General features: G+C 70.2%; 53 protein-coding genes and 1 pseudogene (1 of these 54 cut by a window edge). 20 read left to right on the top strand and 34 right to left on the bottom strand.

The window, feature by feature from the left end; translation table 11 throughout:
- Together CSC68_RS05200 and CSC68_RS05195 are read right to left on the bottom strand one after the other, a co-directional pair.
- Positions 1 to 959 carry the 5' portion of a tyrosine-type recombinase/integrase gene (locus CSC68_RS05200; RefSeq protein WP_162202474.1) on the bottom strand. The gene continues 304 nt to the left of window position 1, outside the view, so 959 of the gene's 1,263 nt are visible here — the first part of the coding sequence; it begins with the start codon at positions 957 to 959; its stop codon lies off the left edge, out of view.
- Between the two features lie 77 nt (positions 960 to 1,036).
- Positions 1,037 to 1,291, bottom strand: a pseudogene (locus CSC68_RS05195) (PA0069 family radical SAM protein); the annotation flags it as partial.
- A gap of 84 nt (positions 1,292 to 1,375) precedes the next feature.
- Here CSC68_RS05195 and cls point away from each other — a divergent pair.
- The 3 genes from cls (at position 1,376) to CSC68_RS05180 (ending at position 3,960) form a co-directional block, all read left to right on the top strand.
- A complete protein-coding gene (gene cls / locus CSC68_RS05190) occupies positions 1,376 to 2,821 on the top strand; it encodes a cardiolipin synthase (RefSeq protein WP_162202472.1) in 1,446 nt (481 codons plus the stop codon).
- A 111-nt stretch (positions 2,822 to 2,932) separates the two neighbouring features.
- Positions 2,933 to 3,208: a hypothetical protein gene (locus CSC68_RS05185; protein WP_162202471.1), complete on the top strand. Its 276-nt coding sequence runs from the start codon at positions 2,933 to 2,935 to the stop codon at positions 3,206 to 3,208.
- Positions 3,205 to 3,960, top strand: coding sequence for a pyridoxine 5'-phosphate synthase (locus tag CSC68_RS05180; protein ID WP_162202470.1), 756 nt, complete (start codon positions 3,205 to 3,207; stop codon positions 3,958 to 3,960). The genes CSC68_RS05185 and CSC68_RS05180 overlap by 4 nt, the downstream gene beginning before the upstream one ends.
- A gap of 567 nt (positions 3,961 to 4,527) precedes the next feature.
- Here CSC68_RS05180 and CSC68_RS05175 read toward each other — a convergent pair.
- The 11 genes from CSC68_RS05175 to dnaA form a co-directional block, all read right to left on the bottom strand.
- Positions 4,528 to 4,938 (bottom strand): ExbD/TolR family protein, encoded by a 411-nt coding sequence (locus tag CSC68_RS05175; protein WP_162202469.1) that lies wholly within the window; start codon positions 4,936 to 4,938, stop codon positions 4,528 to 4,530.
- Positions 4,939 to 4,941: 3 nt separating this feature from the next.
- Positions 4,942 to 5,367, bottom strand: a complete 426-nt coding sequence (locus CSC68_RS05170; RefSeq protein ID WP_162202468.1) for an ExbD/TolR family protein — start codon at positions 5,365 to 5,367, stop codon at positions 4,942 to 4,944.
- A gap of 42 nt (positions 5,368 to 5,409) precedes the next feature.
- Positions 5,410 to 6,159, bottom strand: a complete 750-nt coding sequence (gene exbB / locus CSC68_RS05165; protein WP_162202467.1) for a TonB-system energizer ExbB — start codon at positions 6,157 to 6,159, stop codon at positions 5,410 to 5,412.
- A gap of 95 nt (positions 6,160 to 6,254) precedes the next feature.
- Positions 6,255 to 6,830 carry an energy transducer TonB gene (locus CSC68_RS05160; protein WP_162202466.1) on the bottom strand — a complete coding sequence of 192 codons (576 nt, stop codon included), beginning with the start codon at positions 6,828 to 6,830 and terminating at the stop codon, positions 6,255 to 6,257.
- 130 nt (positions 6,831 to 6,960) lie between these two features.
- Positions 6,961 to 8,130, bottom strand: a complete 1,170-nt coding sequence (locus tag CSC68_RS05155) for a heme biosynthesis protein HemY (protein WP_162202465.1) — start codon at positions 8,128 to 8,130, stop codon at positions 6,961 to 6,963.
- A gap of 106 nt (positions 8,131 to 8,236) precedes the next feature.
- The gene (locus tag CSC68_RS05150) at positions 8,237 to 9,043 is read right to left on the bottom strand and encodes a M48 family metallopeptidase (RefSeq protein ID WP_162202525.1); all 807 of its coding nucleotides are present in this window, start codon (positions 9,041 to 9,043) and stop codon (positions 8,237 to 8,239) included.
- Between the two features lie 71 nt (positions 9,044 to 9,114).
- Entirely contained in the window at positions 9,115 to 9,936 is an 822-nt protein-coding gene (locus tag CSC68_RS05145) for a CPBP family intramembrane glutamic endopeptidase (protein WP_162202464.1), read from the bottom strand.
- On the bottom strand, positions 9,929 to 12,367 hold the full coding sequence (gene gyrB / locus CSC68_RS05140; protein ID WP_162202463.1) for a DNA topoisomerase (ATP-hydrolyzing) subunit B: 2,439 nt from the start codon (positions 12,365 to 12,367) through the stop codon (positions 9,929 to 9,931). Before gyrB ends, CSC68_RS05145 begins: the two co-directional genes overlap by 8 nt.
- Positions 12,368 to 12,448: 81 nt before the next feature.
- A complete protein-coding gene (gene recF / locus CSC68_RS05135) occupies positions 12,449 to 13,579 on the bottom strand; it encodes a DNA replication/repair protein RecF (protein WP_162202462.1) in 1,131 nt (376 codons plus the stop codon).
- Between the two features lie 79 nt (positions 13,580 to 13,658).
- Entirely contained in the window at positions 13,659 to 14,759 is a 1,101-nt protein-coding gene (dnaN, locus tag CSC68_RS05130; protein WP_162202461.1) for a DNA polymerase III subunit beta, read from the bottom strand.
- Positions 14,760 to 15,034: 275 nt separating this feature from the next.
- Positions 15,035 to 16,375, bottom strand: coding sequence for a chromosomal replication initiator protein DnaA (dnaA, locus tag CSC68_RS05125; protein WP_162202460.1), 1,341 nt, complete (start codon positions 16,373 to 16,375; stop codon positions 15,035 to 15,037).
- A 242-nt stretch (positions 16,376 to 16,617) separates the two neighbouring features.
- Here dnaA and rpmH point away from each other — a divergent pair, with 242 nt between their 5' ends.
- From rpmH to CSC68_RS05100, 5 genes are all read left to right on the top strand, one after another.
- Entirely contained in the window at positions 16,618 to 16,758 is a 141-nt protein-coding gene (gene rpmH / locus CSC68_RS05120; protein WP_019397383.1) for a 50S ribosomal protein L34, read from the top strand.
- A gap of 53 nt (positions 16,759 to 16,811) precedes the next feature.
- A complete protein-coding gene (rnpA, locus tag CSC68_RS05115; protein ID WP_162202459.1) occupies positions 16,812 to 17,225 on the top strand; it encodes a ribonuclease P protein component in 414 nt (137 codons plus the stop codon).
- 38 nt (positions 17,226 to 17,263) lie between these two features.
- Positions 17,264 to 18,961, top strand: coding sequence for a membrane protein insertase YidC (gene yidC, locus CSC68_RS05110; RefSeq protein ID WP_162202458.1), 1,698 nt, complete (start codon positions 17,264 to 17,266; stop codon positions 18,959 to 18,961).
- Between the two features lie 109 nt (positions 18,962 to 19,070).
- A complete protein-coding gene (mnmE, locus tag CSC68_RS05105; protein ID WP_162202457.1) occupies positions 19,071 to 20,408 on the top strand; it encodes a tRNA uridine-5-carboxymethylaminomethyl(34) synthesis GTPase MnmE in 1,338 nt (445 codons plus the stop codon).
- A gap of 135 nt (positions 20,409 to 20,543) precedes the next feature.
- Positions 20,544 to 21,539: an energy transducer TonB gene (locus CSC68_RS05100; protein WP_425501207.1), complete on the top strand. Its 996-nt coding sequence runs from the start codon at positions 20,544 to 20,546 to the stop codon at positions 21,537 to 21,539.
- Between the two features lie 76 nt (positions 21,540 to 21,615).
- On the opposite strand, the gene CSC68_RS05095 is transcribed toward CSC68_RS05100, so the two are convergent.
- From CSC68_RS05095 to CSC68_RS05070, 6 genes are all read right to left on the bottom strand, one after another.
- Positions 21,616 to 22,797 (bottom strand): ABC transporter permease, encoded by a 1,182-nt coding sequence (locus CSC68_RS05095; RefSeq protein ID WP_162202455.1) that lies wholly within the window; start codon positions 22,795 to 22,797, stop codon positions 21,616 to 21,618.
- Positions 22,794 to 23,540: an ABC transporter ATP-binding protein gene (locus CSC68_RS05090; protein ID WP_162202454.1), complete on the bottom strand. Its 747-nt coding sequence runs from the start codon at positions 23,538 to 23,540 to the stop codon at positions 22,794 to 22,796. The genes CSC68_RS05095 and CSC68_RS05090 overlap by 4 nt, the downstream gene beginning before the upstream one ends.
- Positions 23,541 to 23,574: 34 nt before the next feature.
- Positions 23,575 to 25,095 (bottom strand): alpha/beta hydrolase, encoded by a 1,521-nt coding sequence (locus tag CSC68_RS05085; RefSeq protein WP_162202453.1) that lies wholly within the window; start codon positions 25,093 to 25,095, stop codon positions 23,575 to 23,577.
- A gap of 42 nt (positions 25,096 to 25,137) precedes the next feature.
- Positions 25,138 to 25,335: a helix-turn-helix transcriptional regulator gene (locus CSC68_RS05080; RefSeq protein WP_162202452.1), complete on the bottom strand. Its 198-nt coding sequence runs from the start codon at positions 25,333 to 25,335 to the stop codon at positions 25,138 to 25,140.
- Between the two features lie 13 nt (positions 25,336 to 25,348).
- Positions 25,349 to 25,933 (bottom strand): hypothetical protein, encoded by a 585-nt coding sequence (locus CSC68_RS05075; protein WP_162202451.1) that lies wholly within the window; start codon positions 25,931 to 25,933, stop codon positions 25,349 to 25,351.
- A gap of 360 nt (positions 25,934 to 26,293) precedes the next feature.
- Positions 26,294 to 27,055, bottom strand: a complete 762-nt coding sequence (locus tag CSC68_RS05070; protein ID WP_162202450.1) for a ferredoxin--NADP reductase — start codon at positions 27,053 to 27,055, stop codon at positions 26,294 to 26,296.
- A 98-nt stretch (positions 27,056 to 27,153) separates the two neighbouring features.
- On the opposite strand from CSC68_RS05070, the gene CSC68_RS05065 reads away from it, so the two are divergent.
- The 4 genes from CSC68_RS05065 (at position 27,154) to CSC68_RS05050 (ending at position 30,334) form a co-directional block, all read left to right on the top strand.
- Positions 27,154 to 28,104, top strand: coding sequence for an ABC transporter ATP-binding protein (locus CSC68_RS05065; RefSeq protein WP_162202449.1), 951 nt, complete (start codon positions 27,154 to 27,156; stop codon positions 28,102 to 28,104).
- Positions 28,101 to 28,898: an ABC transporter permease gene (locus tag CSC68_RS05060; RefSeq protein WP_162202448.1), complete on the top strand. Its 798-nt coding sequence runs from the start codon at positions 28,101 to 28,103 to the stop codon at positions 28,896 to 28,898. The genes CSC68_RS05065 and CSC68_RS05060 overlap by 4 nt, the downstream gene beginning before the upstream one ends.
- A 4-nt stretch (positions 28,899 to 28,902) precedes the next feature.
- Positions 28,903 to 29,826 carry a 2-dehydropantoate 2-reductase gene (gene panE, locus CSC68_RS05055; RefSeq protein WP_162202447.1) on the top strand — a complete coding sequence of 308 codons (924 nt, stop codon included), beginning with the start codon at positions 28,903 to 28,905 and terminating at the stop codon, positions 29,824 to 29,826.
- A 67-nt stretch (positions 29,827 to 29,893) separates the two neighbouring features.
- Positions 29,894 to 30,334, top strand: coding sequence for a hypothetical protein (locus CSC68_RS05050; protein WP_162202446.1), 441 nt, complete (start codon positions 29,894 to 29,896; stop codon positions 30,332 to 30,334).
- A 58-nt stretch (positions 30,335 to 30,392) separates the two neighbouring features.
- Here CSC68_RS05050 and CSC68_RS05045 read toward each other — a convergent pair whose 3' ends face one another.
- Positions 30,393 to 31,208: a TatD family hydrolase gene (locus CSC68_RS05045; protein ID WP_162202445.1), complete on the bottom strand. Its 816-nt coding sequence runs from the start codon at positions 31,206 to 31,208 to the stop codon at positions 30,393 to 30,395.
- Positions 31,209 to 31,382: 174 nt separating this feature from the next.
- Here CSC68_RS05045 and hrpB point away from each other — a divergent pair, with 174 nt between their 5' ends.
- Together hrpB and CSC68_RS05035 are read left to right on the top strand one after the other, a co-directional pair.
- Complete coding sequence (gene hrpB, locus CSC68_RS05040) at positions 31,383 to 33,878, top strand: ATP-dependent helicase HrpB (RefSeq protein WP_162202444.1); 2,496 nt, start codon at positions 31,383 to 31,385, stop codon at positions 33,876 to 33,878.
- A 355-nt stretch (positions 33,879 to 34,233) separates the two neighbouring features.
- Positions 34,234 to 34,620 (top strand): hypothetical protein, encoded by a 387-nt coding sequence (locus tag CSC68_RS05035; protein WP_162202443.1) that lies wholly within the window; start codon positions 34,234 to 34,236, stop codon positions 34,618 to 34,620.
- A 274-nt stretch (positions 34,621 to 34,894) separates the two neighbouring features.
- Here the strand turns inward: CSC68_RS05035 and CSC68_RS05030 are convergent, their stop codons facing one another.
- The 3 genes from CSC68_RS05030 to CSC68_RS05020 form a co-directional block, all read right to left on the bottom strand.
- Positions 34,895 to 35,452 carry a pseudouridine synthase gene (locus CSC68_RS05030; protein WP_162202442.1) on the bottom strand — a complete coding sequence of 186 codons (558 nt, stop codon included), beginning with the start codon at positions 35,450 to 35,452 and terminating at the stop codon, positions 34,895 to 34,897.
- A 17-nt stretch (positions 35,453 to 35,469) separates the two neighbouring features.
- Positions 35,470 to 35,856: a putative quinol monooxygenase gene (locus tag CSC68_RS05025; protein ID WP_211365687.1), complete on the bottom strand. Its 387-nt coding sequence runs from the start codon at positions 35,854 to 35,856 to the stop codon at positions 35,470 to 35,472.
- Between the two features lie 64 nt (positions 35,857 to 35,920).
- Entirely contained in the window at positions 35,921 to 36,772 is an 852-nt protein-coding gene (locus CSC68_RS05020; RefSeq protein WP_162202441.1) for a class I SAM-dependent methyltransferase, read from the bottom strand.
- Between the two features lie 107 nt (positions 36,773 to 36,879).
- Between CSC68_RS05020 and CSC68_RS05015 the strand changes: the two genes are divergently transcribed.
- Positions 36,880 to 37,899, top strand: a complete 1,020-nt coding sequence (locus CSC68_RS05015; protein WP_162202440.1) for an NADP-dependent oxidoreductase — start codon at positions 36,880 to 36,882, stop codon at positions 37,897 to 37,899.
- Between the two features lie 138 nt (positions 37,900 to 38,037).
- On the opposite strand, the gene aceK is transcribed toward CSC68_RS05015, so the two are convergent.
- Both aceK and CSC68_RS05005 read right to left on the bottom strand, forming a co-directional pair.
- On the bottom strand, positions 38,038 to 39,747 hold the full coding sequence (aceK, locus tag CSC68_RS05010) for a bifunctional isocitrate dehydrogenase kinase/phosphatase (RefSeq protein WP_162202439.1): 1,710 nt from the start codon (positions 39,745 to 39,747) through the stop codon (positions 38,038 to 38,040).
- Positions 39,748 to 39,769: 22 nt separating this feature from the next.
- Complete coding sequence (locus CSC68_RS05005) at positions 39,770 to 40,651, bottom strand: LysR substrate-binding domain-containing protein (protein ID WP_162202438.1); 882 nt, start codon at positions 40,649 to 40,651, stop codon at positions 39,770 to 39,772.
- A gap of 97 nt (positions 40,652 to 40,748) precedes the next feature.
- On the opposite strand from CSC68_RS05005, the gene CSC68_RS05000 reads away from it, so the two are divergent.
- Positions 40,749 to 40,982 (top strand): hypothetical protein, encoded by a 234-nt coding sequence (locus CSC68_RS05000; RefSeq protein ID WP_162202437.1) that lies wholly within the window; start codon positions 40,749 to 40,751, stop codon positions 40,980 to 40,982.
- On the opposite strand, the gene CSC68_RS04995 is transcribed toward CSC68_RS05000, so the two are convergent.
- Positions 40,951 to 43,182 carry an NADP-dependent isocitrate dehydrogenase gene (locus CSC68_RS04995; protein ID WP_162202436.1) on the bottom strand — a complete coding sequence of 744 codons (2,232 nt, stop codon included), beginning with the start codon at positions 43,180 to 43,182 and terminating at the stop codon, positions 40,951 to 40,953. The two genes, CSC68_RS05000 and CSC68_RS04995, sit on opposite strands and share 32 nt — an antisense overlap.
- Positions 43,183 to 43,378: 196 nt before the next feature.
- On the opposite strand from CSC68_RS04995, the gene CSC68_RS04990 reads away from it, so the two are divergent.
- From CSC68_RS04990 to CSC68_RS04980, 3 genes are all read left to right on the top strand, one after another.
- Positions 43,379 to 44,560, top strand: coding sequence for a class I SAM-dependent rRNA methyltransferase (locus CSC68_RS04990; protein ID WP_162202435.1), 1,182 nt, complete (start codon positions 43,379 to 43,381; stop codon positions 44,558 to 44,560).
- 167 nt (positions 44,561 to 44,727) lie between these two features.
- Complete coding sequence (locus CSC68_RS04985; protein WP_162202434.1) at positions 44,728 to 45,795, top strand: DUF5694 domain-containing protein; 1,068 nt, start codon at positions 44,728 to 44,730, stop codon at positions 45,793 to 45,795.
- A gap of 76 nt (positions 45,796 to 45,871) precedes the next feature.
- Positions 45,872 to 46,615, top strand: coding sequence for an SDR family NAD(P)-dependent oxidoreductase (locus CSC68_RS04980; protein ID WP_162202433.1), 744 nt, complete (start codon positions 45,872 to 45,874; stop codon positions 46,613 to 46,615).
- A gap of 20 nt (positions 46,616 to 46,635) precedes the next feature.
- Here CSC68_RS04980 and putP read toward each other — a convergent pair whose 3' ends face one another.
- A complete protein-coding gene (gene putP / locus CSC68_RS04975) occupies positions 46,636 to 48,123 on the bottom strand; it encodes a sodium/proline symporter PutP (RefSeq protein ID WP_162202432.1) in 1,488 nt (495 codons plus the stop codon).
- Positions 48,124 to 48,219: 96 nt separating this feature from the next.
- On the bottom strand, positions 48,220 to 48,591 hold the full coding sequence (locus CSC68_RS04970) for a DUF488 domain-containing protein (RefSeq protein WP_162202431.1): 372 nt from the start codon (positions 48,589 to 48,591) through the stop codon (positions 48,220 to 48,222).
- Positions 48,592 to 48,685: 94 nt separating this feature from the next.
- On the opposite strand from CSC68_RS04970, the gene CSC68_RS04965 reads away from it, so the two are divergent.
- The gene (locus CSC68_RS04965; protein ID WP_162202430.1) at positions 48,686 to 50,257 is read left to right on the top strand and encodes a DNA recombination protein RmuC; all 1,572 of its coding nucleotides are present in this window, start codon (positions 48,686 to 48,688) and stop codon (positions 50,255 to 50,257) included.
- 88 nt (positions 50,258 to 50,345) lie between these two features.
- On the opposite strand, the gene CSC68_RS04960 is transcribed toward CSC68_RS04965, so the two are convergent.
- From CSC68_RS04960 to CSC68_RS04935, 6 genes are all read right to left on the bottom strand, one after another.
- On the bottom strand, positions 50,346 to 51,410 hold the full coding sequence (locus tag CSC68_RS04960; RefSeq protein WP_162202429.1) for an MlaA family lipoprotein: 1,065 nt from the start codon (positions 51,408 to 51,410) through the stop codon (positions 50,346 to 50,348).
- The gene (locus CSC68_RS04955; RefSeq protein WP_162202428.1) at positions 51,407 to 51,715 is read right to left on the bottom strand and encodes an STAS domain-containing protein; all 309 of its coding nucleotides are present in this window, start codon (positions 51,713 to 51,715) and stop codon (positions 51,407 to 51,409) included. Before CSC68_RS04955 ends, CSC68_RS04960 begins: the two co-directional genes overlap by 4 nt.
- A complete protein-coding gene (locus CSC68_RS04950; protein WP_162202427.1) occupies positions 51,702 to 52,346 on the bottom strand; it encodes an MlaC/ttg2D family ABC transporter substrate-binding protein in 645 nt (214 codons plus the stop codon). The genes CSC68_RS04955 and CSC68_RS04950 overlap by 14 nt, the downstream gene beginning before the upstream one ends.
- The gene (mlaD, locus tag CSC68_RS04945; protein ID WP_162202426.1) at positions 52,343 to 52,861 is read right to left on the bottom strand and encodes an outer membrane lipid asymmetry maintenance protein MlaD; all 519 of its coding nucleotides are present in this window, start codon (positions 52,859 to 52,861) and stop codon (positions 52,343 to 52,345) included. The genes CSC68_RS04950 and mlaD overlap by 4 nt, the downstream gene beginning before the upstream one ends.
- 75 nt (positions 52,862 to 52,936) lie before the next feature.
- Entirely contained in the window at positions 52,937 to 53,686 is a 750-nt protein-coding gene (locus CSC68_RS04940; RefSeq protein ID WP_162202425.1) for an MlaE family lipid ABC transporter permease subunit, read from the bottom strand.
- A complete protein-coding gene (locus CSC68_RS04935) occupies positions 53,686 to 54,483 on the bottom strand; it encodes an ABC transporter ATP-binding protein (RefSeq protein ID WP_425501206.1) in 798 nt (265 codons plus the stop codon). The genes CSC68_RS04940 and CSC68_RS04935 overlap by 1 nt, the downstream gene beginning before the upstream one ends.
- Positions 54,484 to 54,538 lie beyond the last annotated feature (55 nt).

The following is a 54,538-nucleotide window of genomic DNA, read 5'->3' as shown; positions in this document are numbered from 1 at the left end:
ATTGGTCGACCTTTCACGCCGCGGCAGCCCTTTTCGATCACGAACAGATAGCCATGATCAGCAAGCCGACGGTTCTGCTTGATGGCCGTTGAGACGATGTGAGCTCGCACGTTCTGTGCGTAGAAGCGAAGGGCGGTGAGCAGCCAGACAGGGAATGGAACCTGCCTGAGCTTTCTTCCCTTTCCTCGCACTGAGATCGCAATGGAGGTGAAAGGGTCGCGCCCCTCCAAATGGACGTTGACTACTTGCTCGACTCGGAGTGAGCACGCCTCGGCACGTCGGAGACCGGTGTTCAGACAGACCTCGGCCATGAGTCTGCTGACAGATGGTTGCGGCGAGATGACTAGATCCTCATCGACCGAGTTGACCAGCGCTGGCCCCAGCTCGTCGAGTAGGGGCCGAAGCAGGGGGGGTTCGATAGCACGGACCAGCTTGTCGATAGGATCTGCCCGAGGCCCAGGGAGATTCGGAGCGAAGCGCTGTGCGATGCCGCTAGGCGTGGGGCTGCTCTCGATTTTGAACCGATGCCGGAGAAGACCCCTTTCTTGGCAGAACTGCAGAAACCTCGTGACCGATGATCGTCTCCTCAAGACCGTTGACCGCTCGTAGGGTCGCCCGGTCACAGGTGACTTGAGGGTAGTCATGCTGCGCAGGTACTGCTCCAACGCCTCCTCGCCCACGTCGTGGACCCAAAGGCTATGGGCATCCAGGAAGTGGTGGAAGTCCGAAAGATCGTCGACCACCGCCTTGATGGTGTTCTCGGCGCAGATCAGTTCTCTGACTTGAGCCCCGGCCAGATAGGCACTGGTCAAGAAGTCAAAGGCCGGCTGTGCGGGCCGACCACTGGCGCGGGATACCAGAAAGCAGAAGCCGGACGGCAAGTGAACCGGCGACACGATCGCCGCCATGGCACTTAGGCGTCCCCGAGCACTTCTGCGCACCTCGACGTCGTAGTTCATCTCAGTCCGATAATTGTTCACCGCCGGCTTGTATGTCATTGATTCACCTAGCAGGTGTGAGGACGTTGTCAGGGCAGTGACATACCGTGCTCGCAGCCGCGGTAGGGATTGACCGACTGGGAGAAGCCGACGTCGGGCGAGTTGTTGCGGGTGATGATGCTGCGCGCGGTCTCCTCGTGGACCTGGGTGCGCGGGCGCAGCGGGTCCGGGCCGGACTCGGTGTCGGCCTCCGGGGGCGCCCAGCCGTCGTCCACCGCCTCGGTGGTGGTGGTCTCGAACCGGCCCGGCAGGTAGCCGCGCGCGCCGCGTCCCTTGATCGCAGGTCCGTGCATGGTCCAAGCCTGCCATGGCGCCGTCTCAGCCCCTGCGACGGCATCCTCATCCCGCGCCGCACCAGGCCCGCCTAGAATCCGCGCATGTCAGACCTCCTCGATAGCGCCTGGCAGGCGCTCAGCTCGATCCCCCACATCGGCCTCTACCTGGTCGTGGCCTGGCTGCTGTACATCCCCTGGCTGGTGGCCTGGGTCGTGCTGCAGAAGCGCGAGCCGGTCGCCACCCTCAGCTGGGTGCTGTCCCTGGCCCTGCTGCCCTACATCGGCTTCCTCATCTATTTCCTGCTCGGGCCGCAGCGCATCACCCGGCAGCGTTTGCGACGCGGGCGCACCCGCTCGGGCATGGGCCACTATTCGGCGATCTGCCCGGCCGACGACAGCGCGGTGGAGCTTGCACGCGTGGCCCAGTCCACCACGGGATTGCCGCCGTCCACCGCCACCCGGGTGGACTGGCTGGTCGATGGCCATGCGACCTACTCCGCGCTGCTGGAAGCCATCTCCAGGGCGCGCCACCACATCCACCTCGAGTACTACATCTGCCGTCCCGACCAGACCGGCGGACGCCTGCTCGAGGCGCTGGTCGAGCGCGCGCGCGCCGGCGTCGAGGTGCGCCTGCTGCTGGATGCCGTCGGCTCCGGTCCGCTGCGCGACCGCCATCTCAGGCCATTGGTCGAGGCCGGTGGCCAGTTCTGCTGGTTCCACCCGACGAAGTTCCGGCCATTCACCCGGCCGTGGCTGAACATGCGCAACCACCGCAAGATCGTGGTGATCGACGGTGCGCTGGGCTTCATCGGCGGGATCAACATCACCGACGACCACGACGAGACCATCGCCGGACGCCCCTTCCGCGACCTGCACATGCGAGTGGAGGGCGAAGTGGTGCGCAGCATGCAGCTGGCCTTCGTCGAGGACTGGATCTACGCCGACTGCTGCGAGCCGACGCGGTTCGGCGACGCCGCCTACTGGCCCGAGTCCGCGCGCGGGCGGATCTTCGCGCAGCTGCTGGTATCCGGCCCGGATTCGTCCTGGGAGGCGATCCACCGCCTGCAGGTGGCCGCGATCCACGAGGCGCGCCGGCGCGTCTGGCTGGCGACCCCGTATTTCGTGCCCGGCGAGGCAGCACGCATGGCCCTGACCTCGGCCGCACTGGGCGGGCTGGACGTGCGCCTGCTGGTGCCGCGGCGCACCGACTCGCTGCTGGTCACCCTGGCGGCGCGTTCATACTTCGACGAACTGCTCAAGGCCGGCGTCCGGGTGTACGAGTACGGCCCGCGCATGCTCCATACCAAGGCCCTGGTGGCGGACGACGACCTGTGCATGGTCGGCAGCGCCAATTTCGACCATCGCAGCTTCCGGCTCAACTTCGAGGCCTCGATGATGCTGCGCGACCGCGAGGTGTGCGCCGGACTCGCCACCCTGCTGGAAGGCGAGATGGAACAGTCCGCGAGGGTGCGCCTGGACCGTCCGATGGGCCTGTGGCGGCACCGCCTGCCGGAAGCCTTCGCGCGCCTGCTGTCGCCGGTGCTGTAGGCGACGGGCGGGCCCGCTGGCGGATGCGCGGCATGGCCGGCCGGCGCGGGAGGCGGCATCATGGCCTACGCCGGGGCGCACGGGAGGCGCCGTCACCTGCGGAGAATCGCTATGCACTGGCTGTACCTGCTGCTGGCCATCGGTGCCCTGATGCTCGCCATCACCACCCGTAGCGGTGGCATGCTCATGCTCTGGCTGCTGGCGACCGTCGGCTTCCTGCTGGCCTGGGTGGTGGGCTGGTATCGCAACCGGATCGGCGAGGTCAGCCGCGAGGAAGTGGCCATGGTCGACCCGGTCGAGCTGCACCGCCTGCGCCAGCTGGCCGAGCAGCGCCGGCGCGAAGCGGCGGCCCAGGCTGCCGCGGGCGAAGAGCCGCAGGCGCGATGACCCGGCTGAGCGTCAACGTCAACAAGGTCGCGGTGCTGCGCAACTCGCGCGGCGGCCGCGAACCGGACGTGCTGGCGGCCGCCCGCGCCTGCCTGGCGGCCGGCGCGCACGGCATCACCGTGCATCCGCGCCCGGACCGGCGCCATATCGTGGCCGAGGACCTGCCGCCCCTGGCCGAAGCAGTGGCCGCGCACGGCGTGGAACTGAACATCGAGGGCAACCCCTTCGCGCCGCCGCGCGCCGGGTATCCGGGCCTGCTGGCGCTGTGCGAGCAGGTGCGCCCGGCCCAGGTCACCCTGGTACCGGACAGCGACGGCCAGCTGACCTCCGACCACGGCTTCGACCTGGCCGGCGACCTGGCTGCCCTGGTTGACCAGGTGGCCGGCTTCACGGCCCTGGGCGCCCGCGTCAGCCTGTTCGTGGATGCCGGCAATCCCAGGGTCGAGCGCGTCGCCGAATGCGGGGCCCAGCGCATCGAGATCTACACCGGTCCCTATGCCGACGCCCATGCCTCAGGCGATGCCGGTGCCGCCATCGCCGCCTGCGCGGATACCGCCAGGCGTGCGCAGGCGGCCGGACTGGGGGTCAATGCCGGCCACGACCTGTCCCAGGCCAACCTCGGCCCGTTCCTCGCCGGCGTTCCGGGTGTCGAGGAGGTCTCGATCGGCCATGCCTTGATCGGCGAAGCCCTTTACGCAGGCCTGGACGCGACGGTCAGGGCCTATCTGGAGATCCTCGCCCGCCACGGCTGAGGGCGACCGGCCTGGCACCGCCTTCCATCCGGTGGTGGTTGGCAGCCTGTTCCGGTTCCGCCTGGCACGGATCCAGCCGCCCGCATCGGACGCGCAGGGCAACCGGGTCCGGTGCGGGCGGCATGGAGTCCGGCAGCCGATGTTCCACGTGGCCGAACCCTCGCAGCAGCGTACGGTGCCGCTTCCACATCGACCGGTCTGAGGCGCGGAGCCCGGGAGGCCGGCTCCCGTCGCGGCAGCCACCGTACCGCGGCTGCGCACCTTCATCGATGCGATCCGGGAAGCGACGGGGGAAGGAACGGACAGGTAGCGCAACCCACCAGCAGCGGTCGCGGACCGGGCCGGGTCCAATGGCGTCCGGCGGACGATCACCCTTGCGCGGCCGCTGCACGTACCAGCCCGGCCAGACGGCTACGCGCGCTCCGATCGACACGCTGCCCCGGGCCGGATCCGGCCAGGTCCGGTGCACGGCCATCCCGAAACGAAAAACGCCGCCCCGGAGGGCGGCGTTCTTCCAGTATCCAGGCGACCCGGCCGCTGCAGGAGGCAGGGCCGCCAGGCACCGTTTTACTGCACGAAGTTGATCTTCTTCATGTCCGCGTTCTTCGCCGCGGCCAGCACACGCGTCAGTACTTCGTACTGCGAGTCGCCGCTGGCATCGATGCGCAGCTCCGGCTGGTTGGTCGGATCACGCTGCACCTCGGTCTCCATCATCTGCTGGAGGTTGGCCAGGGCAACCGGGCCATTGTTCCAGTAGACCTGGTTGGAGGCGTCGATGCGCAGGTCGATCGGCGGCGGCGGTTCACGCGTGACCGGCGGCGGGTTGATCACCCGCTGCGGCAGGGCCACTTCGATCGGATAGGTCATGATCGGAGCGGTCACGATGAAGATGATCAGCAGGACCAGCATCACGTCGATCAGAGGCGTGACGTTGATCTCCGCCATTGGGCCCTTGTTGCCACCCGTACTGAAAGCCATGGGTTACTGCCCCTTCTCTTTGGTGGCGACAAAACCGATGTCGAGCATGCCCTGACCCTGGGCCACCTTGATGACATCCTGGATGATGCCGGTACGGGTGGTGCGGTCCGCGCGCAGGTTCAGCGGCGGCTGCGGGGTCTGCTGGGCAACGCTGGACAGCCTCGACTCCATCACCTCGCGGGTGATCGGCTCGTCGTTCCAAAAGAGCGAACCGTCCTCCGTCACCGCGATGGTGATCGGCATCAGGCGTTCGTTCTCTTCGTCGTGCGAGCGGACCAGGTTGGCCTCGGGCAGCTCGACCTTCACCTTATGCGCCATGAGCGGCGCGGTGATGATGAAGATGATGAGCAGCACCAGCATCACGTCCACGAGGGGCGTGACGTTGATGTCGTTCATCGGACCGCTGCTGTTGTCGGAACTGAAGGCCATGGGGCTCTCCGTCTAGTGCAGGAACGACGCTTCGGTACCGGCTCAGCGCACGCGCGAGCCGGTGGCGAAGAAGTCGTGCAGGTCGTGAGCGAACGCGTCGAACTTGGCGATCGTGGCGCTGTTGATCTTGCTGAAGAAGTTGAAGGCGAACACGGCCGGGATCGCGACGAACAGGCCGATCGCGGTCATGATCAGCGCCTCGCCCACCGGGCCGGCGACGGCGTCGATCGAGGCCGAACCGGTCGCACCGATCTTGATCAGGGCGCCGTAGATGCCCCACACGGTACCCAGCAGACCGACGAACGGAGCGGTCGCACCGACGGTGGCCAGCAGCACCATGCCCGACTGCAGCTTGGCGCTCTCGCGGGTCACGGCCTGGCGCAGGGCGCGGTCGACGAACTCGGAGCGGGTCAGGGTCTCGCCCAGGCCGCCGGCCTCGGAACGCTGGTGGTGGGCAGCCGCCTGGGCGGCATCCAGGGCGATCTTCGAGAACGGCTCGCTGCGCGGCTGCTCTTCCATCACGCGGATGGCTTCCTGGGCGTTCGGGGCTTCCCAGAAGGCGTTGACCACGCGGTCGGCCGCCGACTTCAGGCGCATGTTCTTGATGGCGTTGAAGATGGTCCAGTACCAGGACGCGGCCGACATCAGGACCAGGGTCATGAGCACGATCCAGGAGACCGCGAACTCACCCGGCTTGGTGGTCATTTCGTGGAGCAGATGGTCGAAGCCCATCTGGTTCAGACCGGCGGCGTTGCCCCCGGCGGCGGCGGCGATGAAGAGTTCCTGCAGCATGACGCTTACCTTTGTTTGGATTGGTGGTGAGGTAGAAGGAAGGCGGAAACGTAGGCCCGGCTACCGCGGCGGCGGACCGCCGCGGGGTTCGGACATCAACCCAAGGTGAAGTTCACCGGGACCCGGACGCGACCGGCCGACTTCTGGCCGCCCACGGTTGCGGGATTGAAGCGCCACTTGCGAGCCGCTTCGATCGCGGCACGGTCGAGGTCGCGGTTACGACTGGACTTCTCGACCGTGACATTCGTTACGTTGCCATTGGCGTCGACGTCGATGACCAGGATGACCTCGCCCTCGATACCGGCACGCGCGGCGGCGGGCGGGTAACGCGGCGGATTCATGTTCTTGGACGAGATGTCCACGCTCGCCGCGATGTCCGCGACCGGCGCCGGCGGGGCCGGCGGCGACGGCTCCTGGAACACGTCGGTCGGACGCGGTTCCGGGACGTCGATCGGCGGAGCCTCCGGCGGCGGCGGAGCATCCACCAGCGTCACCAGGATCGCGCGCTCCTTTTCCTTTTCGGCTTTCGGCGCGACGGCGGGAATCAGCAGCAACATCAGCGCCGCCAGATGAAGCGCGATGACGAACGCGATGCCGATGATGCGCGGCCAGCTTAGCCCGCTGTCCTCGGTTTCTTCGTAGTTCCTGTGGACGACCAGTTGTTCAGTCATTGCGCCAATGGCTCGATTGTGAGGCTGGAACCTGGCGGTTCCGTGATGCACGGTGAAAACCGCATGAACCGCCAAGCATATACCAATACCGCAGCCCTGTGCCTAGGGCGCGGCGCGTCCCGGAAGGGGGTTATTTCATGTTGATGATCTTGCGGGCGTCCTCGGGCTTCCTGATGCCCTTGGCCAGCGCCTGCTGGGCCGCCTGCTTGGCTTCGGGCATCCGGCCTTCCTGCCACAGCACGCGGGCCAGGTTCAGGTAGGTCTCGCCGTCCTTGGACATCGGAGCCGCCTTCTGCCACTGCTCGATGGCCTGCGGGATCTGGTCGCTGTAGTAGTAGGACTGGGCCAGGGCCAGGTGGGTCTGGTAGTCCGACTTCAGCAGGCCCTTCTGCATGCCCTCGTTGATCACCGCGATCACGTCCTTCTCGCGGCCATCCATGTTGGCATAGGTGATGTAAAGCTGGCGATATTCACGCTCTTCGGTCAGCTGGCCGGCGGCGCGCAGCTTCTCCAGCACCGCGGCGGCCTTGTCCATCTGGTCGGCCTGGGCGTAGACGGTGGCCAGGTTGGTCTGGGCCTTCTTGTCCGCGGGGTTCTTGGCGGCCAGGCGCTCGGCCAGCGCGATCGCCTCGGCGTGCTGGTTGGCCTCGGCGTAGCACGCCATCAGCAGCTGGATCCAGGTGTCCTTGGGCTCCGGGGTGGCCTCGACCGCCTGCTTCAGCACCGGGATCGCCTCCTGGAAGCGATCGGCCTGGTACAGGGCCTGGCCCTTCAGGACCAGGTCCTCCGGCTTGGTCGAGCCGGTCTCGGACAGGTAGCGGTCGAGGGTGGCCAGGCCCGGCTCGATCTCGTCGTCGGCCAGCTGCAGCTGGGCCAGCATCAGCATGGCCTGGTAGTGGTTGTTGTTCTCCAGGCCGTTGTTCTCCAGCGCCTGCTGCAGGTACGCCTTGGCGGCAGCGTTGTCATCCAGGTTGTAGGAAGCCTGGGCCGCGAGCTGCGCGGACAGCGACTTGTCGTAGGCGTTGCCATCCGCGGAGGCCAGGATCTCGTCGGCAAGGACGCGGGTCTGCGCGTTGTCGTCCTTGTTGTAGACGTCGATCAGCTTCTGGAGTTTCTTGCCCAGCCTGGTCGACGGCTTCAGCCCCGGCTCCTGGCGGCTCGCCTGCGGAAACAGCTGCTCGGCCTTCTGCGACTTCTTGCCCCCGCGGGACTGGGCGGACGCATCGTCCACCGCCACCACGCCACCAAGGGCGGCGGCGACGAAGATCGACAGGACGGCGTGCTTGCTGCGGAATTTCATGGATCACCTCTTTCATGCCACCGGTGGTCGGTGGCGGATCGGGTCGGCAAACCTAACAGAACCAGCCTCAATACGGAAAGCACCGGAACCGAACGTTAGGAAGATGTTATGGGCTGCAACGTGGTGTACGCCCCGCGTTCCGCGCCGCCTGGTAGGTGCCCTGCAGGGCAGGCGCCCGCTGGCGCAGGGTGGCGATGCGGTTCTGCGGATCCGGATGGGTGGACATCCATTCGGGCTGGCGGCTGCCGGATTCGGCAATCATGTTTTCCCACAGGTTGACCGCCTGGGCCGGGTCGAAGCCGGCCTGCGCCATGAGCTGCTGGCCGATCTCGTCGGACTCGGTCTCCTGCGTGCGTGAGAACGGCAGGAGCAGGCCCAGGTTGGCGAGCGTGCTGCCGCCCTGGGTAACCATCTGCGACGCGCCCTGCCCGTAGCGCGCGCCGGCGACCGCACCGAGGACGCCCAGCACGCCGGTCGTCGCCGCCTGGCGGGATACGCGCTCGTTGGTATGGCGGGCGTAGACGTGGCCGATCTCGTGGCCAATCACCGCGGCCAGCTGGTCCTGGTTCTTCGCGACCTTGAACATTCCCGTGTGCACGCCGACCTTGCCCCCCGGCAGCGCGAAGGCGTTCGGCGAATCATCGACGAAGACCGCCGTCTCCCAAGGCAGCGAGCGCCAGTCCGGCGGCAGCTGCGCGACCAGCGCCTGGACCACGCACTGCACGTAGGCCGACTGCTGGCCGCCGCTGAGGGTCTGCTGCTTGGCCTTCATCTCGTTGAAGGCCTGCGCGCCGACCTGGTTGAGCTCGGCGTCCGAGTAGGCCATGTACTGTTTGCGGCCGGTTGGCGAAGTCGTGCTCGCACACGCCACCAGGGCCGCCGCCACTGCGGCCGCAAGCATCCACTGTTTCATGATCCCGCCCTTGGTTGGTTCCACGGAAAGTTTCTTCGTGCAGGGCTTAACTTTTCGTCAAGCCGGGCGTCTCAGGCCAGGCCGTGCACCAGCAGCACGATGCCGTTGTTGATCGCGTGCGCGCCGATCGAGGCCCACAGCGTGCCGGTGCGCCAGTACAGCCAGGCGAACACCGCGCCCATGCCCGCGTAGACCACCAGCAGCATCGCCACCGCCAGCGGCGGATTGGCGCTGAGCCCGGGGACCTCGTGCATCAGGGCGAAGGCGGCGCTGCTGAGCACGATGCCCAGCCAGGGGCGGCCGGCATCGAGGAAGCGGCCGAACAGGACGCGGCGGAACAGCAGCTCCTCGTAGCACGGTGCCAGCACCACGGCGAACAGGACCAGGAATACCGGCCAGCGCCGCGCGGCCTCGTCGACCAGGGCCAGGTTCGAGGGCACCGCATCAGCACCGGCGAGCGTCAGCAGCCAGCTGGCCAGCGAGCTGCCGGCGAAGACCAGGACGCCCGCGAAAGCGGCCAGGGACCAGGTACCACGGCGGCATGCCGCCTCGAACGAAAGGCGGCGATCGGCCGCGGTGGCCGGGCGTCGCCAGAAGTACAGCAGGGCGGCGGCGGCGGACATGCCGACGATGGCCGCGAGCATCTGCGCCAGGGCCCCCGGCTCGCCGACCGCGCGGCCAAGCGTGGCCGCGTCGGTGGCCCCCAGTTCGCGGGTGACGGCCAGCGCCCGCCACATGCCCCAGCCGAGCATGACCGCGGCGGTGCCGGCCAGCAGGACCACCACGGAAACCGACAGGTCCAGCACGAACCCGCCCAGCACGCGCGGCAACCTTGCCGGCCGCGGACTGCCCGCGGCCGGCGGCACGGACGGCGCCGCGACCGGATCAGACATCGAGGTTGGCGACCTTCAATGCGTTGTTTTCGATGAACTCGCGGCGCGGCTCGACCACGTCGCCCATCAGCGTGCTGAAGATCTGGTCGGCGGCCACCGCGTCCTCGATGCGCACGCGCAGCAGGCGACGGGTGTCCGGGTTGACCGTGGTCTCCCACAGCTGCTCGGGGTTCATTTCGCCCAGGCCCTTGAAGCGCTGGATCTGGCGGCCCTTCTTGGCCTCTTCCATCAGCCAGGCCTGGGCCTCGGCGAAGTTCGCCACCGGCTGCGAACGGTTGCCGCGGACGACCTGGGCGCCCTCGCGCACCAGCCCGTGCAGCAGCACCGCCGCATCGTGCAGAGGACGCAGCTCGCCGCTCTCGAACACCGACAGCGGCAGCACCTGCTGCACTTCCTCGCCCATGTGCCGGCGGACCAGGCGCAGCGCGGCCGGACGGTCTTCCAGCGCCGGCAGCAGCTCGAGGCTGAAGCGCGGGGTGCCGAGCTTGCCGCGGTTGAGGCGCGCTTCCAGCGCCTTGAGCTCGGCCGCGCCTTCCGGATTGCGGGCAAGGTGCTCGGTATCCAGCGGGGCGAAGTCGATCAGCGCCTCCAGCAGCATCGGGTCGAAGCGGTGCGCGCTGCGCTCGATGGTGTCGCGCGCGGCCGAATACGCCAGCAGCAGCTTCTCCAGCGCCTCGCCGGTGATCGGCGGCTCGCCGTCGGCGGGCACCAGGGCGGCGTTGTCGACCGCGCTGCTGGCCAGGTAGGCGTCCAGCGCCGCGTCGTCCTTCAGGTAAAGCTCCTGCTTGCCCTGCTTGATCTTGTACAGCGGCGGCAGGCCGATGTAGACGTGGCCGCGCTCCAGCAGCTCCGGCATCTGCCGGTAGAAGAACGTCAGCAGCAGGGTGCGGATGTGGGAGCCGTCCACGTCCGCGTCGGTCATGATGATGATGCGGTGGTAGCGCAGCTTGTCCGGGTTGTACTCGTCCTTGCCGATGCCGGTGCCCAGCGCGGTGATCAGGGTGCCGACCTCGGCCGAGGACAGCATGCGGTCGAACCGCGCGCGTTCCACGTTGAGGATCTTGCCGCGCAGCGGCAGCACGGCCTGGTTCTTGCGGTTGCGGCCCTGCTTGGCCGAGCCACCCGCCGAGTCGCCCTCGACGATGAACAATTCAGAAAGCGCGGGATCCTTCTCTTGGCAGTCGGCCAGCTTGCCCGGCAGGCCGGCGATGTCCAGCGCGCCCTTGCGGCGGGTCAGTTCGCGCGCCTTGCGCGCGGCCTCGCGGGCGCGGGCGGCGTCGACGACCTTCTCGACGATGGCCTTCGCTTCCTGCGGGTGTTCTTGCAGGAATTCCTCCAGGCGGGCGCCGAAGGTGTTCTCCACCGCCGGCTTGACCTCCGAGCTCACCAGCTTCTCCTTGGTCTGGCTGGAGAAGCTCGGATCCGGGACCTTCACCGACAGCACCGCGATCATGCCCTCGCGCATGTCGTCGCCGGAGAAGCTGACCTTGGCCTGCTTGGCCAGCCCGTTCTGCTCGATGTAGTTGGTGAGCGTGCGGGTCAGCGCCGCGCGGAAACCGGCCAGGTGGGTACCACCGTCCTTCTGCGGGATGTTGTTGGTGAAGCAGAACATCGTTTCCTGGTAGGCGTCGGTCCACTGCAGGGCGACCTCCACCACGATGCCGTTGTACTCGCCGCTGACCGCGATCACGTTCGGGTGCAGCGGGGTCTTCAGCTGGGCCAGGTGCTCGACGAAGCTGCGGATGCCGCCCTCGTACTGGAACGTATCCTGGCGGCCCTCGCCGCGCTCGTCGACCAGGGTGATCTTGACCCCGGAGTTCAGGAACGAGAGCTCGCGCAGGCGACGCGCCAGGATCTCGTAGTGGAACTCGACGTCGGTGAAGATCTCCTTGGCCGGCTTGAAGCGCAGGGTGGTGCCGCGCTTGTCGGACGGCTCGAGCTGCTTGAGCGGGTACAGCGGCTCGCCCAGCGAGTACTCCTGCTGCCAGTGGAAGCCGTCGCGCCAGATATCCAGCCACAGGTGCTCGGACAGGGCGTTGACCACCGACACGCCGACGCCGTGCAGGCCGCCGGAAACCTTGTAGCTGTTGTCGTCGAACTTGCCGCCGGCGTGCAGCACGGTGAGGATCACCTCGGCCGCCGAACGCCCCTCTTCCTTGTGGATGTCGACCGGGATGCCGCGCCCGTTGTCGGACACGGCGACCGAGCCGTCCTCCAGGATCCGGACCACGATGTCGTTGGCATGGCCCGCCAGCGCCTCGTCGATCGAGTTGTCGACCACCTCGAACACCATGTGGTGCAGGCCGGTGCCGTCGTGGACGTCGCCGATGTACATGCCCGGGCGCTTGCGCACGGCCTCCAGGCCCCGCAGCACGGTGATCTTGCTGGAGTCGTAGGTACCGGGGGTGGTGCTTGGGGTCTGTTCGCTCATGCCTTCGCCGCAATCGGAAGCCGGGCCGCACGCCCTTTCAGGGGGGCGACCGGAGGTGGCTGTGGGTGACAGCCGATTATATCAGGCCCCGCCCCCGGGCCCCGGAACGCCGTCCAACGGGGCGATGGAGCCCTGTTCCACGTGGAACACGGACATGGCCAGCCCCTGGATGGACTCAACGGCCGGAGGCGTTTCGGTCGCGGTGACCAGGATCTGCACCCCCGGCTGTCCCGCCAGGAAGGCCAGCACGCGCTGCTGGTGCCCGCGATCCAGCTCCGATGGCAGGTCGTCCAGCGCCATCACCGGCCAGTGGCCGCGCCGGCGGGCGAAATCCCGGGCCTGGGCCATCAGCATGGCCATCGCCGCCAGCTTGGTCTGGCCGCGCGACAGGGCGTCCCTGCCCGGCAGCCCGACGAAGCCCAGGCGCCAGTCGGCGCGGTGCGGGCCCACTCCGGTGTAACCGAGGGCCCGGTCACGCTCGCGCCCCAGCAGCAGCGCATCGGCCAGGGAAAGCTCGCTCCGCCGCCATCCCGGCTGGAACTCGAGCCCCTGCAACTGCAGCGAATCCGACAGCTGGCGCGCCGTATCCAGAACCTGCGGTTCGAGCTGGGCCAGGTAGGCCTCGCGGTGCGCGGTCAGCGCTTCCCCCGCCTCGGACAGCTCATGGTCCCAGGCGTCCAGCTGGGCATTGCCGCCGCCGGACTTGAGCAGCGCGTTGCGCTGCCGCAGCGCCCGGGCGTAGCGGCGCCATGGCCCGAGGAACTCCTGTTCCACGTGGAACAGGCCCCAGTCCATGAAACGGCGCCGGTTGTCCGCGGCTCCTGAAATCAGTGCATGGCTCCCGGGCTCGAACGTCACCACGGCCAACGCGGCGCAGAGCTCGCCCAGCTGGGCGACATCCTGCCCGTCCAGCCGGCCAGTCCAGCTGTCTCCAGCGTGCCGGAGGCCCGCACGACGCAGGCCGGTCACCCCTACCCCGTCCGCCTGCTCCCATTGCACGAAGACCTCAAGCGCATCCGCGCCGTCCCGGACCAGTCCATCACGGACACGGCCACGGAAGCTGCGCCCATAGGCCATCAGGTGCAGGGCCTCCAGGACGCTGGTCTTGCCCGCGCCGTTTGATCCCAACAGCAGGTTCAGGCCGGGACCCGGCTCAAGCGCGGTCTCGTGGAAACGCCGGAAGTCGCGCAGCTGGACCCGGGTCACCCGCATCGCAGGTTCCCCAATGCAAGACGCCCGGCATCGGCCGGGCGTCCTCCAGGTTCCACGTGGAACACGGCGCAACCCACGGTCAGAGACGCAGCGGCATTACAACGTGGCGGCACTTGTCGCTGCCCGCCTCGCGCACCAGGGCCGAGGAGTTGGCATCGCGCAGGGCAATGACGATGTGCTCGTCGCGCAGTGCACCCAGCGCGTCCAGCAGGTAGTTCACGTTGAAGCCGATCGCCAGCCCGTCGACCTTGGTCTCGGCCTCGATCTCCTCCTGGGCCTCCTCCTGCTCCGGGTTGTGGGCGTTGATCTTCAGCTGCCCGGGCGAGATCTCGACGCGGACGCCACGATACTTCTCGTTCGACAGGATCGCGGCGCGCTGCAGGGCGGCACGGATTACCTCGCGGTCCACGCGCACTTCCTTCTCCGCGCCGATCGGGATCACGGCCTCGTAGTCGGGGAACCGCCCGTCGATCAGCTTGGAAGTGAAGCTGACATCGTCGCGCTTGACCCGGATATGGCTGCGGCCCACTTCCAGTTCCAGGGTGCGGTCGCCGCCTTCCAGCAGGCGCTGCAGCTCGGTCACGCCCTTGCGCGGGACGATGATCTGGCGCTTGGTCCCGACCGGCTGCTCCAGGGGAGCCTCGCACAGGGCCAGGCGGTGGCCGTCGGTGGCCACGCAACGCAGGCTCTGCTCGCGCAGGTCGAACAGCAGGCCGTTGAGGTAATAGCGGACGTCCTGCTGGGCCATGGCGAACGCGGTGCGCTCGATCAGCTCCTTCAGCGCGGCTTCCGGAACGCTGATGCGTTCGGTGGCCTCGACCTCGTCGACGGACGGGAAATCGTTGGCCGGCAGGGTCGCCAGCGAGAAGCGGCTGCGTCCGGCCTGCACCGTGACCTTGTCGCCGGAGAGGCTGATGGTCACCCGGCTGCCGTCAGGCAGCGCACGCACGATTTCGAACAGCTTGCGCGCCGGGATGGTGATCTCGCCGTTCTCCGCGTCGTCGACCGGGGCACGGGCAATCATTTCGACTTCCAGGTCGGTGCCGGTCAGCGAGAGCTGCCCGTCCTGCACCTGGACCAGGAAATTGGCGAGAACCGGCAGGGTCTGCCGCCGTTCGACCACGTTGACGACCTGGGCCAAAGGCTTGAGCAGGGCTTCGCGCTGGAGAGTGAAACGCATGGATTCCGTGCCTCTACGCTTTTAAAGAGATGTGGAATAAATCTGAAAGCGGTGGTGCTGGAGGGCGCCGAAGCCTGTGGAAAACTATAGCAACCCGTTGTTTTTGAAAGCTTTTTCTTGAGGACAAACCTTGCGGGAAAGTCCCCGGGCAATCCGGGACAAGCTGTGGATGGTTTTGGGACCTGGATTCTGTCCCCTGCTTATCCCCAGCCTGCCCCCGTTTTGCGCCCAATTTACCCCAGCTCGGTCCACCGCAGCCTGCGGCCGCGGCCGGATCACTCGCTGAGCTTGCGGATGAGCTTGTCCCAGTCCTCGCGCAGCTTGCCGTCGGTCTCCATCAGGGTGCGGATCTGGCGGCAGGCGTGCAGCACGGTGGTGTGGTCGCGGCCGGCGAAGGCGTCGCCGATTTCCGGCAGCGAATGCTCGGTCAGCTCCTTGGTCAGGGCCATCGCCACCTGGCGCGGGCGCGCCAGCGAGCGCGTACGGCGCTTGGACAGCAGGTCCTTGACCTGGAGGCCGTAGTAGTCGGCCACGGTCTTCTGGATGTTGGGGATGCCGATGGCCTGCTGCTGGGCGCGCAGCAGGTCGCGCAGGGTCTCCTGGGCGAACTCGACGCTGATCGTGCGGCCGGTGAAGTTGGCCCGCGCGGCCAGGGTGTTGAGCGCACCCTCCAGGTCGCGCACGTTGGAGCGCATCTTCTTGGCCAGCAGGAACGCGACCTCGTCCGGCACCTCGGTGCCGCGCTCGCGCGCCTTGGCCAGCACGATCGCCGCGCGGGTCTCGAAGTCCGGCGGGTCGATCGCCACCGACAGGCCCCAGGCCAGGCGCGACTTCAGCCGCGGCTCCAGGCCGTCCACCTCCCGCGGGTAGCGGTCGCAGGTCATGATGATCTGCTGCCGGCTGTCGAACAGCGCGTTGAAGGTGTGGAAGAACTCCTCCTGGGTGCGGTCCTTGCCGGCGAAGAACTGGATGTCGTCGATCAGCAGCGCGTCGATCTGCTGGAACTGGCGCTTGAACTGGTCGGCGGTCTTCTCCTGCAGCGAGCGGAAGAAGGCGTTGTAGAACTGCTCCGAGCGCAGGTACAGCACGCGCGCGCCCGGATTGAGGCGACGCATCTCGTTGCCGGCGGCGAACATCAGGTGGGTCTTGCCCAGGCCGGTCCCGCCGTACAACAGCAGCGGGTTGTGTTGGCGGTCGCCCGGCTTCTGCGCCGCCTGCCAGGCCGCGGCACGGCCGAGCTGGTTGGACCGGCCTTCGACGAAGTTCTCGAAGGTGTAGTGCGGATCCAGGTTGCCGTTGAACGGTTCGGAGGGCACGGCGCGCGGCGCGGAGGCCGGCAGGTGCACCGCCGGGGCCGCGGCCGGCGCCGGTTCCGGCGCCTTCGGCCGCGAGCCGATCTCCAGCTGGACGTTCAGGTGGCCGGCGAAGTGCTGGGCCAGCTCGCGGATGCGGGCCAGGTAGCGGTCGCGCACCTGTTCGACGATGAAGGCATTGGGGGCGTAGAGGACGACGCCGTCCGGGCGCTCCTCGGCCTGCAGGGGTTTGAGCCAGGTATGGACGTCCTCGGCCGGAAGTTCGGCTTCGAGGCGTTCCAGACAGCGGGGCCAGGCATCCATCAGAAAGGCAAAGCTCGTCGGGCGATGGCCGCGCCGCCGCAAGCGTCGCCGGGCCACCGCATGGGTCGGGTCGGGACGCAGCAGCCTACCATCCGGGGCCGTCTTTTCCCACTGTTATCAACAGGCCATCCACAGGGGCGTCTACGATCGCCCCGCCGCCGCTCTTCATGCCGGCTTGACCGGACTGCCCGACACCCCTAGACTTTCCGGTTCTTTCGCCCCATTACGAATCGAGTGCCGCCATGGCCACCAAGCGCACCTTCCAGCCCAGCAACCTCAAGCGCAAGCGCGACCACGGCTTCCGTGCCCGCATGAAGACGGCCGACGGCCGCAAGGTCCTGGCGCGTCGCCGTGCCAAGGGCCGCAAGCGCCTGAGCGCCTGATTCGCATCGCGGCCCTGTCTTCCGGACGCCGGGCCGCCGCGATATCCAGCGAGATGACCACGGACCCGCGCGCGCGATTCCCTCGCAGCGCCCGGGTCCGTTCGCGCGTGGAATATACCCGCGTGTTCGACGGGGGGCGCCGCCTTGGCGATGCCCTGCTCGGCCTGCACTGGCTGCCCGGCGACGGCGAACCGCGCCTGGGCCTGGCCGTGTCGCGCAAGGTCGATCCACGCGCGGTCGGCCGCAACCGGATCAAGCGCATCCTGCGCGACTGCATGCGCCACCACCGCGCCGGCATGGCCGGCGGGGACTACGTCGTGGTCGCACGGCCGGCCGCCGCGCGCGCCACCGGCGACCAGATCCGGGAGTCGTTCCTGCGCCTGCTGCGCAAGGCCGGCGCATTGCCGGGTCCGGCCCGCGGCGGCACAATGCCCGCGCCTCCCCCTTCCGCCTCTCCTTCTAATTAAGTGCCGGATCGTTCTCCGGCCCGAGCCTGCCTGCCCTGATGAACCAGACCCGCGTATTCCTGATCCTCGCCTGGCTGATGGTGGCCGTCCTGCTGTGGATGGAATGGGGCAAGGAGCAGGCCGCTCCGGCTGCCGCCGCGCCCGCGCCGACCACCGCCGTGGCCCAGGACGCCGTGCCGCAGCCGGCAGCCGCGGCGCCTGCCGCCGACGCCTCGGTCCCGGCCGCTTCCGCGGCCCCGGTGGCGGTGGCTGCCGCCACGCCCGCCGCTGCCTCGGCGCAGCGGGTCACCGTGAGCAACGACGTGCTGCAGCTGGTGCTGGATGGCGGCAGCGTGGTCCAGGCCGACCTGCTGCAGTTCCCGCGCGACCGCAACGGCGATGGCACCCCGGTGCGCCTGTTCGATGCCGCGCCGGCCAGCTTCTATGCCGCCCAGAGCGGCTGGGTCAGCGCCACCGGCGCCGCCCCGACGCACCTGTCGGGCTTCGTCCCGGCCGAGCCGCAGCGCGAGTACGTGCTGGCCGACGGCGCGGACACGGTCGAAGTCCCGTTCGTCTGGCAGGGCGACAACGGCGTGCAGATCCGCCGCACCTACGTGCTGTCGCGCGGCGCCTACGCGCTGACCGTGCGCGACGAGGTGGTCAATGCCGGCAGCGCGCCGTGGCAGGGCCAGGTCTATCGCCAGCTGGTGCGCAAGCCGCCGGTGATCGAGCGCGGCTACACCAGCCCCGAGTCCTTCAGCTTCAATGGCGCCGCCTGGTACGACGGCAGCTACGACCGCCGCAAGTTCGACGAGGACTACCTCGAGGACGGCAGGCTCAACCTGCAGACCAGCAACGGCTGGGTGGCGATGCTGCAGCACCACTTCTTCACCGCGTGGTTGCCGGCCGGCAACCAGCAGGCGGGCACCATCTCGCTCGACCAGGTCGGCGACCGTGCGCTGGTGCGCGAGGTGACCAATCCGCTGGTCGTCGCACCGGGCAGCTCCGCCACCACCGAGGCGCGCCTGTACGTCGGTCCGAAGCTGGTCTCGCAGATCCGCGCCCAGCGCGTCCCGGGCCTGGAGCGCGCGGTGGACTACAGCCAGTTCACCATCCTCGCCCTGCTCGGCGAAGGCCTGTTCTGGGTGCTGAGCCACCTGTACGACCTGTTCGGCAACTGGGGCTGGGCCATCATCGGCCTGGTCGTGGTGGTAAAGGCGCTGATGTATCCGCTGTCGGCCGCCCAGTACAAGAGCTTCGCCAAGATGCGCAAGTTCCAGCCGCGCATCCAGCAGCTGAAGGAACGCTATGGCGAGGACCGCCAGAAGTTCCAGATGGCGATGATGGAGCTGTACAAGAAGGAGAAGATCAACCCGATGGGCGGCTGCCTGCCGATCCTGGTGCAGATGCCGGTGTTCCTGGCCCTGTACTGGGTGCTGGTGGAGTCGGTCGAGCTGCGCCACGCGCCGTGGATCCTGTGGATCCAGGACCTGACCGCGCGCGATCCGTTCTTCATCCTGCCGGTGGTCAACGTCGCGGTCATGTGGTTCACCCAGAAGCTGCAGCCGGCGCCGGGCATGGATCCGATGCAGCAGAAGATGATGCAGTTCATGCCGCTGGTGTTCGGCGTGATGATGGCCTTCTTCCCGGCCGGCCTGGTCCTGTACTGGGTGACCAACGGCGCCCTGGGCCTGCTGCAGCAGTGGTGGATGATGAAGCGCCACGGCGAGCCGGCGCCGAAGCCCGCCGCCAAGTAAGGTCCGAGGAAACCCGCCGCCAGGCGGGTTTCCTTTATCCGCCGCCCGTGCGGGGCTGCACCCCGCCGCTGCCGCCGCTACGCTGGCCACCTGTCCTGCCGCAACGCCCATGACCGCGCCCGACACCATCGCCGCCATCGCCACCGCTCCCGGCGCCGGGGGCGTGGGCATCGTGCGCCTGTCCGGGCCGAAGGCCCTGGCGATCGCCACTGCCCTGTGCGGCCGCGAGCCGGCGCCGCGCCGGGCAATGCGCGCGTTCTTCCGCGAGGCCGACGGCGCGGTGATCGACGACGGGATCGTGCTCGCCTTCTCCGGCCCCCACAGTTTCACCGGCGAGGACGTCACCGAGCTGCAGGCGCACGGCAGCCCGGTGGTGCTGCAGCGCCTGGTCGAGCGCTGCCGCGAGCTGGGTGCGCGCCAGGCGCGGCCCGGCGAGTTCAGCGAACGCGCCTTCCTCAACGGCAAGCTGGACCTGGTCCAGGCCGAGGCGCTCGCCGACCTGATCGCCGCATCCGACCTGCGCGCCGCCCGCGCCGCCCGCCGGTCGCTGGAGGGCGTGTTCTCGCGCCAGGCCGAGGACATCGCCGAGGGCCTGCTGCGCCTGCGGATCCACGTGGAGGCCGCGATCGATTTCGTCGACGAGCCGATCGAGACCCTGGGCCTGCCCCAGGTGGCGGCGCAACTGGATCGCCAGTGTGCCGCCCTGCAGGACCTGCTGGCCCGCGCCGGGCGTGGCCGACGCCTGCGCGACGGCCTGCACGCGGTGCTGCTGGGCCCGCCGAACGCCGGCAAGAGCTCCCTGCTCAACGCCCTGGCCGGCGACGCCCGCGCGATCGTGGCCGACGTGGCCGGCACCACCCGCGACGTGCTGCGCGAAGTGGTCCGCATCGACGGCCTGGAACTGGTGCTGGCCGATACCGCCGGCCTGCGCGAGGGCGGCGACGAGATCGAACGCGAAGGCATGCGCCGCGCGCGCGCGGAACTGGAGCGCGCGGACCTGGCCCTGCTGGTGCTGGACGCGCGCGCTCCCGAAGCCGACCGCGCCGCGCTTGAGGAAGCCGCGCACGGGGTGCCGCTGAAGCTGTGGATCCACAACAAGGCCGACCTGCTGCCGCAGCCGCCCCCGCCTGGCGACGGGGTCCTGCAAGTGTCGGCACTGACCGGCCAGGGACTCGAACGCCTGCATGCGGCCCTGCGCGCCATGGCCGCCAGCGGCGCGCCCGATGCCGCCGAAGGGGAGTTCAGCGCCCGCGCCCGGCACCTGGACGCCCTGCGCCAGACCCTCGACGCGGCGACTGCCGCAGCGGCGGAACTCCAGGCCGGGCGCCTGGAGCTGGCGGCCGAGCAGCTGCGGATGGCCCACGACGCCATAGGCAACCTGACCGGCCGGCTCACCGCCGACCAGTTGCTGGGGCACATCTTCTCCAGCTTCTGTATCGGCAAGTAAGCGGCGGCCTTTAGCCTGCAACTTCGTCGCAAAACGCTTGTGCCGCGTGGCCTAGCGGTTGACAATCGGCTGCGTACGGCGCGATACGGGGTGCGCCGTCCTTACCAGTTCACTGGGTTCCATCACGGGGGAGTACTGATGACCTTGACGATTCCGCCGAAGTCGCGGCTCGTGGCCTGCATGATGCTGGCCGCCGCGCTCGGTGCATGTTCCAAGCAGGAAGAGCCTGCCGCCGGCGCCAACACCGCCGCGTCCTCCACCCGGCCGGAAGCCAGCGCGCCGCCGCCGGCCGTGGCTCCCAAGGTCCAGGGCATGGCCCTCGACGACCTGCACGAGCTGGCGACCAACGCGCTGCGCGAGAACCGCATGTACGCCCCCGCCGGCGACAACGCGATGGAGTACTACCTGGCGCTGCGCGACAAGCTGCCCGACGACGCCACCGTCGCCAGCGCGCTGACCGACCTGATGCCGTACACGGTCATCGCCACCGAGCAGGCCGTCACCCGCGAGCAGTTCGACGAGGCCCAGCGCCTGGCCGCGCTGATCGAGAAGGCCGATCCGAACACCCCGGCGCTGCCGCGCATCCGCCAGAGCATCACCGCCGCCCAGCAGGCCGTGGCCCAGCGCAGCGAGGCGGAGGCCGCGCGTGCGCGTGCCGAGGCCCAGGCCCGCGCCCAGGCCGACCAGCAGCGCCTGGCCCAGCAGCAGGCCGCCGAGGCCGAGGCGGCCCGCCGCCTGGCCGCCGAGCAGGAAGCCGCGCGCCAGGCCGCCGAGCGCCAGGCTGCCGAGCGCCGCGAAGCCGAGCAGCGCGAAGCCGCGGCCCGCCAGGCGAGCGCGCAGCAGCAGTCCCGTCCTGCGGCCCAGCAGGCAGCGGCGCGCCCGCTGCGCCCGATCAGCATGCCGGCGCCGCGCTATCCCGCCGAGGCCCTGCGCGCCGGTACCTCCGGCGACGTGCTGGTCGAGTTCACCGTCGGCACCAGCGGTGAAGTCACCGACGTGCGCGTGCTGCGCGCCAACCCGCCGCGCATCTTCGACCGCGAGGCGGTCAACGCGGTGCGGCGCTGGAAGTTCGAGCCGATCGACGCGCCGGTCACCACCCGCCGCACCCTGGCCTTCGCTCCCAACGAGTGATCCGCCAGGTGGCGTGCAAGGAAAAGGCCCGGCATTGCCGGGCCTTTTCCGTTCCGGTTCCGGGCGGAGCCGGTGCTCAGCCGGATATCGCCAGCTTCTCCTGCCGGTAGCGCAGCACCGCCGCCAGCCACAGCAGCAGGGCCAGGCCGAGGCTGCAGCCGAAGTAGATGGCCCACTCCTGCGCGGCCACGTGCTCGCCGCGGATCACCCGCAGCAGCATCTGGTTCTGCGCCAGGAACGGCACCGCGAACTGCCAGGCCTGGGTCTTCACCGGGTTGGCCATCAGCACCAGCGTGGGCACCATCGGCAGCAGCATCAGCCAGGTGATGTGGCTCTGCGCTTCCTTCAGGCTCCTGGCGGCCGCCGCCAGCAGGGTCAGCAGCGAGGTGCCGATCAGCAGCATCGGCAGCAGCACGACCAGCAGCTTGGCGATCGACAGCATCGACATGTCCATGTGCCGCACCTCGCCGCTGGCCATCAGCGCGCTGAGCTTGATCGCCAGCAGCGACAGCAGCAGCGCGACCAGGCCCAGCACGCAGGCAGCGGCGATCTTGGCGCTGACGATCGCGCCGCGCGACGCCGGGGTGGCCAGCAGCGGCTCCAGTGACTGCCGCTCGCGTTCGCCGGCGGTGGCGTCGAGCACCAGGGCCGAGCCTCCCAGGAAGGCGGACAGGATCAGCAGGTAAGGCAGGAAGAACGACAGTAGCCGGCCGCGCCTGGCCTCGGCCGTGGCCACGTCTCGCGTGGCGGGGTTGATCGCCTGCACCACCGAGGCATCCAAGCCGCGCGCCAGCAGGCGCAGGGAACCGACCTGGCTGCCATAGGCCTGCAGCGCACCGCGCAGGCGGCCGGCGGGGATGCCCGAATCGCGCTGGGTGGTATCCACCAGCACTTCCACCAGCGCCGGCCGGCCCGCGCGCCAGTCCTCGGCGTAGCTTTCGGAGATGTGCAGGCCCACGTCCACCTGCTGGTCGCGGATGGCCTGCTCGAGGTTCTCCGGTGCGGGCACGGCGACGATGCCCTGGGTGCCGAGGAAGGCGACCAGGTTCGGCGCCCGTTCCATGCCGATGGTCGGGACCTCCAGGTCCTTCTCGATCTGGGTACGGAACTTCTTCTCGGCAAGCACGTTGATGCCGAGGATGAGCGCCGGCGCGAGCAGGGGGCCCATCAGCAGGGTCAGCGCCATCGTGCGGCGGTCGCGCGCCATGTCGCGCAGTTCCTTGCACAGGACGATCCACACAGTGGTCAGCACGTTCATGCCTGCAGGCCCTCCGCCGAACCGATGATCCTGACGAACGCGTCCTCGAGGCTGGACTCACCGGTCTGCGCGCGCAGCTCCTCGGCGGTGCCCGAGGCGACGACCTGGCCCCTGGCGATGATGACGATGCGATCGCACAGCGCCGCCACCTCCTGCATGATGTGGCTGGAGAGGATCACGCAGCGGCCCTCGTCGCGCAGTCCGAACAGGAACTGGCGCATGGCGCGGGTGGTCATCACGTCCAGGCCGTTGGTCGGCTCGTCGAGGATCACGTTGCGCGGGTCGTGCACCAGGGCGCGCGCGATTGCGGTCTTGGTGCGCTGGCCCTGGGAGAAGCCTTCGGTCTGGCGGTCGAGGATCCCGTCCATGTCCAGCGCCGCCGACAGCGCGGCGATGCGCTCGGCGGTGCGCTGCGACGACAGGCCGTGCAGGCGCGCGAAGTAGGCGATGTTCTCGCGCGCGGTCAGGCGCTTGTACACGCCGCGCGCATCCGGCAGCACGCCCAGCGAGCGCCGCACCGCCATCGGGTCGCGTGCCGGGTCGATGCCATCGACCTCGATGTGGCCGCGATCGGGGCGCATCAGGGTGTAGAGCATGCGCAGGGTGGTGGTCTTGCCCGCGCCGTTGGGCCCGAGCAGGCCGGTGATCTGGCCGTCGTGCGCCTCGAAGCCGACGCCGGAAACGGCCTGGACCGTGCCGGTGCGGGTCTTGAACTGCTTGTGCAGGTCGTGGGCGATGATCATCGCGGCAGCACTCCGTTTCGGCTGGCGGTAGGCATCAGGGCTCCCATCCGTTGAAGCTGGTGAAGGGCGGTACGTAGGTCATGCGCGAGAGGCAGCCGGCATCCAGCGACTTCGCATCCGCGGTTTCCATGAACTGGCCGAGCAGCCGCGGCATGCAGCCAAGGGCGAGCGTGCCGTGGCCCTGTCCCTGCAGGACCAGGTGGCGGCCGTTGGGCAGCCCCTGCAGCACGCGCTCGGCGTAGCGCGGCGGCGTGACCGGATCCATCTCCCCGGACAGCAGCAGCGCGGGCACGTCCGATTCCAGGGGCGCGGTGAAGTCGTCGGGCCGCGACCCGCGCGGCCAGCCGGCGCACATGGCGAAGAACATGCGTGCCATCTGCGGGCCGAGCAGGGTGTCCTCGGCGGCCGCGGCGGACTCGTCGTGGCGGTCCGCATCCTCGGCGCAGACCACCGACCACTGCATGCCCACCGACATCTGCTCGCTGGTCCCGCGCACCATCAGTTCCGAAAGCGACTTCAGCGGCGCGTAGCGGCCGTGCGCGGCCTCGTCCAGCACCAGCGGCAGCAGCGCGGCGGTCTGCGGCATGTACGAGAACATGAAGGCCAGGCCGGTCACCGTGCCTGCGTCCACCGTGCCCTTGAGGCTCTCGCCGCTGGCCGGGTCGCGGTACTCGACCTCCACCGGCGCCCGTCCCAGGCGCTCGACCAGGGCGCGCAGCTGGGCCCGCGGATCCTGCGGGAAACGCGCGGCGCACTCGGGAAGCCCGCGGCAGCGGGCGGCCTGCAGCGACAGCGCATCCTCGAAGGTGCGGGCGAACTCGCCACCGACCACCAGGTCGTTGGGCGCCACGCCGTCCAGCACGATGCTGCGCACGTGTTCCGGATGCCGCTTTGCGTACTGCTGCGCGACCCGCGTGCCATAGGAACCGCCGACCAGGTTGATCTCCTCCGCGCCGATGGCCTGCCGCACGGCTTCCAGGTCGGCGACGGCCTCGGTCGTGGTGTAGAAGCGCGGATCGGCGCGATCGGCCAGCGCGGCGGCGCATTCGCGCGCCAGCGCCGCCACCGCCTCCAGCGCCTGCGGCTGCGCGGGATCGAGTCCGTCCAGCGGCGAGCGGTCGCACTGCAGCTGGTTGGATCCGCCGGTGCCGCGCTGGTCCACCAGGACCACGTGGCGCTGGCGGCGCACCTCGGCGAAGGCGGGATCCAGCTGCGGCCACACCTGCACCGCCGACTGCCCGGGGCCGCCGGCGAGAAAGAACACCGGGTCCGCCAGCCCGGCGCCCGCTTCGGTGGCCGGCAGCCAGGCGATGTCTAGCGCGATGCGGCGGCCGTCCGGGTTCTCCGGATCCTCGGGGACTTCGTAGGTGGCGCAGCGCGCCTGCACGCTGCGCGCGGACGCGCCGGCGAGGGTGCAGGCCTGGAACCGGAGTTCGCCGTAGCGGTCGTCCGCCTGCGGGCCGGCCTGGGTGGCCGGTTCCCCGCCGCCGCATGCGACAAGCGCGAGGCAGGCAGTGGCGGTCGCGAGTGGAAGCAGGATCTTGCGGGTCTTCATGGCATGGGCCCGGATCACGATTGGAAAAAGAGGGTCGCGTGGTCAGTCGCCGTCGGGGACGAACACGTCCTCGATGCGGCAGGCGAACAGGCGCGCGATGCGGAAGGCCAGCGGCAGGCTGGGGTCGTACTTGCCGGTCTCCAGCGCGTTGACGGTCTGCCGCGACACGTCCAGGCGCTCGGCCAGTTCGCCCTGGGACCAGCCCTGTCGTTCGCGCAACGTGCGCAGGTGGTTCCTCATCGGTCCGGGCCCGTCAGCGGTAGCGACGCACGACCAGGAACTTCACCACGCCATAGGCAAAGCACAGCAGCGGGAACACCCAGGTCATCACCGCCGCGGCGGGCAGGTCGATGATCTTCGCCGCCTGCAGGAAGCCGCCGGACATGTACAGCAGCGCGACGAGCGCCGTCGCCAGGCTCACCGCCTCCAGCTCGATGCGCTGCTGCATCTCGTCCACGCCGCGGATGTAGCGCACCACCGCGCGCAGCACGAAGGCGATCGGCGGCACCGGCAGCAGCGCGACCAGCACCCGCAGCGTCCCGTCCGGACCGCCGGCCCTGAGCACGGACACGGTTACCAGGACCGCGAGCACGTACGCGCCCATCGCCAGGAACATCTCCCGGTTGTAGCGCCGGCGCACCCCGGCCGGGGCCACCTCGCACAGTGCCGGAAAACGCCAGCGGAAGAGGCCGGCCACGAGCAGGCCCGCGCCGACGCACAGCATCACCGAGGCGAGGTCGCCGACGCGCGCCGGCGGCATCTGCGTTGCCAGCAGGCCAAGCGCGAGGGCGCCGATGCCACCCAGCAGCCATCCGATGGCTGGTTTCAGTGCGCCCATGGGGTTCTCCTGCTCCGGGTGGCCGTGTCGATGGACCGGCCGATGCCGGGATATCCAGGGCTGCCCATCAGCTTCCTGCCGTGCATGCCCGTCCCTGTAAAGCGTGCTTGACAGGCCGACGATAGGCGCACCCACCGCCCCTGTCAAGCACCCTTTACAGGCCTGGGTGTGCGGCCACGCGGGCGTGGCCTTGCAGGCACACGGGCGCTACTTGCTGCTGACGTACTTTTCCCCGGGGCCTACTTGTTGCTGACGTACTTTTCCCGGTGGGCGAAGGACCGCGTTTGCGGACCACTGGTCCGCGCGGACCTGAGCGCCGTGCGCGGGTTCGCGCACGGCGGGGGATCCGCCGGCCGGGGCCTACTTGTTGCTGACGTACTTTTCCCGGCGGATCTGCGCCGCCCCGAACCCCAGCCCCTTCAGCGCCTCGAAGCTGGCGTCGACCATGTCCGGATTGCCGCACAGGTAGGCGATGTCGCGCGCCGGATCCGGCGCGAACCCGGGAAGCTGCTGCTGCACGTAGCCATGGCGCACGTCGGCATGCGCATGCGGCGAACCCGCCTCCGGCAGCTCGCGCGACAGGCAGGGCACGTAGCGGAACTGCGGATGCGCGTCGGCGAAGGCGCGGAAATCATCGGCATACAGCAGCTCGCCGGGCGTGCGTGCGCCGGCCAGCAGCACGACCTCGATGCCACGCTCGGCGATCTGGCTGGCCAGCACCGGCAGCATCGAACGGTACGGCGTGACGCCGGTGCCGGTGCCGATCAGCAGGTAGCGCGCATTGCGGTCGCCGGGCATCAGGCAGAAGCGGCCGTACGGGCCGCTGGCGCTGACGCGCGAGCCGATCTCCAGGGCCTCGAACAGCGCCGTGGCCGCGCCACCGGGCACGTGGCTGACCGCGATCTCCACGGCCTCGCCAGGACCCATGGCGTGGTCGTGGATCGTGGCCAGCGAATAGCTGCGCCGCGCCGGCGTGCCGTCGGCGTAGTCGAAATGGATCTGGATGAACTGCCCCGGCAGGAAGTCCAGGGGCTGGCCGTCGTCGCGGGCCAGCACGTAGTGGCCGATGGTGGGCGCGAGCATGCGGCGCTCGACGAGGCGGAGCGGGAAATGGACGGGCACGGTATTCGTTTCGGGACAGTGTGTACCGGGCGGCTTCCCGGCTGCGACCTATAATAGCCGCAGCTCCGTGTAGGCGCCTTCCAGGCGCGAAAGGCCTCATGACCCCACACCCATCCGAGGCAGCGGCTCCGGCGCTGCGCGTACGCGACCTGCGCAAGACCTACGGCAACGGCGTCCAGGCGCTCAGGGGCGTCTCCCTCGACGTCGCCCCCGGCGACTTCTTCGCACTGCTCGGTCCCAACGGCGCCGGCAAGTCGACCCTGATCGGCATCGTCAGCTCGCTGGTGAACCTCAGCAGCGGCAGCGTGGAAGTGTTCGGCACCGACCTGGTGTCGCGCCGCAGCGAGGCCATGCGCCTGATCGGCCTGGTGCCGCAGGAGATCAATTTCAACCTGTTCGAGCAGCCGTACGACATCCTGGTGAACTACGCGGGGTTCTACGGCATCCCGCGCGCCGAGGCCGGCCCGCTGGCGGAGCAGGAGCTGCGCCGCGCCCACCTGTGGGACAAGGCGCGGGTGATGAGCCGCACCCTGTCCGGCGGCATGAAGCGCCGGCTGATGATCGCGCGGGCGATGATGACCCGGCCCAGGCTGCTGATCCTGGACGAGCCCACCGCCGGCGTGGACATCGAGATCCGCCGCGACATGTGGCGCGTGCTGCGCGAGATCAACGCCGCCGGCACCACCATCATCCTGACCACGCATTACCTGGAGGAAGCGGAGAACCTGTGCCGCAACCTCGCCATCATCGACCGCGGCACCATCGTCGAGCAGGGACCGATGCGTGCCCTGCTGGCGAAGCTGGACGTGGAGGGCTTCCTGTTCGACATCGACGGTGAACTGCCCACGCAGCTGCCGGAGATCGAGGGCACGACCCTGGTGGCGACCGACAGCCACACCCTGGACCTGGACATGCCGCGGGCGATGGACCTCAACCGCGTGTTCGCCGCGTTCGAGGCCGCCGGCATCCGCATCCGTTCGATGCGCACCAAGAGCAACCGCCTGGAGGAGCTGTTCGTACGGCTCACCGGCCAGAAGGAGGCCGCATGAGCACGCCACTGGTGGAAAGGACGCCGCGCGCCGCCAACTGGATCGCACTGGGCACCATCGTCCGGCGCGAGGTCAACCGCATCCTGCGCATCTGGGGCCAGACCCTGGTGCCGCCGGCCATCACCATGACCCTGTACTTCCTGATCTTCGGCGGGCTGATCGGCTCGCGGATCGGCGACATGGGCGGCTACAGCTACATGGAGTTCATCGTCCCCGGCCTGGTGATGATGAGCGTGATCCAGAACAGCTACGGCAACATCTCCTCCTCGTTCTTCGGCGCCAAGTTCGGCCGCCACGTCGAGGAGCTGCTGGTCAGCCCGATGCCCAACTGGGTGATCCTGTGGGGCTACGTCGCCGGCGCGGTGCTGCGCGGGCTGATGGTCGGCGCGATCGTGCTGCTGATCGCGATGTGCTTCACCAAGGTGCGCATCCCGCATCCGCTGGTCACCCTGAGCACGGTGCTGCTGGGCGCGACCATCTTCTCGCTGGCCGGCTTCGTCAACGCGGTCTACGCGCGCAAGTTCGACGACGTGGCGATCGTCCCGACCTTCATCCTCACCCCGCTGACCTACCTGGGCGGCGTGTTCTATTCGGTCAAGCTGCTGCCGGCCTGGGCCGAGGCGGCGACCCACGCCAACCCGATCTTCTACATGGTCAACGCATTCCGCTACGGCCTGCTCGGCAGCACCGACGTGCCGCTGTGGGTGGCCTATGCGCTGATGCTCGCGTTCGTCGCGGTGCTGTCGGCGATCTCGCTGGTGCTGCTGCGCCGGGGCGTGGGCCTGAGGAGCTGAGGCCATGCGCGTGCTCGTGCTCGGCGCCGGCGGCACCGGCGGTTACTTCGGCGGACGCCTGGCCCAGGGCGGCGGAGACGTCACCTTCCTGGTGCGCCCTGCCCGCGCCGCGCTGCTGCGCGAACGCGGCCTGCGCATCCGCAGTCCGCTGGGCGATGCCGACCTGCAGGTGGCATCGCTTACCGCGGAGGAGCTGCCGGCCGCGGTCGCGCGCCAGCCGTTCGACCTGGTGCTGCTGTCGTGCAAGGCCTACGACCTCGACAGCGCGATCGAGGCGGTGGCACCAGCCATGGTCCCGGGCACCACGCTGATGCCGATCCTCAACGGCCTGCAGCACTACCCGGCGCTGGACGCGCGCTTCGGCCGCGGCAACGTGCTCGGCGGCCTGTGCTTCATCAGCGCGACCCTCGGCGAGGACGGTTCGATCCTGCACCTGGGCCGACCGGCCTCGATCACCTTCGGCGAGCGCGATGGCGGCAGCAGCGCGCGCGTCGAGGCCTTCGCCGCGCTGTGCGCGCAGGCCGGCATCGACCACCGCGCCAGCGCCGACATCGGCCAGGAACAGTGGATCAAGTTCAGCTTCCTCGCCGCGCTGGCGGCAGGCACCTGCCTGATGCGCGCCAGCGTCGGGCAGATTGTGGCCGGCGAGGGCGGCGAAGACTTCATGGCCGCGCTGCACGAGGAATGTCTGGCGGTGGCCGCGGCCGAGGGCCAGCCGGTCCCGGACAAGGCACGCGACATCGCCCGTGCCAGCCTGGTCCAGGCCTGTTCGGACGTGAAAGCTTCGATGCTGCGCGACCTGGAAGCCGGCAACCGGGTCGAGGCCGCGCATATCGTCGGCGACATGTGGCATCGCGCGCGCCGCCACGGCCAGCCGGCGCCGCTGCTGCAGGCGGCCTGGGTCAACCTGCAGGCGTATCAGCGGTAGCCCCGCCGGCCTTTGCCGGTGCACCCGCGTGCCGTCATCCCCCACGCAACACCCAAGGAGTCATTGCATGAGCAAAGTTCCGCTGAAGATCACCTTCCTGGCGCTGTCGGCCGTGCTTGCCGGTGCCGCCTGCAGCGGCGAACCCACCCCGGCCGATATGGCGGTGCCGGCGGCGGCCGCCGCCACGCCGACCGGGGACGCTGCCGACGCCGACGCGACCGGCGGGCCGGCACCGGATCAGGAGGTGCAACTGGTCCAGTTCGGCGCGAGCATGTACGCGGCCGCCGAGTTCTGCAAACTGGACTACGACGTCAACACCCGCCGGACCATGCGTGAGCAGCAGAAGCAGGCGACCGTCGCCCAGGGCAGGATGAGTGCAGCGCAGTTCGACGCGGTGTTCGATGCCCACAGCGCGAAGGTCAAGGCCAGCCTGGTGGCCATGCCGCAAGCCGAGCGGGCCAAGACCTGCGCCCAGCTCGAACGGATCGGCAAGCCCGCCGCCGGCTGACGCCGGCCCTGGCCGCGCGGCCGTACCCGAGGGTGCCCGCCGCAGGCCGCGGGGTTCTTCAGGCTCCCGCGGCGGGAAGGCCGAAGAACGTGCGCGCGGCCGCGGTGCTTGCGGCCGCGGTCGTCGCCGTATCCTCGCCGCGGTCGCGCGCCAGTTCCTCGACGATGTGCGGCAGGAACGCCGGCTCGTTGCGGCGGTCCTTCGGCATGGGCCTGAGCGTGCGCGGCAGCAGGTAGGGCGCGTCGGTCTCCACCATCAGGCGGTTGGCCGGGATGTTCTTCACCAGCTCGCGCAGGTGCGCACCGCGGCGCTCGTCGCACAGCCAGCCGGTGATGCCGATGTACCAGTCCTGGTCGAGGTAATCGAACATCTCCTCGCGGGTTCCGGTGAAGCAGTGCACCACCGCCGGGCCATGGCGGCCGTCGAAGTTGCGCATCACCGCCATGAAGTCCGCATGCGCGTCGCGCTGGTGCAGGAACAGCGGCTTGGGCGTGCCGGCGGCGGCCAGGTCGGCGGCGATCTGCAACTGCTGTTCGAACGCCTTGCGCTGCGCCGGCCGCGGCGAGAAGTCGCGGAAGTAGTCCAGGCCGCACTCGCCGACCGCCACCACCTCCGGGTGCGCGTGCAGCGCGCGCAGCTCGGCATCGCATTCGGCGGTGTACTCGGTGGCGTGGTGCGGATGCACGCCGGCGGTGGCGTAGAGCATGCCCGGATGGCGCTGCGCCAGCTCCAGCGCCATCGGGTTGTGCTCGCGGCTGGCGCCGGTCACCACCATCTGCGCCACCCCGGCCTCGCGCGCGCGCTGCAGGACCGCGTCCAGGTCGCGCTCGAAGCTTTCGTGGGTGAGGTTGGCGCCGATGTCGATCAGGTGCATGGAGCGGTCTTGCGGTTCGCGGTGAGCGCGCATTCTAGCCGGGCGCCGCGGCCGGCCCCGTGCATCGCCGCAGCCATGAAGCGTGCGCCGCCGGGCATCACGGATAATGCGCCCCGGTTTTCCCGAGATTCCGTACTGGCGTGCCGCCCGCGCGGCACGACTTCGACGCCGGCCATGGACTTCCCCATTTCCCCGCTGCTGCCCGCGATCCGGGACAGCCTCGCCACGCATCCGCGCCTGGTGCTCGAGGCGCCTCCGGGCGCCGGCAAGACCACCCAGGTGCCGCTGGCCCTGCTCGAGGCGCCGTGGCTGCAGGGCCGCCGCATCCTGATGCTGGAACCGCGCCGGATCGCCGCGCGCAGCGCCGCCGCGTTCATGGCCCGGCAGCTGGGCGAGGAGGCCGGCGGCACGGTCGGCTACCGCATCCGATTCGAGAGCAGGGTCTCGGCACGTACCCGGATCGAGGTGGTCACCGAAGGCATCCTCACCCGCCTGATCCAGGACGATCCTTTGCTGGAAGGCGTCGGCGCCCTGCTGTTCGACGAGTTCCACGAGCGCCACCTGTCCGCCGACCTGGGCCTGGCCCTGGCCCTGGACGTACAGGCGCAGCTGCGCGAGGACCTGCGCCTGGTGGTGATGTCGGCCACGCTCGATGGCGAGCGCCTGGCGCGCTTCCTCGATGCGCCGCGGCTGTCCAGCGAGGGCCGTTCCTTCCCGGTGGAGACCAGCCACTTCCCCGCTCGCCGCGACGAGTCGCTCGAGGCGCAGGCGCGGCGTGCCATTGAGCAGGCCCTGGCCCAGCATCCGGGCGACGTGCTGGTGTTCCTGCCCGGGCAGCGCGAGATCGCCCGGGTCGGCGCGGCGCTGGATGCCGCCTCCCTGCCGGCCGGCGTGGAAGTGCTGGCCCTGCATGGCGAACTGCCGGTGGAGCAGCAGTCGAAGGTGCTGCAGCCGGCGCCGGACGGCCGCCGCCGGGTGGTGCTGGCGACCAACGTGGCCGAGTCTTCGGTGACCCTGCCCGGCGTACGGGTGGTGATCGACTCGGGCCTGGCGCGCGAGCCGCGCTTCGATCCGGTCAGCGGCTTCTCGCGCCTGGACGCGGTGCCGATCTCCCAGGCCTCGGCCGACCAGCGTGCCGGCCGTGCCGGTCGCGTCGCTCCCGGCGTGGCCTGGCGGCTGTGGCCGCAGTCGCAGCGGCTGGAGGCGCAGCGGCGCCCGGAGATGGCCCAGGTCGAACTGGCCGGGCTGGCGCTGGAGCTGGCGGCCTGGGGCAGCGATGCCCTGCGTTTCGTCGATCCGCCCCCGCCCGGTGCGCTGGCCTCGGCGCGCGAGCTGCTGCAGCGTCTCGGCGCGCTGGATGGGGGGGCGATCACGGCACTTGGCCGCCGGATGCTGGAGCTTGGCACCCATCCACGGCTGGCGGCGATGCTCTCGGCGGCGCCTGACGACCGCGCCCGCGCGCTGGCGGCGGACCTGGCCGCCCTGCTCGAGGCGCGCGACCCGCTGCGCAGCCGCAGCGATGCCCTGGCCGAGCGCTGGCGCGCGCTGGCCGCCTTCCGTGGCGGACGCATGCCCGCGGATGCCAGCCGTTCGGCCTTGGCCGCGATCGACGCCGCCGCCCGCCAGTGGCGCCGGCGCCTGCGCTGCGAGGCCGCGCCGCCGGCGCAGATCGAGGCCCACGAGCTGGGCGATCTGCTGGCGCACGCCTTTCCCGACCGCATCGCCGCCCGGCATCCGGCCGACCCGCTGCGCTACCAGCTGGCCAACGGCCGCATGGCCCGCCTGTTCGAGGACAGCGCCGTGCGCGGCGAGCCCTGGCTGGTGGCCACCGAGCTGCGCTTCGAGCCGCGCGGCGACGCCCTGCTGCTGCGCGCCGCGCCGGTGGATGAGGCGCGCCTGCGTGCCGACTTCCCCGACCGCTTCGTCGAGGAGGAGGGTGCGGTCTGGGACGCCCAACGCCGCGCCCTGGTCGCCCGCCGCGAATCGCGCTTCGACCGCATCGTGCTGGACAGCCGGCCGGCCGGCCGGGTCGATCCGGCCCACGCCGCGCAGGCGTTGGCCAATGCCGTGCGTGAGCTGGGCCTGGAGTCGCTGCCGTGGACCGAAGGCCTGCGCCAGTGGCAGGCGCGGGTGGCCTGCCTGCGCAGCTGGATGCCCGAACTTGGGCTGCCCGACGTCACCGACGATGCCCTGCTGGCCAGCGTCGACGCATGGCTGCGCCCGGCCTTCGCCGGCAAGACCCGGCTGGACGCGCTGACCGAACAGGAACTGGGCGAGGCGCTGAAGTCGCCGCTGGACTGGAACCTGCGCCAGCAGGTGGACCGCCTGGCCCCGGTGCGCATCGCGGTGCCTTCCGGCATGGCCCGCCCGGTCGAGTCCGCGCTGGAGCCGGACGGCAGCCCGCGCCCGCCGGTGCTGGCGGTGAAGCTGCAGGAACTGTTCGGCCTGGCCGACACCCCGCGCATCGCCGACGGCCGCGTGCCCCTGCTGCTGCACCTGCTCTCTCCCGGCGGCAAGCCGCTGCAGGTCACCGGGGACCTGCGCAGCTTCTGGGACAACACCTACCCGGAAGTGCGCAAGGAGATGAAGGGCCGGTATCCGAAGCATCCGTGGCCGGATGATCCCTGGAGCGCCACCGCGACCCACAGGGCAAAGCCGCGCGGCACGTGAGGCGTCCATCGCCCATGGCGACGGCTGGGCACGGCGTGGCTCCATGGAGGAGTACTGGCGCGGCTGGCTCCCCCGCTGCCCGGCAGGTGTCCCGGAGCCGGCGATGAGGGGAACACCCGCGGTACTCCAGCAAGGCCAGCGGCAAGGGAGGACGAGGGTTTCCCGGCGCCCTGGCGAAGTCGGCAAGGCAAAGGCCCCGCGTCCACGGTGCCACCGGCGGCCTGCTGTCCGCGGCATGAACACGCCCGCGCCGCTGGCCGCGGAAGCGGGGGCCGGGCGCCGACTGCTGACGTATCTTGCACGGGTGCTCGCCCACACTGGCGGCGTCTCCCCACTTCTGCAGAAGGGATCCCCCATGAGCAAGCTGACCATCATCACCGACCGCGCGCTGGAACTGGCCGAGCAGGCCGGCGCTGGCCTGCGCAGCGCCGGTCGCCAGGCCGGCTCGGGCCTGCGCCACGCCGGCACCGGCGCCGAGCAGTGGATCAAGGCCGGTGCCGCGCTGGGCGCGGCCCGTACCGGCACCCGCGTTGCCGCCACCGTCGTGCGCCGCAACCCGGTGGCCGTCGCCGCCGCCGCTGCCGTGGTCGGCGCCGGCGTGCTGGCCTACGTGATGTACCGCAAGCGCCGCCAGCAGCGCGCCGAAGCCCCCATCGAGGGCGAGGCCCGCCAGGTGCGCGACAACGGCAGCGTCCGTGCCCGTGCCGCGCGTCGCACCCACAACATCACCAGTGCGGAGTGATTGGTGATTGGTGATTGGTCATTCGTGATTGGTCATTCGAGGGTGCCTCCCGGGGGCCCGCGGCCTGGAGCCAGTGGATCCGCACAGCCCCGGTAAGCAAGGCGCACCCGGGGTCCCCCCCTCCCGCCGGGAGGGGCAAGGGGAGAGGTCGGGGAGTCGCGTACTTTCCCCTTCCCCGCGTCGCCGCCTGTCGTGATGCGGTCGCGCCTGTGTGCCCTGGGCGCGCGCTCCATGTGGCCGGACAAACGGAGCACGCCGTGCGGCTCCCGCCGGCTCAACGGCCCACTTCCCGCCACTCCCCCGGCGCCAGCGGCGCGCCGTCGGGGCCATGCAGGCGGTGCGGGCCGCTGGCCACGCGCACCAGGCGCAGCGTCGGCAGCCCGACCGCGGCGGTCATGCGCCGCGCCTGGCGGTTGCGGCCTTCGCTGATCACGATCTCCAGCCAGGCATCGGGCACGGTCTTGCGGAAGCGCACCGGCGGATCACGCGGCCACAGCGCAGGCGCCGGCTCGATGCGGCGGACCTTCGCCGGGCGCGTGGGGCCGTCGTTGAGCAGCACGCCATCGCGCAGCGCCTGCAGCTGCTCCCCGCGCGGATCGCCTTCCACCTGCACCCAGTAGGTCTTGGGCTGCTTGTGCCGCGGATCGGTCAGGCGGTGGGCCAGGCCGCCGTCGTCGGTCAGCAGCAGCAGGCCCTCGCTGTCGTGGTCCAGGCGTCCGGCCGGGTACACGTCCTTGGGCAGGCCGAAGCCGGCCAGGGTCGGGCGCGGCGGCTGGCTGCGGTCGGTGAACTGGCACAGCACCCCGAAGGGCTTGTTGAACGCGATCAGCATCGGGCGCGGCGGGAACGTCAGTCGGAAAGGCCGACGCCACCCAGCGGCCGCGTGGTCACGTGCGAATCGAAACCGGCGATCAGCGGGCGCGCGCGGGCGATGGCATCGCGCACCGCCGGCAGCTGCAGCGAGGCCTGGTGGCTGTCGGCATTGTCCCAGACCTCGGTGACCCACAGCGCGTCCTCGTCCTCGCCGTCCTCGGCCACCACGTAGGACAGGCAGCCCGGCATGGCGGTGGTCGCCTCGAGCAGGATCGCAGCCAACGCCGGGCGCTGCCCCGGCACCGCGCGCAGTTTGCCGATCAGTCCGTGCATGGGAGTCTCTCCTCCGGCGGCCAGCGCCGGCAGCAGGGGGATGGCGGCCAGGCCGGCCGCCAGCGTGGTGAGGAAGGTACGGCGATGCATGGGATGACCCGATGCAGCAGGGAGCGGCGGTGGCACGGGCGGCGCCCGGGCACCGCCGGTCACCTCATTCCTTCACGAAGCGCAGGGTCATGCGGTCGCTTTCGCCGATGGCCTGGTATTTAGCGCGATCGACTTCGGCGTGGTTGTTGGACGGCGGCAGGGTCCACACGCCATTCGGATGGTCCTTGCCGTCGCGCGGGTTGGCGTTGACCTCGCTGCTGGCATCCAGGCGGAAGCCCGCGGCCTCGGCCAGGGCGATGACCTGGGCCTGGCCCACGTAGCCGCTCCTGTCGTCGGCCGGCACGTCGGCGGCGGCGCGGTGCTCGACCACCCCCAGCACGCCGCCGGGCTTGAGCACCTCGTGGAAGCCCTTGAACATGCCTTCGGCCTGGCCGGCGCTGCGCCAGTTGTGCACGTTGCGGAAGGTCAGGACCATGTCCGCCGAACCGGCCGGGCCGAACGTCGGCGCCGCCGGATCGTAGGCGACCACCTCGGCCTTGCCGAACTGGGCGGGCGCCTCGGCGAACTTCTTCTCCAGGCCCTGGCGCGCGCGCTGCTGGTAGTCGCGGCCGCGCCCCTCCGGAACCGCCTGCGGATCGACCACCGCCGCGATGTAGCGGCCCTGGTCGCGCAGGTAGGGGGCGAGGATCTCGCTGTACCAGCCGCCGCCTGGGGTGATCTCGACCACGGTCATATCCGGACGGATGCCGAAGAAGGCCAGGGTCTGGCCCGGATGGCGCCAGGCGTCGCGCGCCACGTTGGCCTCGGCGCGCCAGCTGCCGTTGATCGCCGCCTGCAGCGCGGCATCGGGCGCAGGCAGGGTGGCGGCATCCGCCGGCTTGGCCGCATGCGCGACCGGGATGCACAGGACCAGGGTGGCGGCCAGGGCGCAGGCACGGGAACGGGACAGGCTCATTGCGTGCTCCAGCTGTGGAATGCGCGCGAGCCTAGCACGCGCTACCGCGCACACGGTCCGTGAACGCCACCGCCGGCATGCTCGGCAGCCCCGCTCCGAGCCCCGTCATGTCAGCGATCACCAACACCCGCATCGTGCTGGCCGCCCGTCCGCAGGGCGAACCGAAGGCCAGCGACTTCCGCATCGAACAGGCCCCGCTGCCGCTGCCGGCGCGAGGCCAGGTGCTGCTGCGCAACCGCTGGCTGTCGCTGGATCCGTACATGCGCGGGCGCATGAACGAAGGGCGCTCCTACGCGCCTCCGGTGGTGCTGGGCGAGGTGATGGACGGCGGCACCGTGTCCGAGGTGGTGGAGTCCGCGCACGCGGACTGGAAGCCCGGTGACCTGGTGCTGGCCCATGGCGGCTGGCAGACCCATGTACTGGTCGATGGCGACGCGCTGCGCCGCCGCCTCGACCCGGACGACCCGCCGCCCAGCACCGCACTGGGCGTGTACGGCATGCCGGGGTTCACCGCCTATGCGGGGCTGCACGAGATCGGCCGTCCGGCCGCCGGTGAAACCGTGGTCGTGGCTGCGGCTGCCGGTCCGGTCGGCGCGACCGTGGCCCAGCTGGCCAAACTGCACGGCGCCCGCGTGGTCGCCATCGCCGGAGGCCAGGCCAAGACCACCTGGCTGCGCGGGGAACTGGGGGTGGACGTCGCGCTCGACCACCGGGCCACGGACTTCGCCGCACGGCTGCAGGCCGCCGTGCCGGAGGGCATCGACGTGTACTTCGAGAACGTCGGCGGCCACGTGTCCGACGCGGTGCTGCCGCTGCTCAACGACTACGCACGCGTGCCGGTATGCGGCCTGGTCGCGCATTACAACGATGCCGCGCCGCCGCCGGGTCCGGACCGCGTGCCGGCGCTGCTGGCGACCATCCTGACGCGCCGGATCACCGTGCGCGGTTTCCTGCAGTCGGACTTCCTCTCGCTCTACCCCGAATTCCTGCGGCAGATGGGCCAGTGGCTTCGCCAGGGCAAGGTGAAGTACCGCGAGGACGTCATCGAAGGCCTGGAGAACGCACCGGCCGGACTGGCCGGGCTGCTGCGGGGCGAGAACTTCGGCAAGAGGGTGGTGAAGCTGTGATACGGGATTGGTGATTGGATTGGTGATTCGTGATTCGTGATTCGTGATTCGAAAGAGCGACAGCCGTTTCGCTCGGCGTCGGGCCTGCAACCCCGCGCCTTCGCCTTTACGAATCACCAATCACCAATCACCACCCCGTTACGCAAGGCGTAACGCATCGGGATAAGGCGGCGTATCCGGCAGCTGCCCGTCGCGCAGCTGCGCCTGGAGCTGGCGCCACCACTGCGGCTGGAACAGGCCGGGATGGGTGGTCTTCAGCGCCGCCAGCAGGGGTGCAGGCAGGCCCATGAACTGGCCGAAACGCTCGGGGAAGACATCGTCGGGGCCGACATGGAACCAGGGTTCGGCCGCGACCTGTTCCTCGTAGGTGGTGGCCTGCGGCCAGTCGCGGAACTCCAGTTCGGAGACCGAGCGGATCTCGTCGTAGTCGTAGAACACCACCCGGCGGTGGCGCGAGACGCCGAAGTTCTTCAGCAGCATGTCGCCGGGGAAGATGTCGTTGCGCGCCAGGTCGACGATCGCCTGGCCGTAGTCCAGCACCGCCTCGCGCCGCGCCTCGGCGCCCTGCTCGCGCAGGTACAGGTCCAGCGGCCGCAGCCGGCGCTGCACGTAGCAGAGCCTGAGCACGATGTCCCCGCCATCCTCGGCGATGCTGGCCGCGCAGCTCTCGCGCAGTTCCTCCAGCAGCGCCGGGTCGAAGCGCTCCGCCGGGAAGCGCAGGTGGCGGAAAGGCTGCGCGTCGAGCAGGCGGCCCACCCGGTCCAGGCGGAACACGCGCTCGTACTGGGCCTGCACTTCCTCCGGCGTGGTCCGCTTGGGCCAGGCGAAGCGGTCGCGGATCACCTTGAACACCAGCGGCTGGCCGGGCAGGGTGAACACCGCCATGACCATGCCCGGGGTGCCCTCCGCCGGCACCAGGCGTTCGGCCGGATTGGCGTGGAAGTAGCGGAAGAAGCTGCGGTAGCGCTCGGTCTTGCCCTGCTTGGCCCGGCCCAGCACGGTGTACAGCTCGTCCACCGGCTTGTGTGGCAGCAGGGTGCGCAGGAACACCACCGCGTCGCCGACCGTGGGCAGGTCGGCCTGGAAATAGCTGCGCGAGATGCCGAACAGCTGGGCCACGTCGCCGCGGCGGGTCAGCACCGCCTCGGCGCGGATGCCGTTGTCGCCGTTGACCAGGGCCACCACGCACGGCGAGAAGCGGTGCTCGCCGAACACCCGGCCGACCAGGTAGGCGCGGCGCTCGCGGTAGAACACCGTGTCCAGCAGCTCGATCGCGCGCACCGGATGCTCGCCCCAATGCGCCAGGTCGTCCTGCAGGCGCACGGCGATGGCCGCCGCGCAGCGCGCCAGGTGCGCGTAGGGCACGTCGAAGCGGTAGTCGCCCAGCATGCGCACGAACGCGTCCACCGGGCGCGCGGCCGACACCGCGTAGCTGTGCCGCGCCACCGGCCGGGTGATGGCATCGGTCGGCTCGATGTCCAGCGCGACGAACTCCACGTCCGCGTCCACGCCGCGGGTGCGGAAGAAGCGCCGGGTGAGGGTGTTGAAGAAGGTCTTGTACAGCTCGGTGTCGATCGCGCCGTCGATCGAGGCCGCGTACTGGTCGCGCACCTGCGCCCACAGCGCGCGGTCGTGGGCGTGCAGCCCCAGCATCGCGGCCAGCCGGTGGCGGCATTCGTCGATGCACAGGTCGTACAGGTCCAGGCGCTCGGCGGCGTCGGCGCGCGCGCCGGCCCAGTCGCGCTGCTCGAAGCGCTGCCTGGCGCGCCGGCTGATCGCGGCGAAACGTGCGTGGTAGTCGTCGAACGCGTCGCGTACGACCTGGGCGATGGCTTCGGGTTGGACCATGGCGCGATGGTAGCCGGACGGCTCAGCGGCCGGCGGAGGCGGCGGCCTGCCGCAGCAGCCATTCGCGCACCGTGGGGAAGGCCGGATGGGCGAGGCTGCGCTCCGGATAGACCAGGTAATGGCCGAAGCCGGCAGGCAGCCGCCTGCGGCCGAGCGTGAACAGGCGGCCGGCGCGCAGCAGGGGTTCGGCCAGGGTCAGCCGCGCCAGGGCCACGCCCAGGCCCTCCGCGGCGGCCTGGTGCAGGGTTTCGGTGTCGTCGAAGTGGGCGGTATACCGCTCCGGCGCGGTGCCGCCGCTGGCGGCGAACCAGTCCTCCCAACGTCCGGACGGATCGCCCAGCAGCGGCAGGCGTTGCAGCCGCTGCGCCGCCGGCACCTTCGCGTGCCGTTCCAGCAGCTGCGGGCTGGCCACCGGCACCAGCCATTCGTCGAACAGCAGTTCGGCGCGCACGCCCGGCCAGCTTCCGCCGCCCAGGCGCAGGGCCAGGTCCACCGATTCGCGTTCGAAGTCCACCACGTGGGTGCTGGATTGCAGGCTCAGCGCCAGGTCCGGATGCGCGGCCAGGAACGAAGGCAGGCGTGGCACCAGCCACGCGGTGGCCATCGACGGGATCAGGCTGATGGTCATGCTGCGCCCGTGGCGCGCGCCGGCGCGTCGCAACGCCTGGGCGATCGCATCCAGCGGCGCACCCACCGCCTCGTACAGGCGGCGTCCCTCCACGGTCAGCTCCACGCCGCGCGGACCGCGCGCCAGCAGGCGCTGGCCCAGCCGTTCCTCCAGCAGGCGCATGCGGTGGCTCAGCGCGCTGACCGTCAGGTGCATCTGCGCCGCGGCGCGGGTCAGGTTGCCCAGTCGCGCGGCGGCGACGAAGGCTTCGACCTGGTCCAGCGGAACCCGTCCCATCTTGAGCCTCCTTCAAGGCTGGCTTGCGGAACTTGCGCTATGTACGCGTGCAGCATCGCCGTAGCTTGATCGGTGTTCAAGCCGGACGGAGTACGACATGGGCACGGTGAAGGCGGGCGGATACGGCGCGGCGCTGTCGGCGATGTTCTGCGGCCTGCTGTCGATGGAAGGCCACGTGGTGGGCGTGCAGTCCAGCGCGGCAGTCGCGATGCGCGGCGTGCGCAGGGAGGATCCCGGAAAGCACGAAGCCCGGCGCGGGGCCGGGCTTCGTCGGGTGGAGCACGAGCTGGAGCGGGAACTCAGGCCGACAGTGCCGCGAGGCTGGCGTTGAAGGTCGGCGACGGGCGCATGGCCGCGCCGGCCTTGGCCAGATCGGGGTGGTAGTAGCCGCCGATGTCGACCGGCTTGCCCTGGGCGCCATTGAGCTCGGCGACGATCTTCGCCTCGTTCTCGGCCAGGGCCTTGGCCAGCGGTGCGAACGTCGCCTGCAGCGCGGCATCCTCGTCCTGCGCGGCCAGCGCCTGCGCCCAGTACAGGGCCAGGTAGAAGTGGCTGCCGCGGTTGTCCAGCTCGCCGACCTTGCGCGCCGGCGAACGGTTGTTGTCCAGGATCAGGCCATTGGCCTGGTCCAGGGCCTTGGCCAGGACCGCGGCCTTGGCATTGCCGGTCTGCTCGGCCAGGTGCTCCAGCGAGGCGGCCAGGGCCAGGAACTCGCCCAGCGAATCCCAGCGCAGGTAGTTCTCCTCGACGAACTGCTGCACGTGTTTGGGCGCGCTGCCGCCGGCGCCGGTCTCGAACAGGCCGCCGCCGGCCATCAGCGGCACGATCGACAGCATCTTGGCGCTGGTGCCCAGCTCCAGGATCGGGAACAGGTCGGTCAGGTAGTCACGCAGGACGTTGCCGGTCACCGAGATGGTGTCCTTGCCCTGGCGGATGCGCGCCAGCGAGAACTTCGTGGCCTCCACCGGCGCCAGGATGCGGATGTCCAGGCCGCTGGTGTCGTGGTCCTTCAGGTACTTCTCGACCTTGGCGATGACCTCGCGGTCGTGGGCGCGGTTGGAGTCCAGCCAGAACACCGCCGGGGTGCCGCTCAGGCGGGCGCGGTTCACGGCCAGCTTGACCCAGTCCTGGATCGGCGCGTCCTTGGTCTGGCACATGCGCCAGATGTCGCCGGCCTCGACCTTGTGCTCGAACACCAGCTTGCCGTCCTGGTCGGTGACGCGCACGGTGCCGTCGGCCGGGATGCGGAAGGTCTTGTCGTGGCTGCCGTACTCCTCGGCCTTCTGCGCCATCAGGCCCACGTTGGGCACCGAGCCCATGGTGGTCGGATCGAACGCGCCGTTGGCCTTGCAGTCTTCGATCACCGCCTGGTACACGCCGGCGTAGCAGCGGTCCGGGATCACCGCCTTGGTGTCCTGCAGCTTGCCCTCGGCGTTCCACATGCGGCCGGAGTCGCGGATCATCGCCGGCATCGAGGCGTCGACGATCACGTCGGACGGCACGTGCAGGTTGGTGATGCCCTTGTCCGAGTTGACCATCGCCACGGCCGGGCCCTTCGCGTACACGGCCTCGACGTCGGCCTTGATCGCCGCCTGCTGGTCTTCCGGCAGCGAGGCGATGCGCGCGTACAGGTCGCCGATGCCGTTCTCCGGCGAGAAGCCGACCGAGGCCAGCGCGTCGGCGTGCCTGGCAAGGGCGTCCTTGTAGAACTCCGAGACCACCACGCCGAACATGATCGGATCGGAGACCTTCATCATGGTCGCCTTCAGGTGCACCGAGAACAGCACGTCCCTGGCGCGAGCGTCCTCGACCTGGGCGGCGACGAAGGCGGCCAGCGCCTTGCGGCTCATGGTGGAGGCGTCGACGATCTCGCCGGCCTTGACCGCCACCTTCTCCTTCAGCACCACCGTCCTGCCGTCGGCCTGGGCCAGTTCGATCTTCAGGCTGCCGGCGTTGGCGATCGTGGCGGACTGCTCGCTGCCGTAGAAGTCGCCGGCGTCCATGTGCGCCACGTGCGACTTCGAATCCTTGCTCCACGCGCCCATGCGGTGCGGGTGCTTGCGCGCGTAGTTCTTCACCGAGGCCGGCGCGCGGCGGTCGGAATTGCCCTCGCGCAGCACCGGGTTCACGGCCGAGCCCTTGACCCGGTCGTAGCGGGCCTGGATGTCCTTCTCCTTCTCGTCCTTCGGCGCGTCCGGGTAGTCCGGCAGCGGGTAGCCCTGCGACTGCAGCTCCCTGATCGCGGCCTTCAGCTGCGGCACCGAGGCGGAGATGTTCGGCAGCTTGATGATGTTGGCTTCCGGACGGGTCGCCAGCTCGCCCAGCTCGGCCAGGTGGTCGCCGATCTTCTGGTCCTCGCCGAGGTAGTCCGGGAACTGCGCCAGGATGCGGCCGGCCAGCGAGATGTCCCGGGTCTCGACCTGGATGCCGGCGGTGCCGGCGAAGGCCTGGACGATGGGCAGCAGCGACTGGGTAGCCAGGAACGGCGCTTCGTCGGTCAGGGTATAGATGATCTTCGGCGTGTTCGACATGGTCTGCGGGGGCTCTCTGGTGCGGATCGGCGGTACGTGACCGGAAGCGCCGGCCGGCCGCGCGCGGCCGCCCGGTAACGAAACCCCCGCATTGTCGCGTGTTTTGCCCGGGGATGCGCGCGCCCGGCCATGCCCCGGGGTACGGTGAACGGTCGAATACGACTTTGGTTGGGGCGGGCGAACGTACAATTGGCCGATGAATACCCCCTACCCCACCGTCCAGCTGAAGAACGCCTGGCGTTCCAGCCACCCCTGGATCTTCCAGAAGATCGTGCAGAAGCCGGCCACCCGGCTGCGCCCCGGCGAGATCGTCGATGCCTTCGACATCGATGGCCAGTTCATCGGCCGCGGCTTCTACAACGGCCACTCGCGCATCGCCCTGCGCATCCTCGAGACCAACCCGGACATCGCGATGGACGCGGCCTGGTTCGAGCGCCGCATCGGCGACGCCGTGGCCCTGCGCCGGCAGGTGCTGAAGCTGGACGAGGTCTCCAACGCCTGGCGCGTGGTCCACGCCGAGGGCGACGGCCTGTCCGGCCTGGTGGTGGACCGCTACGACGACCTGCTGGTGGTGGAGTTCTTCAGCGCCGGCATGTGGCGCCACCGCGAGTGGATCTACGAGGCCCTGCGTGTGCACTTCCCCGGCGCGCGGATCTACAGCTTCGCCGAGGACCATGTGCAGAAGCAGGAGAGCTTCGACTACCGCCCGGTCTACAGCGGGGGCGGTTCGCCGGAGCCGGCGGTGATCACCGAGCATGGCGTGCGCTTCCGCGCCGACCCGGCCGGCGCGCACAAGACCGGCTTCTTCGCCGACCAGCGCGAGAACCGCGAGTGGTTCTCGCGCCAGGTCGCCGGCAAGCGCGTGCTCGACCTGTGCTGCAACACCGGCGGCTTCGCCGTGTACGCCGCCGCGCGCGGCGCGGCCGAGGTCACCGGCATCGACATCGACGAGGACGTGATCGAGATCGCCAAGGGCAATGCGCGCCTGAACAACGTGCGCCCGAAGTTCGTCCAGGCCGACATCTTCCCCTGGCTGCGCGATGCCGCCGCCCGCGGCGAGCAGTACGACGCGGTGGTGCTGGATCCGGCCAAGATGACCCGCGACCGCGACCAGGTCATCACCGCGCTGAAGAAGTACCTGGACATGAACAAGCTGGCCCTGGGCGTGGTCAGGCCCGGGGGCCTGCTGGCGACCTTCTCCTGCACCGGCCTGGTGGCCGAGGACCAGTTCCTGGACATGCTGCGCCGCGCCGCGTTCTACGCCGGCCGCACCGTGCAGGTGCTCAAGGTCTCCGGCGCCGGCCCGGACCATCCGTTCCTGGCGCACGTGCCGGAGTCGCGCTACCTCAAGGCGGTGTTCTGCCGCGTGCTGGACTGAGCCGCCAGCCCTTCCGCGGACGTCGCTCGCCGGCGTCCGCGGCACCGTGACGTCGGCATGGGTGACCACCGGGCCATGCGCCGCCGCTGCCCGGTGGCCTGCAATACCGCGCCGCGACCGCGCCGCCCACGCTGGCTGGTCGCCCCTTCCGGAAGCGCGAGAACCCGATGACCCGACGCCTGCTCCTTGCCGCCCTCCTTGCCTGCACCGGGACCGCCAGCGCGGCCGTGGACCTGTCCACCCTCGATGACGGCATGCCTTCCCCGCCCACCCGGGTGATGGTCCTGGGCTCCGTGCACCTGGCGCAGGGCGGGGCCGGCGGGCCGCTCGACCCGGCGGTGCTGGAAGGCCTGCTGCAGCGGCTGCAGGCATACGGCCCGCAGATCATCACCGTCGAGGCGATGCCGGGTGAAACCTGCGACCTGATGCGCCGCCTGCCCCACCAGTACGACCGGGAAACCACCGACGCCTACTGCCCGGACACCAGCAAGGCCCGCGCCGCCACCGGCCTCGACGTGCCGGCCGCCCTGGCGGCGGTCGAGCAGCGCCTGGCCGCCTGGCCGGCCGCGCCCAGCGCGGCCCAGCGTCGCGCACTTGCCTCCCTGTTCATGGCCGCCGGCGATCCCGTCTCGGCCCAGGTGCAATGGCTCCACCTGCCTGCCGGCGAACGCGTCGCCGGCGACGGCCTGGACGAGGCCCTGGTGGCGCGGCTGCGCAAGCTGGAGGCGTCGCCCAACGAGAACACCCGCATCGCCGCCGTCCTGGCCGTGCGCCTGGGCCTGCAGCGGGTGTATCCGGTGGACGACCATACCGGCGACGCCCTGCGTATCGACGACGGGGAGGCCTTCGGGCAGGCGATCCGCGCCGCCTGGTCCAGCGGCGGCGACGCCTGCGACCGGCTGCACGAGCGCCAGGATGCCCTGCGCGCGCAGCCGGACCTGCTGCCGCTGTACCGCCTGGTCAACGACGATGCCTGGCTGGCCGCGGCCGCGCGCTGCGACTTCGGGGCCGCCCTCGCCGAGCCGTCCGCGAAGCGCTACGGCCGCCAGTACGTGGCCGGCTGGGACCTGCGCAACCTGCGCATGGTCGCCAATATCGGCACGACCTTCCGCGAGCGGCCCGGAGCGCGGGTGCTGAGCATCGTCGGTGCCTCGCACAAGCCGTGGTTCGACCGCCTGCTGGGCCAGCTGCAGGGCGTGGAGCTGGTCGATGCGCGCAGCGTGCTGGGCGACTGAGCGGGATTGATCGCGATCAAGGTAGCTTTGGCGGATGCGGTCGAGCATGGACGTATCCCGCCAGAGGAGCATCGCCATGAACAGGTTCGAAGGACAGGTCGCCATCGTCACCGGCGGCGCATCGGGTATCGGCGAAGCCGTCTGCCGCCACCTCGCGCGTGAAGGCGCCAGGGTCGTGGTGGCCGACTACGACGGTGCCGCCGCGCAGGCGCTGGCCGCCCGGCTGGGCGAGGCCGATGCACTGGCGTTCCAGCTGGACGTGGCCGACGCGGCGGCGGTCGAACGCATGGTCCAGGCCACGGTCGAGCGCTTCGGCGGCCTGCACCTGGCGGTGAACAACGCCGGCATCGGCGGGCCCAGCCATCCCACCGCCGATTACCCGCTGGCCGACTGGCACCGCGTCATCGACGTCAACCTGCACGGGGTGATGTACTCGATGAAGCATGAGCTGCCGGCGATGCTGGCCAGCGGCGGCGGCTCCATCGTCAACATGGCCTCGATCCTCGGCAGCGTGGGCTGGAGCGGCTCGATCGCCTACGTCGCCGCCAAGCATGCCCTGCTGGGCATGACGAAGACCGCGGCCATGGAATACGCCGGCCAGGGCATCCGGGTGAACGCGGTGGGCCCGGCCTTCATCGACACCCCGCTGCTGTCGGGCCTGGACCCGGCAGTGCGCGAGGGCCTGGTGGCCCTGCATCCGGCCGGCCGGCTCGGCACTGCGGACGAGGTCGCGGCCCTGGCCTGCTTCCTGCTGTCGAAGGAAGCCTCGTTCGTGACCGGCAGCTACCACCTGGTCGACGGCGGCTACACCGCGCGCTGAGCGCGCGGCGGAGGCGGGGCTCAGTGGCCGTGTTCGTGCAGGGCCGCGCGCACCTGCTCGTGGCGCGCCTGCAAGGCCTGCGAGGGCGCCTTGCCCAGCAGGCTCACCAGGACGATGGCGACGGTCGCGGCGATGAAGCCGGGCACCATCTCGTACAGCGCGCTGCCGGTGTGCTTCCAGGCAATCACAGTGGCCGCGCCGGCGAGCATGCCGGCCAGGGCGCCATTGCGGGTCATGCGCTTCCAGAACAGGGACAGCACCACCACCGGGCCGAATGCGGCGCCGAATCCGGCCCAGGCGTAGGAAACCAGTCCCAGCACCCGGCTCTCCGGGTCGCGCGCGATCCACATCGCCAGGGCCGCCACCGCCAGCACCATGGCCCGGCCGAACCACACCAGCTCGGCATGGCTGGCCCTGGGCCGCAGCAGGCCGCGGTAGAAGTCCTCGGTCAGCGCGCTGGAGCACACCAGCAGCTGCGCCGACAGGGTGCTCATGATCGCGGCCAGGATCGCCGACAGCAGCACGCCGGCGATCCACGGGTTGAACAGCTGCTCGCCCAGGGCGATGAACACCCGCTCCGGGTTGGCGTCGACCGGGCCGGCCAGCTCCGGGTGCGCGGCGAACCAGGCCAGTCCTGCCAGGCCGGTGGCCACCGAGCCGCCCAGGCACAGCACCATCCAGGCCATCGAGATGCGGCGTGCGCGCGGGATGGTGGCCAGGCTGTCGGCGGCCATGAAGCGAGCGAGGATGTGCGGCTGGCCGCAGTAGCCCAGGCCCCAGGCCAGCGCCGAGACGACCGCGATCGCCCCGCCGGCGCCGATCCAGTCCAGCCGGGTGGGATCGACCTGCTCGACCAGGGCCACCGCCTCGCCCGGGCCACCCGCGCCGATGATCGCGAACACCGGTACCAGCAGCAGGGCGAAGATCATCAGCGAGGCCTGCACGGTGTCGGTCCAGCTCACCGCCAGGAAGCCGCCGACGAAGGTGTAGGCGATGGTGGCCACCGCGCCCCACACCATGGCCTGGCCGTAGGACAGGCCGAACATGCTCTCGAACAGGCGCGCGCCGGCGACGATGCCGGAGGCGCAGTAGATGGCGAAGAACACCAGGATGACCAGCGCCGAGAAGATCCGCAGCAGGCGGCTGCGGTCCTCGAAGCGGTGGGTGAAGTAGTCCGGCAGGGTCAGCGCGTTGCGGGTGCGTTCGGTGTACAGGCGCAGCGGGCCGGCTACCCAGCGCCAGTTCGCCCATGCGCCCAGCAGCAGGCCGACCGCGATCCAGGCTTCGGACGCGCCGGTCAGGTACAGCGCGCCCGGCAGTCCCATCATCAGCCAGCCGCTCATGTCCGAGGCGCCGGCCGCCAGGGCGGTGACGAAGCCGCCCAGCGAGCGGCCGCCGAGGATGTAGTCGTCGAAGGTACGGGTGCGCCGCCAGGCGACGAACCCGATGCCCACCATCAGCAGCAGGTAGGCGGAGAAGGTGATGAGCAGAGGGGTGCTTGCGGTCATGCGGTTTCCGGGGTTGGCGGGGCCGCGACGGGCACGAAACCACACAGGCTAAGGGCCCTTCCCCCTTGGTTGCAAACGCAACCGAGCCCGCGGCGGTCAGCCCGAACCCTGCAGGATGTAGTCGCGCAGCGCCACCGCGTTGTTGTGTTCCTCGTCGGCGGCGGCATACAACAGGGTCACCGGTCCGCGCACCAGATAGGCGCGCAATCGCGACAGGCCCTCGGTGTTTGCTGCCAGTTCGGCGAAGTAACGCGCACGGAACTCGTCCCATCGCGCCGGGTCGTGGCCGAACCAGCGGCGCAGGGCGGTGCTGGGCGCGATGATCCGCAGCCAGGCTTCCAGCTCCAGCATGTCCTTGCGCTGCCCGCGAGGCCAGACGCCATCCACCAGCAGGCGCAGCCCATCCTCCGGCCCGGCCGGCTCGTAGACGCGTTTGACGCGGACCGGGTAGCGGGCGGGTCGGGCCATGGCGGCACTGTGTGGGCGTCGGGATAGGAGCGGCGTGAAACCCTGGCGAAGGGCGGTCGCATGGGCTGAGACCGCCGCTCGCTACACTTCGCGCATGACCGAAGTCCTCCTCCTGATCGTCATCGCCGGCCTGCTGCTGGCGATCCTGGCCTGCGTGGCCGTCCTGCTGATGCGCCGTCCCGACGCGGCCTTCGAGCGCCTGCGCGCGCAGCTGGAGGAGGCCCTGCGCGCCGAACAGCGCGATGGCCGCCTGGAGCTGCGCCAGCAGCTGGACGGCCTGGCCAGCACCCAGGGCCAGCGCATCGACGGCTTCGCCCGCCACCTGGCCGACCTGGGCACCCGCACCGACACCCGCCTGGACCAGCTGCGCGACAGCCTGACCGAGGACGCGCGCAAGGGCCGGGTCGAGGGCGTGGAGGCGCAGGCGAAGCTGAACGAGCTGCTGTCGCAGCGCCTGGCCGAACTGCGCGCCCAGCTGGACCTGTTCGGGCGCCAGCAGGACACCCGCATCCAGGCCTTCGGCGAGCAGCTGGCGGCGCTACGCGCCAGCCTGACCGAGGACGCCCGCATCGCCCGCCAGGAATCGCTGGAGTCGCAGCAACGCTTCGCCGAGGGGCTCAACCAGCGCCTGCAGGAGCTGGTCGCGCGCAACGAGCTGCGCATCGGCGAGATGCGCGCCACCCTGGAGCAGCAGCTGCAGGCGCTGCAGCAGGACAACGCCGCCAAGCTGGAGAAGATGCGCGAGACGGTGGACGAGAAGCTGCAGAGCACCCTCACCACCCGCCTGGATTCGTCCTTCAAGCTGGTGTCCGAGCGCCTGGAGCAGGTCCAGCGCGGGCTGGGCGAGATGCAGCAGCTGGCCACCGGCGTGGGCGACCTCAAGCGCGTGCTGACCAACGTGAAGGATCGCGGAAGCTGGGGCGAGGTGCAGCTCGACAACATCCTCGAGCAGACGCTTACGTCCGAACAGTACGCACGCAGCGTGCGCGTGCAGCCGGGCAGTGCCGAGGCCGTGGATTTCGCCGTGCGGTTGCCCGGTCGGGGTAATCATGAAGAGCCCGTATGGCTGCCGATCGACTGCAAGTTCCCGCGTGAGGACTACGAGCGACTCCTTGATGCACACAACGATGGAGACAAGGAGCTGGTGCGTAGCACCGGCGCCCAGCTGGAACGCGCGATCCGGATCCAGGCCAAGTCGATCTGCGAGAAGTACATCGTGCCCCCGCACACCACCGACTTCGCGGTGATGTTCCTGCCCACCGAGGGCCTCTACGCCGAGGTGATCCGCCGCCCCGGCCTGACCGACGCGCTGCAGCGCGAGCACCGCATCGTGGTCGCCGGCCCGACCACGGTCACCGCCCTGCTCAACAGCCTGCAGATGGGCTTCCGCACCCTGGCCATCGAGAAGCGCTCGTCCGAGGTCTGGCAGCTGCTGGGTGCGGTCAAGACGGAGTTCGGCAAGTTCGCCACAGTGTTGGAGAAGGCGACGTCGAATCTGGACAAGGTACAAAACAGCATCAAGGCCGCGGGCGTCCGTACCCGCGCTATCGAACGCAAACTACGTGGGGTAGAGACCTTGGGCGAGGAGCAGGCTCAGGCATTGTTAGAGGATGTGGGCCTGGATGCGATCGAGTCCGAGCTGGACGGCGAGGAAGGCGAGCCCTGAGTACACCGCCCGCCTGGTCCGTCCGCTTCATGCATGAAAAAGGGCCCGGTTTCCCGGGCCCTTCGTGCATCCGCGTTTCCCGGTTGGCTCAGGTGCCGGGGATCGGCATGGCGTCGACCGGCAGGGTGGGATCGCGCTCGTCGCGCAGGTAGTCCGGCAGGTCGTCCTCGCCCTCGCCCTTGCGACCGCCGCGGCGGTCGGCCTCGATCTGGTACTGGCGGCGCTGCATCCACGCGTCGCGGATCATCGCGTACTCGTCCACCGCGTTCTCGCGCATGCTGTCGATCGCCAGCAACGCGGCACGGCGGTCCACCAGCTGCGCGCCCTGCAGGGCGAAGCGGTAGCGGTCGCGCTCGACCTGGCGGGTCGCGGACAGCGGCATGTCGCCGGCCAGGCCGAACACGTCGCGCACCGTGCGCGGGCCGAAGAAGGGCAGCTCCACGTAGCGCGACTGGCGCCAGCCCCAGATGCCCAGGGTCTGGCCGAAGTCCTCGTTGCGGCGCTTCATCTTCAGGTCGCTGGCCGGATCGAAGATGCCGCCGATGCCCAGGGTGGTGTTGACCACGAACCGGCCCAGGGTCTGCACCGCGTCGCGCGGGCGGCCCTGCAGCAGCTGGTTGAGGAAGGTCACCGGCGAGGCCAGGTTGTCGAAGAAGTTGCCCACGCCCAGGCGCACCGGCTCCGGCACCACCTTCACGTAGGCGCGCGCCACCGGGCGGGCGACGGTGCGGTCGACGACGTTGTTGAAGGCGTGGATGCGACGGTTCATCGGCTCCCACGGGTCGTAGGCCAGGCGCGCACCGGGCCCGGCGTCGGCGGGCGTGCCGTACAGCGCGGCGAAGTCCTCCTCGGCCTCGGTCGGACCCTGCGGATCGAACTCCGCTGCCGCCTCGCCCGCGGCTTCCGGCGCGCCGGCCAGGGCCGGTTCCCCGCTCTCCGGCTCGGTGGCCGCGGGGCGCGGCGGAAGTTCCTGCCCGTTGGCCGGGACCGGTGCGACGTCGGCCACGGCTTCCGGTTCGGCTTCGGCCTGCGCGACGCCGGCGACCGTCGTCCCAGCGGGAGCCGGGGAACCGGTGGTGGCCTTGGGGGCGCTGGCGCATCCGGCCAGCAGCATCAGGGGCAGCAGCAGGGCGCCGGCGGGGATCGGCTTCATGGGGGGGCTCCGGCGTAGTTCAGTTGGGGGTCCAGCCGGTAGGCGGCGCACAGCTCGGCCAGGCCGGCGGGCGCGCCGAGGACCTGGACCGCGCCGCCGGCGCGCATGCGCGCGGCGGCCTCGGCCAGCAGCGCCAGGCCGGCGCTGTCCAGCGCCTGCACCGCGCCCAGCTCCAGCGTGCGCGCACCGTCGGCCAGGGCCTGCACGGTCGGCCACAGTCCGATCGCGGCCGCGCGGTCCAGGCGGCCTTCCAGGTGCAGCACCTCGCCTTCGCGGCGGGCGCGGGCGGCGTCAGCGGCCGGCATCGGCGTCCGGGCGCATCGCGCCGCTGCGCAGCTCGGCGGCGACCTGGGCGATCGACTTCTGCCGCAGCGGCGCGTCGAACTGGGTGCGGAAGGTCTGCACGTAGGACACGCCCTCGACCATCACGTCGAAGATCTTCCAGCCGCCGTTGTTGCGGACCAGGTAGTCGACCGGGATCGGGTCGCCGCCGTCGCGCAGGATCTCGGTGGACACGCGGATGCCGCGGTTGTTCGGCAGCGGGGTCTCAGACTTCAGGCGGATGCGCGGCCGGCCTTCGAACGCCAGCAGGGCGTCGCCGTAGCGCTGCATCAGGTTGTCGGTCATGGCGTCGGCGAACAGCGCCACGTCGGCGTCGCTGGCGCCGCGGCCGTGCGGGCCCAGCACCAGGCGGGCGGCATAGTCGCGGTCGAAGCCGGCACGCAGCTCGGACTCGATGAAGGAGCGCAGCGCCTTGCGGTCCTTCTGGAACTCGCCGCGGCGCTGCTGCAGCGTGGTCAGCACGCGGGTGCCGGTGTCCATGACCTGGCGGCCCGGGGTTGCGGCGGCGGCCTGCTGGGCCTGCGCCTGGGCGTGGATCGGGGCGGCTGCCAGCAGCGGCAGGGCCAGGGCAATGGAAAGGATCAGGGGCTTCATGGGGTTGCTTCCGTGGGGGACGGTTCTTCACCGGAGGAAGGCGGCGTGCCGGCTCCGCCGGCGCCACCGAACATGTACTTGCCGACCAGCTGGATCAGGTCGATCGCCGGCTGGGTGTAGACGATCTCGTCGCCGGGACGCAGCGGTTCCGGATCGCCGCCCGGCTGCAGGCCGATGTAGCTCTCGCCGAGCAGGCCGCTGGTCAGGATCGCCGCCGAGGTGTCGCCCGGCAGGTCCTGGTAGCGGTCGTCGATGGCCAGGGTGACGATCGAGTCGAACCGCACCGGATCCAGCTCGACCTTCTCCACCCGGCCGATGACCACGCCGCCGATCTTCACCGGCGCCTGCAGGCGCAGCTGGCCGAGGTTGGCGAAGCGCGCGGTCAGCTCGTAGCTGCCGCCGCCGAAACCGAACTGGCGGTTGGTCGAGGCGAACGCCAGCACCAGCAGCGAGGCCAGCGCCAGGATGAGGAAGGCGCCGACCGCGAATTCAAGCCTGGGACCACGGATTGCCATTGGGAGGTACCTGTGAGACGGAGTCGGATCATGGGCACCTGGGGTGCCCGGGGTTTCAGGCAAGGCCGGCGCGCATCACTGGAACAGCAGCGCCGACATCACGAAGTTCAGCATCAGCACCAGCAGCGAGGCGTTGACCACCGCGCGGGTGGTCGCCACCGACGTGCCCTCGATGGTCGGTTCGGCATGGAAGCCCACGTAGGCGGCGACCAGCGCGCTGACCCCGCCGAACACCGCCGACTTCAGCAGCGCCACGCCGAAGTCGTCGCGGAAATCGACGCTGCCCTGCAGCGCGGCCCAGAACGTGCCGTTGTCCAGGCCCAGCACCTTGACCGCCTCGAACCAGCTGGCGGAGATGGCCAGCGAGCAGAAGAAGCCGGTCAGCAGCGGCACGCACAGCACCGCCGCCCAGAACCGCGGTGCCACCGCCTTGGCCACCGGGTCGATGGCCATCAGCTCCAGCGCCTTGATCTGGTCGGTGGCGCGCATCAGGCCCAGCTCGGCGGCGATCGAGCTGCCGGCGCGGCCGATGAACAGCAGCGCGGTCAGCACCGGGCCCAGTTCGCGGTACAGCGACAGGCCCAGCAGGGTCGACAGCGCGTCGGCGGCGCCGAAGGTGGTCAGCGTGCGGTAGCCCTGCAGGGTCAGCACCAGGCCCACGAACGCGCCGCCGACGGCGATGATCGGCAGCGAGCGTCCGCCGATCTTGTAGATCTCGCGGGCCAGCTCGGCGAAGAAGTCCCGGCTGGGCAGCGAGGCGCGCAGCACCGACAGCGAGAACAGGCCGGCCCGGCCCAGGGAACGGATCGCGGCAACGGCGGCCATCAGGCGGCCTCCGCGCGGGCGGCGCCTTCGCGGGCGCTCTCGAACGGGATCGGGCCGTCCGGCTGGCCGTCCAGGAACTGGCGGATCAACGGATCGGTCGAGGCCTGCAGCTGTGCCGGGGTGCCGTCGAACACGATGCCGTGGTTGGCGATCACCACCACCTGGTCGGCGATCGGCAGGGTCTCGTGCACATGGTGGCTGACGATGATGCTGGTCAGGCCCAGGCTGCGCGAAAGCCGCTGGATCAGGCTCATGATCACGCCGGAGGCGATCGGATCCAGGCCGGTCAGGGGTTCGTCGTAGAGCATCAGCGGCGGATCCAGCGCCAGCGCGCGGGCCAGGGCCACGCGCCGGGCCATGCCGCCGGAAAGCTCGCGCGGATAAAGCTTCGCCGCGCCGCGTAGGCCCACCGCGTTGAGCTTCATCTCCACCAGCCGGCGCAGCAGCGGCTCGGGCAGGCGGGTATGCGCGCGCAGCGGCAGGGCCACGTTTTCGGCCACGCTCAGGTCGGTGAGCAGGCCGTTGCCCTGCAGCAGCACGCCGATGCCCTTGCGCATCTCCAGCAGCTCGCGCGCGCCGCGAGGTACCGGGCGGTCGAACACCCGCACGCTACCGGCCGCCGGCACCAGCTCGCCGGTCAGCGCCGCGAGCAGGGTCGACTTGCCGGTGCCCGAGGGTCCGAGCACGGCGGTGATGCTGCCGGCGGGGAACGCCCGGGCCCGGGGTGTGTCTTTTACACCACTGACGCTGGCGACGGGACACCCTTTGGTGAATTCTGGGGGGTGCGCGTCTGTTATAAAAAAGTACAAAGAAGGGTTAGATCAGCGGCGATGAAATGCTACAGTAGCTGTG

The organism is Pseudoxanthomonas suwonensis (assembly GCF_010093235.1).
GTDB classification, from domain to species: Bacteria; Pseudomonadota; Gammaproteobacteria; order Xanthomonadales; family Xanthomonadaceae; genus Pseudoxanthomonas; species Pseudoxanthomonas suwonensis.
The sequence above is the reverse complement of the archived record's forward strand: the minus strand, read 5'-3'. Positions and strand labels throughout refer to the sequence as shown.

Excerpts from the sequence above, each read along its gene's own strand:
- CSC68_RS05025 (WP_211365687.1), bottom strand. The coding sequence starts at position 35,856 with ATGCATCGCCGTACCTTCCTCACCACGCTGGCGGCCGGCCTGGCCGCC.
- CSC68_RS05085 (WP_162202453.1), bottom strand. The coding sequence starts at position 25,095 with ATGAAGACCCGCAAGATCCTGCTTCCACTCGCGACCGCCACTGCCTGC.
- CSC68_RS05030 (WP_162202442.1), bottom strand. The coding sequence starts at position 35,452 with ATGCTGATCGCGTTCAACAAGCCCTTCGGGGTGCTGTGCCAGTTCACC.
- CSC68_RS05045 (WP_162202445.1), bottom strand. The coding sequence starts at position 31,208 with ATGCACCTGATCGACATCGGCGCCAACCTCACCCACGAAAGCTTCGAG.
- CSC68_RS04940 (WP_162202425.1), bottom strand. The coding sequence starts at position 53,686 with ATGGCCGCCGTTGCCGCGATCCGTTCCCTGGGCCGGGCCGGCCTGTTC.
- CSC68_RS05095 (WP_162202455.1), bottom strand. The coding sequence starts at position 22,797 with ATGAACGTGCTGACCACTGTGTGGATCGTCCTGTGCAAGGAACTGCGC.
- CSC68_RS04970 (WP_162202431.1), bottom strand. The coding sequence starts at position 48,591 with ATGGCCCGACCCGCCCGCTACCCGGTCCGCGTCAAACGCGTCTACGAG.
- mnmE (WP_162202457.1), top strand. The coding sequence starts at position 19,071 with ATGACCGCGCCCGACACCATCGCCGCCATCGCCACCGCTCCCGGCGCC.
- yidC (WP_162202458.1), top strand. The coding sequence starts at position 17,264 with ATGAACCAGACCCGCGTATTCCTGATCCTCGCCTGGCTGATGGTGGCC.
- CSC68_RS05035 (WP_162202443.1), top strand. The coding sequence starts at position 34,234 with ATGAGCAAGCTGACCATCATCACCGACCGCGCGCTGGAACTGGCCGAG.
- CSC68_RS05015 (WP_162202440.1), top strand. The coding sequence starts at position 36,880 with ATGTCAGCGATCACCAACACCCGCATCGTGCTGGCCGCCCGTCCGCAG.
- CSC68_RS05075 (WP_162202451.1), bottom strand. The coding sequence starts at position 25,933 with ATGGGCGCACTGAAACCAGCCATCGGATGGCTGCTGGGTGGCATCGGC.
- CSC68_RS05060 (WP_162202448.1), top strand. The coding sequence starts at position 28,101 with ATGAGCACGCCACTGGTGGAAAGGACGCCGCGCGCCGCCAACTGGATC.
- CSC68_RS05000 (WP_162202437.1), top strand. The coding sequence starts at position 40,749 with ATGGGCACGGTGAAGGCGGGCGGATACGGCGCGGCGCTGTCGGCGATG.
- CSC68_RS04990 (WP_162202435.1), top strand. The coding sequence starts at position 43,379 with ATGAATACCCCCTACCCCACCGTCCAGCTGAAGAACGCCTGGCGTTCC.
- CSC68_RS04955 (WP_162202428.1), bottom strand. The coding sequence starts at position 51,715 with ATGCCGGCCGCTGACGCCGCCCGCGCCCGCCGCGAAGGCGAGGTGCTG.
- CSC68_RS04995 (WP_162202436.1), bottom strand. The coding sequence starts at position 43,182 with ATGTCGAACACGCCGAAGATCATCTATACCCTGACCGACGAAGCGCCG.
- rpmH (WP_019397383.1), top strand. The coding sequence starts at position 16,618 with ATGGCCACCAAGCGCACCTTCCAGCCCAGCAACCTCAAGCGCAAGCGC.
- hrpB (WP_162202444.1), top strand. The coding sequence starts at position 31,383 with ATGGACTTCCCCATTTCCCCGCTGCTGCCCGCGATCCGGGACAGCCTC.
- CSC68_RS05145 (WP_162202464.1), bottom strand. The coding sequence starts at position 9,936 with ATGTCTGATCCGGTCGCGGCGCCGTCCGTGCCGCCGGCCGCGGGCAGT.
- CSC68_RS04950 (WP_162202427.1), bottom strand. The coding sequence starts at position 52,346 with ATGAAGCCCCTGATCCTTTCCATTGCCCTGGCCCTGCCGCTGCTGGCA.
- CSC68_RS05170 (WP_162202468.1), bottom strand. The coding sequence starts at position 5,367 with ATGGCCTTCAGTTCCGACAACAGCAGCGGTCCGATGAACGACATCAAC.
- CSC68_RS04960 (WP_162202429.1), bottom strand. The coding sequence starts at position 51,410 with ATGAAGCCGATCCCCGCCGGCGCCCTGCTGCTGCCCCTGATGCTGCTG.
- gyrB (WP_162202463.1), bottom strand. The coding sequence starts at position 12,367 with ATGAGCGAACAGACCCCAAGCACCACCCCCGGTACCTACGACTCCAGC.
- CSC68_RS05180 (WP_162202470.1), top strand. The coding sequence starts at position 3,205 with ATGACCCGGCTGAGCGTCAACGTCAACAAGGTCGCGGTGCTGCGCAAC.
- putP (WP_162202432.1), bottom strand. The coding sequence starts at position 48,123 with ATGACCGCAAGCACCCCTCTGCTCATCACCTTCTCCGCCTACCTGCTG.
- CSC68_RS05185 (WP_162202471.1), top strand. The coding sequence starts at position 2,933 with ATGCACTGGCTGTACCTGCTGCTGGCCATCGGTGCCCTGATGCTCGCC.
- CSC68_RS05150 (WP_162202525.1), bottom strand. The coding sequence starts at position 9,043 with ATGAAACAGTGGATGCTTGCGGCCGCAGTGGCGGCGGCCCTGGTGGCG.
- CSC68_RS05005 (WP_162202438.1), bottom strand. The coding sequence starts at position 40,651 with ATGGGACGGGTTCCGCTGGACCAGGTCGAAGCCTTCGTCGCCGCCGCG.
- mlaD (WP_162202426.1), bottom strand. The coding sequence starts at position 52,861 with ATGGCAATCCGTGGTCCCAGGCTTGAATTCGCGGTCGGCGCCTTCCTC.
- panE (WP_162202447.1), top strand. The coding sequence starts at position 28,903 with ATGCGCGTGCTCGTGCTCGGCGCCGGCGGCACCGGCGGTTACTTCGGC.
- CSC68_RS04965 (WP_162202430.1), top strand. The coding sequence starts at position 48,686 with ATGACCGAAGTCCTCCTCCTGATCGTCATCGCCGGCCTGCTGCTGGCG.
- CSC68_RS05080 (WP_162202452.1), bottom strand. The coding sequence starts at position 25,335 with ATGAGGAACCACCTGCGCACGTTGCGCGAACGACAGGGCTGGTCCCAG.
- CSC68_RS04980 (WP_162202433.1), top strand. The coding sequence starts at position 45,872 with ATGAACAGGTTCGAAGGACAGGTCGCCATCGTCACCGGCGGCGCATCG.
- dnaA (WP_162202460.1), bottom strand. The coding sequence starts at position 16,375 with ATGGATGCCTGGCCCCGCTGTCTGGAACGCCTCGAAGCCGAACTTCCG.
- CSC68_RS05155 (WP_162202465.1), bottom strand. The coding sequence starts at position 8,130 with ATGAAATTCCGCAGCAAGCACGCCGTCCTGTCGATCTTCGTCGCCGCC.
- dnaN (WP_162202461.1), bottom strand. The coding sequence starts at position 14,759 with ATGCGTTTCACTCTCCAGCGCGAAGCCCTGCTCAAGCCTTTGGCCCAG.
- recF (WP_162202462.1), bottom strand. The coding sequence starts at position 13,579 with ATGCGGGTGACCCGGGTCCAGCTGCGCGACTTCCGGCGTTTCCACGAG.
- cls (WP_162202472.1), top strand. The coding sequence starts at position 1,376 with ATGTCAGACCTCCTCGATAGCGCCTGGCAGGCGCTCAGCTCGATCCCC.
- aceK (WP_162202439.1), bottom strand. The coding sequence starts at position 39,747 with ATGGTCCAACCCGAAGCCATCGCCCAGGTCGTACGCGACGCGTTCGAC.
- exbB (WP_162202467.1), bottom strand. The coding sequence starts at position 6,159 with ATGCTGCAGGAACTCTTCATCGCCGCCGCCGCCGGGGGCAACGCCGCC.
- CSC68_RS04985 (WP_162202434.1), top strand. The coding sequence starts at position 44,728 with ATGACCCGACGCCTGCTCCTTGCCGCCCTCCTTGCCTGCACCGGGACC.
- CSC68_RS05065 (WP_162202449.1), top strand. The coding sequence starts at position 27,154 with ATGACCCCACACCCATCCGAGGCAGCGGCTCCGGCGCTGCGCGTACGC.
- CSC68_RS05020 (WP_162202441.1), bottom strand. The coding sequence starts at position 36,772 with ATGAGCCTGTCCCGTTCCCGTGCCTGCGCCCTGGCCGCCACCCTGGTC.
- CSC68_RS05175 (WP_162202469.1), bottom strand. The coding sequence starts at position 4,938 with ATGGCTTTCAGTACGGGTGGCAACAAGGGCCCAATGGCGGAGATCAAC.
- CSC68_RS05050 (WP_162202446.1), top strand. The coding sequence starts at position 29,894 with ATGAGCAAAGTTCCGCTGAAGATCACCTTCCTGGCGCTGTCGGCCGTG.
- CSC68_RS05090 (WP_162202454.1), bottom strand. The coding sequence starts at position 23,540 with ATGATCATCGCCCACGACCTGCACAAGCAGTTCAAGACCCGCACCGGC.
- CSC68_RS05160 (WP_162202466.1), bottom strand. The coding sequence starts at position 6,830 with ATGACTGAACAACTGGTCGTCCACAGGAACTACGAAGAAACCGAGGAC.
- rnpA (WP_162202459.1), top strand. The coding sequence starts at position 16,812 with ATGACCACGGACCCGCGCGCGCGATTCCCTCGCAGCGCCCGGGTCCGT.